This window comes from Anditalea andensis (assembly GCF_000714815.1).
Classification (GTDB): Bacteria; Bacteroidota; Bacteroidia; order Cytophagales; family Cyclobacteriaceae; genus Anditalea; species Anditalea andensis.
On record NZ_JMIH01000039.1, the window covers coordinates 57672 to 111211 of the forward strand.

The window sequence follows — 53540 nt, forward strand, 5'->3', positions numbered from 1 at the left end:
GTTTATAAGCATAAATTTAAGTATAAAGAAATTAGTCTCCAGATTATAAATAATAGAGTCATCCATTTAAGGGTGTTTTTATTCTGGCTCATCATTCGTAATAGTTACCATGTATAACATCCAGTATTTAATTGGTTGCAACAGCCTATAAAGCAAATAAATGATGAGGATAAGCAAAATCTGGATTGATATTCTAAGTACTGCGGTTCTTTTTCCCTAATTTTTCTTAAATTTAATAGTATGTGATATGAATACCTCTGCCTATCACAAATGTCCATTTGTAATTAATAAATTTATCCCTACCTTAAAACCCTATTTATCAGTAAACCTATAAATTTCCCATGAGTAACCTTAATATTAAAGCAGTGGCTGAGCATACTTATGATGCCATTGTAGTCGGCTCCGGCATTAGCGGCGGTTTTGCAGCCAAAGAACTTTGTGAAAAAGGATTAAAAACACTGGTGCTTGAAAGAGGACATCTGGTCACACATTTAGAGGATTATGTATCCATGAATAAGGATCCCTGGGAGTTTGAAAATTTTAACAGATTGACCTATAAAGACAGGGAAGATTTTTTTGTGCAGGCCAGAAGTGGTTTTGTAGGCGAAGAAAACAAGCATTTTTACCATAATGATAAGGCAGATCCATATGAGGAAAAGCAGGGTTTTGACTGGATTCGTGCTGATGTAGTCGGTGGCCGTTCTTTACTTTGGGGACGCCAGTGCTATCGCTGGTCCGATCTTGATTTTGAAGCCAATGCAAAGGACGGCCATGGTGTGGACTGGCCCATAAGATATAAAGATCTAGCTCCATGGTATGATTATGTAGAGGGATATGTAGGGGTGTCTGGCGAAAAAATGGGCCTAACACATGTTCCAGATGGTAATTTTCTACCTCCCATGGATATGAATTGCCTCGAAAAGCACATTAAAAAAGAAATAGAAAGTAAATTTCGTTTCAGGCATATGACCATAGGCCGTGTGGCAAATTTGACAAAAGAACACAATGGACGAGGAGCATGCCAGTCCAGAAACCGCTGCTCTAGGGGCTGTCCGTATGGGGCATATTACAGTAGTAATGCTGTAGCCCTTCCTGATGCAGCCAAAACAGGGAATATGACGCTCCGACCCAATAGTATGGTGCATTCGGTAATCTATGACGAGCAATCCGGCAAGGCCAGAGGCGTAAGAATAGTAGACCGCGAGTCAAAAGAAATGATCGAATATTATGCTAGGATAATTTTCCTTAATGCTTCTGCTCCCGGTACTGCCGCGATTATGCTCAATTCTACATCAGATAGATTTCCTAATGGTATAGGTAATGACAGTGGCGAATTGGGTCATAATATCATGGACCATCACTATAGACTGGGGGCTTCAGGGACTTTTGATGGATTTGAAGAAGTATATTACCAAGGTCGCAGACCAAATGGTATCTATATTCCCCGTTTTAGAAATATCAATGAACAGACCAAAACAGCTGCGTTTTTACGTGGATACGGTTATCAGGGTGGTGCGAGCCGGACAAATTGGGCCCGCGGTGCAAATGATAAAGCATTTGGGGCCAATTTCAAAGACAATTTGGTGCAGGCTGGGCCTTGGAGCTTTAGTATCACAGGATTTGGGGAAGTCCTACCGTATCATGACAACCATATGTACCTCGATCAAAACCAAAAGGATCAGTGGGGATTGCCCAAAATGGTCTTTGACGCACGCTATAGAGAAAATGAAATGGCCATGAGGGAATATATCAAATCTGATGCTGCTGAAATGTTGGAAGCTGCAGGATTGAAAAATGTCCATACATGGGATAACATAGGCTCCATAGGAATAGGAGTCCATGAGATGGGCATGGCGAGGATGGGAAAAAATCCTAAAAGCTCCGTTCTGAACAAAAACAACCAAGTACATAATGTGCCTAATGTCTATGTGACAGATGGCGCCTGTATGACATCTTCAGGGTCTCAAAACCCCTCTATTACTTATCTGGCACTTACTGCTAGAGCGGTGGATCATGCCATCAAAGAACTTAACCGTACCAATTTATAGCCTATTAAATATGAACAGAAGAGAAGCATTGAAAGGAACTGCCATGATATTGGGTTATGCTTTGACGGGCAGTACCATAGCCACCTTAATCCAGTCATGCGAACCCGGTAGTAAACTTTCGTGGACACCACAAGTAATCAGCGAGGGACAAGCCAAAACTCTTTCAGCCCTGATAGATAGGATCCTTCCTTCCACAGATACTCCCGGAGGAATAGAAGTTGGTGTAGACCGATTTATAGATAAAATTCTTTGCCAGGTATTCCCAGTGGATGTACAAGAAAGTTTTTCAACTGGTATTGATATTTTTAACCAATATGCCAAAGCACAATATGGACAGCAATTTATAAAACTTAGCCATGTGGAACAGGATGCCATAATATCGGCAGTTGAAGAAAAGTCAGACCCACTGCCCGGATCACTGTGGAATTTATCTGTGAAAGATGCTGCAGACTTTCCATTTTACAGAATGACCAAAGAATTAGCCCTTATCGGTTATTTCCAGTCTGAAAGGATCAGTAAAGAAGTCCTTAAATATAATCCCATACCGGGGCCTTATATCGGATGCCTACCTTATAGTGAGGTAGGAAGTAACTGGTCGGAATGATTACCGATATTAAAAAAACAATTTTCAGTTTACAGGTATTTAATACGGTATTAAAAAAATTTAATTAACAATCTGACATTCACCTCATTAATTTCCTTGTACGGAAGCCAAAGAAATCTATCTGTAGGTAAATTACTAAGGCTAAACAAGATATATATCTCCATAGGATCTCTAAAAAGTAAAGAATGCAAATGCAGACTACTGCAAATGCATTCTTTACCTCTTCTCTTATTTATGAGGTAATCATTATCTATTGCAATTATATTATAGTTCCAAAGAAATTCTTTGGCCTCCATTGGCAGCAGATTCGTATATAGCTTCTATTATTCTTACATCCCTCAATCCCATTTCACCAGGTACAGGAGTATTAGGATCATTATTAAGGACACGCTGGGCAAAATCATCCATCTGAAGTGCCTGCTGGTTTACTTGCCCATGATGGATTACCCTTTCATGGGTCTCTCCTCTTTGACCGCTATAGTAAAAAGCTGGAGTAAGTTCAAAATAACCCTCCTCTGTCTCCGCCCGGTGACTATCCTCATCTGCCCAAAAATTGCTTTCGCACTTGGCTACCGCACCACTAGGAAATTCCAGTTCAAATTCCATAGCTTCGTCGACATCATTAAATATGTCTGGTCTTTGTTTTGTCAGTTCATTAGCAGTGACCGCTATTGGGTTCTCTCCTATGGTATAAATCGCTGCCTGAATATTATAAATTCCCATATCCCAAACCGAACCTCCGCCCAGCGCTCTTCTCGCTCTCCAGTTTTCCGGATCATCGACATATAATTTAAAATCACTTTCAATTTCAGTAACCCGGCCGTAAACCATATCTCTTCCCAAGTGCATAATCTCCTGATGATAGGGGTCAAAATGCAACCTGTACCCTACAGACATAAGCTTACCTGCTGCATCACGGGCTGCTATCATCTGTTCAGCTTCAGCTACAGATGGAGCTATAGGCTTTTCACAAATTACATGTTTCCCTGCCTGAAATGCCCTGATAGCAAATTCTGGATGTAGGGCTGGAGGAAGCACTAAATAAATGACATCAATATCATCATTATGAGCTATCTCGTCAAAGTTATCGTAGTTGTAAATGTTTTCAGCTGGAAAACCATACTTCTTTTGAAATCGAGTACCAGATTCGGGAGTTCCAGTCACCACGCCAGCCAATCTACAATATTGGGTTTCCAGTAGTGCAGGTCCTAACTGATCTGTACTGTATTCGCCTAACCCCACTAGCGCTATCCCCACCTGTCTGTCAGGTGCTGCTTGTATAGGACCATCATTTTCTTGCGTACAGGATTGACCAATTAATGCTGGCGCTACAAATGCTGAAGCCCCTACCCCTAATGAGAAATTTTTTAAAAAATTCCTGCGCGATTTGTTCTGGTTAGTAAATTTCTTCATAATTCTAGCTTAAAAGGTTTTTAGTGAATGATAATTTCTTATTCTGTTTTTCAAACACCAAACCAGTCAAATATTAATTGTATTAAACCATAAAATTTCTTAAAAATTAACTATTATTTTATATATATTATATGAAAAATTATATTATATGCCATTTAAATAATTATGTTATTGTATCCTAAAATAGCCATATTGAGTAAAATGTTCTATAAAGGGCAACAGGAATATGACTATATTACTTTATTCAATAAAAATAAAAAATGGTTATATTAATACTTAAATGTATTAAGTTTATATTATCCGTTTACACAATGACCTTTGATTTATGACCTTTTTATTTTTATTATTGTATAATATCTTTTTAGCTTATCAAACTCCTATTAAATGTTTTGAACTCCGCTCAGAAGGTATTGATAGAAGCCAATTACCCATTTTTATTATCAGCGAATTATCTTACGATGATCAGTACGATTACTATCTGGAAGATCTTTTAAGCAAAAAAGAATATCCCGTACAATTCTCAGATGACCAAACCTTAATAACTTGGATAGAGGAATTTCCCCCTAATCAAACCATACGGGTAGCACTGAAGAAAAGAATAGAAAAAAAGACTTCTTTGACTACAAAAATAAATTTTCATCAAGACAATAATGGAATATTGGCGACCACGGAAGGAAAGCCCATACTTTTTTATCAAAGCAAAGTAACAGGGCCAGAAGGTAATCATGCTGAATACTATAATCGAAGTGGATTTATTCATCCGCTATATAGTCCTGCTGGTAAAATACTAACAGATGGCTTTCCCAAAGGTCATACCCATCAAAACGGAATATTCAATGCATGGACCAATACTACATATGATGGCGAGCACCTTGACTTCTGGAACAGACAAAAGGGCCTCGGTACAATTCAACATGAAAAATCGATTACCGTTCACCCAGGAAAAATTTCCGGGAAAATGGTCACTATTATCAGACATATCAGCTTACTCCATGGTCCCATTATAGAAGAAAAATGGACAATAAAAATATACGGAACAGAAAAATACTACATGTTTGACCTTTGGTCAGAACAGGTAAACATTAGTCAAGACACTTTATTTTTAAATGAACATGATTATGGAGGTATGGCATTTAGAGGAAGTAAATCGTGGAATAGGGATGATTCAGTCCATTTTAGTAATACATGGCAAGTATTGACAAGTGAGGGATTAACAAATGAAACAGCTAACCATTCAAAGGCTGCTTGGGTAAATGTCTACGGAATCATTGATGAATCAAATGCAGGCCTGGCTGTATTTGGGTTTCCCAGTAATTTCAGAGCTCCGCAGTCCGTCAGGGTACACCCAGATATGCCTTACTGGGTATATACCCCTGTAGCCGAAGGAGCTTTCTATATAATACCCGGCCAAAAATACATCAGCAGATACCGGTATATAACTCATGACGGATCTATTGACTTGACAGAATTGAACAGGATTCAATCAGATCTCTCACAACCGGTAAAAGTAAAGACAATCAGGCGATGATATGTGTGGCTTCAAAACCACATAAAAAAAGCCCACTTTAACATAAGTAGGCCTTTAATGGGATAAAGTCAAAATAGCGAGCTTATTTAAATATATATATATTTATCCAATATGTTATAAATATCAGTTTAATTATTTTTTATCATTACAAAACACATTCTATATTTTAAATCGCATTCTTATTTTATACTATCCACAGCCATGTTTTGGCTTAATACGATGTAATCATATAATAATACACTAGACACGATTTGCATTCGGATCCAATTTATTTTTTTCATGATGGACAATTTTTTCTAAAAGTGCCAAATGGATAGAACTTTCGTACCTGACTTACTCCGAACACTGACTGATAAATCCATTGTTTTTTATTTACCTGTAAAGTCATCAGCGACATATAACTGATCCAAAATATAAGGAGCGTACCTCCTACTCGGTTACATGTACCCTGGGTGCAGCACATATTTATCCTCATTCAAACCTTTCCTAAAAGCATTATCCATATGAAATTTCAATATTTCTAGTAATTCCAATAAAAGGTCTAACCTAAAATTATCATTTACTCTATTACCATCTATCGCATCTTCAATTCTAAAATGTTTTCCCAATCATCGTCTCCTCCAAAACCGACCCTCCTTCATTCAGTCCTCCCATGTCTATATATATAAAATCCAGCAGTACACCTGGATCTATCATATGGATTTTAAGAGTATGCTTTCCGGGTGCCATTTTTCCTATGGATATGGATTTTGATGATTTGTTGCTTAACACATTTTGCTTCCACTCTTCACTTCTTCCCTGCGTCTTGAAATCTATAATCTGTATAGGACTATTATCGACAGATATCCCTATCCTCAATTTATATTGATCAGTCAGAGGATGTGTGGGCAAGGCATTAATGATCACATCAGCTTGATCGGCTTCATTGAAAGTATAGAAATCATAGCTGAGTGTAGGACTGTTTTCTTCTACGGTTTCGGATACAGACGAAGTCATTTTGATGGGACCTGATTCCATGACCGTCCCTGAATGCCCAAAGTCCTCTACCCTCTCCCAATGTTGCTCATTAGATCCGCTAATATTAGAATAATTTTCTGCGTAAATCACTACCACTTGATCATTTTCCACATGCTTGGCGTCCGGTGGCAGTCCGGGTCTATTTTCAGCTAAAACAGTAACCGTGTAACTTTTCAGTGGTGTTTCGATTATTATTTGACCCTGATGAAATGAACCAGCTGTATCTATATGCTCCCAGTCTACGTCTACCCATATTCTTTTATGAAAATTTTCATCTTCATAAAGGTTACCTTTATTATCACTTAGTTTTATCCAATCATGTGACGTACTGGCCTTCCAATAAAAGGTACCAGAAGTATCTTTATGAGAATGCACTATATCAATAAAATACTTTGACTTTATCCAAGAATTATATTTTGGAAGAGTTTCGGACTGATTGGATCCATATGAAACTTCGGGTCTAATAGAAAATTGGTTTCCTACCCTATTTTCTGCCTGGTCAATTTCTATATCAGGATCTTCAAATACAGGAAGTTTCCTGGGGGCCATATCCATCATATTTTCCCATTTACCATCCAGTAACTCCTGGTTAAAATAACGTGTTTCTTCCACTATATCATGGTAGGCTTGGTGACTTTTTTCTTTATAATTAAGCGCGGCCAATTTATTAGTCTCGGAAGCCAAAAAAGCTTTGTCCCTATATATAAATTTTTTATTGATCAAAGATGCAGCTCTAATAGGGTAATATATCAATTGATAATAGGCGGGAAAGAGATTTTCCGGAATTTTTAACCCGCTAACCATGTGCTCAATTACTTCATAGGCATTTAATCTTTTTTGGGCTTCATCTCCTCTTCCCATATGGTTATAGCCGGTATTTTGAACAGGCCGGGTAGGCTCTGTCTGACTCCAGCCCATAAATTCAGGCTTTCGCTCAAATGCCAGTTTATAATATTCCCACATGGCGTCACTAAACTTCTGTCCCTGTATGCTGCCAAATATGGAATGATGCCAACCTGTGAAATGAACTTTGGTTGATTTACTTTCCATAAAAGCATCGGCAGAATAAGCCATATCTAAAAACAATTGAATACTATATTCATGAGGCTTTATGTCACCTACATTAAGCACCCATAACGCTCTGCTTCCGCGTTCATATGCTTTTATCATTTCATACCTTATCAGGGAAGGGTGGGTGGTGTTTAACCAAAGATAATCATGAGGCCTCCCCCAGTAGGACGTGTGGTAATAAACTCCGGATCCACCTTTTCGGGATTGTTCTGCACGGTTGGCCAATCGTTTTATATACCCATAGTTATCATCCGGCCACACCAGGATTACATCATCAGGAACTATTAGCCCTTGGTCGTACACATCCAATACTTCTTTATAAGCTGTAAATGCCTGAGGCACATCTTCTACAATTTTATGATATTTTCCCAGTATATTTCTCTGGTCATCTATGACGCTTTGCAATACTTCTACGGCTTCTGCTTCACTTACTCCCTCCATACCGCTGTCATGTATTCCTCTCATACCTAATGTATAAATACCGTGAAGGTCTCCGCTGTCCTTTATCCTTTCTTCCCAGTATTCCTGAACACCTTTTCTATTAGTGAGATAATTAAAAGCGCCTCTTTTGGATTTATCCCATTCATCTACGTTGTTTCGGAGCATCGGCTCAGCATGGGATGAACCTATCACTATCTGATACTCTTTGGCCATAGCTACATTTCCCGGATAGTAAAAAAATGCTTTGGTACTGGGATGCATGGCTGGCCAGATCAGGTTGGCTTTCAGTCTTAAGAGCAATTCAAAAACTTTTTCATAGGTTTTCGTACCGATATCTCCGGTACCAGGGTCAAAAGTCTTGGCTGCCCAGGGCTGCAAACCCCAGTCCTCATCATTGATGAAAATACCCCTGTATTTAACTGTAGGTCCTTCGGAGATAATGGGAAGATTGGTTACCACCGGCTGATCATTTGGGTTCACAGGGACATCCGCCCACCAATGCCACGGTGAAACTCCTAACAGTCTGGATATTTCAAACACCCCAAATGCAGTGCCTCTATCGTCTGAACCTGCGATAATCAGTGTTTTTCTATTGTTCTCCGGGGTTGAAACTGCTTTAATTATATACTGTTCCCATTTCCCTGAAATAGAGGTAATATCTATCGAATTATGCGGGATTAATTTATTGAATAAACTAGAATGGATATTCCCGATAAAGACAGCATCGCAATCTGTGCTATAATCACTGGTAACTTTTAACTTGATCCCTGTAATTTTTTCTAAGTCCTGAGAAAAAAGATGGGCGACAATAGAATCTAGAGCACTTCCTTTCGGATCATAAATAATGGCCACTTCCTTAGTAAATGTAAATTCTTGCAATAGCGAAACTGAAGTATCATTAAATCTGACAGCACTGCACTTTACCGAAAGTAGGCATACCGTGAAAATGCCCATTATAACAAGAAACCTCATATAACACCCTATTAAAAAAAATCGTCCAAAGCCAATCTGGCAATGGACGATAATGAATATTTATACGTATGCTTTAGCCGTCTGCTTAGCTATCCCCAAGCCTTCAATGCCCAGCTCCATCACATCACCTGGCTTCAGATATCTGGGTGGATTTAATCCAAGTCCCACCCCTGCAGGAGTGCCAGTAGAAATTACATCCCCTGGAAGCAGACTCATATACTGGCTGATGTAGCTTACCAATTTTGGTATGTCAAAGATAAGATCTGAAGTAAAGCTGTCCTGCAGCATTTCCCCGTTTACACTTAGCCAAAGGCGGAGCTGGTGAGGATCTTTGATTTCATCCTGCGTAACCAAATATGGGCCTATAGGAGCAAAAGTATCACAGCTCTTACCCTTCACCCACTGTCCGCCATGGTTAAGCTGAAAGTCACGCTCGCTCACATCATTATGCAGCGCATATCCAGCTACATAGTTCATGGCATCCTCTTCTGACACATATGCAGCCTTCTTGCCTATAATTACAGCAAGTTCCACTTCCCAATCCGTTTTTACTGATTTTCTAGGGATGATCACAGGATCAAAGGGACCTGACAGGGAAGAACTTGCTTTCATAAAAAGAATGGGCTGTTCCGGTATGTCCGCTCCCGTTTCTTTGGCATGTAGAGAATAGTTTAGTCCCACACAGATGATTTTGGATGGCCTGCATATGGGACTGCCCAATCGTACAGAATCATCTACCTTTGGAAGGTTTTGATGATTGTCGTCCAGCCAGCGCTGTAACCTTTCTATACCGCCGTTTCCAAAAAAATTCTCATTCCAGTCTTCTCCAAACTGACTGCAGTCCAGTCTCTGACCTTCTGATGTTTCTATACCCGGTTTTTCTGCTCCCGATTGTCCAAATCTGATAAGTTTCATGCTAATTATGTTGTATTAAAGTGTGGTGTTATTTTTTTGTAAGTAATGATATATAGGTGGAATAGAACCTATCCCGTTGTTATGGCTTTAATTTTATGAATCCTCCGTCTACGGGGAAGTTGCTTCCGGTAATAAAAGATGCCTCATCAGAGCAAAGATAAAAAGCCAGGGAAGCCACTTCATCCGGAGTCCCCATTCTACCTATAGGCTGTGTTTTAGACAATTTATCAAACATTTCTTTTTCCTGTCCGGGATAATTTTTCCCTATAAAATTATCCACGAAGGGAGTATGTATTCTGGCTGGAGAGATGCAGTTGCATCTGATATGGTGGTCTACATAATCACAGGCTATGGATAAGGTCATGGTGAGCACGGCCCCTTTGGTCATGGAGTAGGCAAAGCGGTCGGGAATACCCACTTCTGATACTATTGAAGCCATGTTCAGGATCACCCCTCCCCTTGTTTTCATCGAAGGAATGACCGCCTGGGCACAGTTATATACTCCTTTTATATTGACTTGGTACAGCCTGTCAAAATCTTCTTCAGTGGTACTTTCAAGGTTTCCCACATGGGAAACTCCGGCATTGTTGACCAGAATATCTACAGGTGAGTCTATCCTGCTTATGGCACTACGGACTTCAAGCTGCTTACTGACATCACAGGTATCGAATATGGTATCATACCCTAATAGCTGTAATTCATTTTGAACGCTATTTCCAGTATGCGCATTGTTATCCCAAAAAACCACTTGTGCACCGGCTTTTGCAAATCGCTTGGTAATAGCCAGCCCTATTCCACTGGCTCCCCCGGTGACCAACACTGTTTTTCCTTTCATCTTAAATTATATTTTTCATTATAAAAATTAATTCTTTATTTAATAGTGTCAATTGGATAAACCATTATTGACTTATTGAGAACCTGATTTTACGGATACAGGGGTTAACCTCCCTGCAAGAAAACCATAGATAGCTACAATGATAAAGCAGCAAAATGGCACTAAAAAAGCCATATTGATACTGCCTGTCAAATCTGATATCTGTCCTTGCACCGAAGTAAGTACTGCTCCTCCCACTATAGCCATAATCAAACCGGCCCCTCCTAATTTGGAATCATCCCCTACATGCTGCAGCCCCAAACCAAAAATGGTAGGAAACATCAGCGACATGCACCCTGAGACCAGCAACAAAGCTATCACTCCACTCATGCCCGATCCTATTATAGCAAAAAGCGTCAAGAACCCAGCTATAATAGACAATATACATAAAAGCTTAGCAGGGGCCACCCATTTCATGATATATGTAAAGATAAATCTGCATACCAAAAATATGACAAGTGCAATAATATAATAAGTGGCAGCTGATTCCTCGTTTACCTGAAGTTCTACCATTACATATCGGATGGTAAATGACCATATTCCGATCTGAGCCCCTACATAAAAAAACTGGGCTATAACCGATCCGACATAATTACGGTTGGATAGCAATCTTCCTGCCGATGCGGCCATGTGCAGTTCATTTGTATCCTTAATCTTAGGCATTTTGGTAAAGACTATTAGCAGCCAAAGGAAGAGAAGCACCAAAGCGACACCGACATATGGCCCCATTACAGCCGTCAACTCTGTAGACTGTATTTCTTTGAGCTGAACAGCAGTCATACCACTCCGCTCCTCTCCAGTAGCCAGATTGAGGTTAGACAGTATAAAATATTTGCTCAATAAAGCACCTGAAATCGAGCCTATAGGATTGAAAGCCTGTGCTAAATTTAGTCTTCTGGTAGCAGTTTCGGGAGGACCCAGTTCTAGGATATACGGATTAGCTGCTGTTTCCAGGATAGAAAGCCCTCCTGCCAATATGAAAAGGGCAATGAGAAAATGACTGTACTCAATGGTAATGCTGGCCGGATAAAAAAGCAATGAGCCCAAAATAAACAGGCCCAAACCGATCAGAATGCCCGTTTTATAGCTGTACTTCTTTATCAAAAGAGCAGCAGGTATGGCCAGGCAAAAATAGGCACCATAAAAAGCACTCTGGACAAATGAAGTCTGAAAATCAGTCAAGCTGAGAATCCGCTTAAAAGCAGCCAACAGCGTATCCGTCATATTATTGGCCAGGCCCCACATAAAAAAGAGGCTGGTTATAAGCACAAATGCCAGATGTGATTTTCTCATAATATAATGGTTATGTCAGCGATCTGTCAAGATGAACATAGCCACCGTCGGCAAAAAGGAACTGACCGGTGGTATGGGATGAAACCTCTGATAGTAAAAAAACTGCAAGAGCCCCCATCTCTTCGATCGTGGTCATTCTTTTTCCTAAGGGTATCTTGGATACTATTTCCTGTTCCTTTCCCTTTGGATCTTCAAAGGTCCTATCCAGCCAGTTCCTATATAAGGGAGTCATTACTTCAGATGGGAGTATTGCATTCACTCGGATATCGTAGGGCAATAGTTCTGCTGCCCACTCTCTGGTCAGTGCCAGCTGGGCCCCTTTAGAAGCCGCATATCCAGATGTGCCACCCTGCCCTGTAAGGGCTACTTTTGAACTGATATTTATGATAGAACCTTTGCTTTCTTTTAATTGTGGAAGAGCAAAGTGGACAAGGTTGTAATAATGAAACAGATTCATTTCTACAGAATTTTTAAATGCCTGCGGACCGGCTTCTAATCCTGCACCGTCATTTACGCCTGCATTGTTTACTATTCCGTATATACTCCCAAATTCTTTGATAGCATATTGGACCACTCTCTTGCAAAAATCCACCTCTTGCAAATCGCCGATGATATGTCCGGCTTTTTTTCCCCTATCAGCTAATTCCCTGATCAAGTGATGGGTTGCTTCTTCCGATTTGGTAGCAATAATAGGAATACCATCCTCTTCGGCAATGGCCCGGGTGATTCCTTCCCCTATTCCCTTTGATCCTCCAGTTACGATGATGACTTTATTCCTCAATCGAAGATCCATTCAATTTTTATTTAAAGGTTATAGAATTTTTTTGCGTTCAATCCCATTATCTGGCTTTGTTCTGATGCTGATAATTTGCTGATATACCTTTCCACGGCTCTGATGACCTCACCATATTCTGCTGCTACCAGACACACCGGCCAGTCGGATCCAAACATCAATCTCTCCGGACCAAAGGCTTCCAAAACTATATCTAGATAAGGCTCCAAGTCTTCAAATTTCCAACTTTGCCAATCTGCCTCGGTCACCATTCCTGAAAGTTTACACATGACCCTATCTTGCTTTGCCAGAGCAAAAATATCTTTGCGCCACTGTTCCATCTCTCCGGTTTTGATAAGAGGCTTTGCCATATGGTCCAAAACCACCGGCATCTCATTATAACTTTCCAAAGCTTTTAAAGTAGCCTGAAACTGTGGCGTTTTGATCAGTAAATCATAGGTAAAATTGTACTTGTGGAGTAGACGTAAGCCTTTTTGAAAACCGGGCTGAAGTATGAATGCCGGGTCAGCTTCATCCTGCAGCGAATGACGGAAACCTTTCATCAGGGGCTGGCTGACATAGCTTTCGAGCTTTCCCTCCAGATCATCACCCAACAGGTCAACCCATCCTACTACCCCCATTATAAAAGGGTTGTTCTTGGCCAAATTCAGTAAGAATTGTGTTTCTTCATCATTTTGCCTGGCCTGCACAGCTACACAGCCATTTATCATATGTTCCTTAAGGAGCGGTTCCAAATCCCTAGGCAAAAAGTCCTTCCTGATACGTCCCATCCCTCCATCTATCCATAAATATGATGTGGGATCATAATTCCAAAAATGCTGGTGGGCGTCTATTCTCAAAGCATCTTTATTCATATTTTTTTATTTTCTAAATTTAGAAATCCTGTTATTAACTTTGAAATTCTATATAAAAGATACCATGGCTTTAATTACTTCATTGTCTGGATGTATCCATTCTTTAAACATACCGATCATATCCTGAAATTTTTCCTGATGAGTGATGTATGAAGAAGCAGGAAATTTTTTATGTGCCAAAACATCAATGACGTAATCAAAATCCTCTCTAGTGGCATTCCTGCTGCACATAATCGTAGTTTCTTTGGCATGGATGGCGGGATGATTAAAGATAAGATCGCCTTTGGATAAACCTACCATGATAAACCTGCCTCCATGGCTCAGGTATTGTGGCCCGGATTCGAGGGCCATTTTGCTTCCGGTGGCATCAAAAACTGTCTGGCATAAGTCACCGCTAGTATAATCTGCGATTTCGTCCACCGAATCAGCACCTGCTATTATAGTTTTATCTACACCTATTTCATTTTTTGCAAACGCAAGCCGCTTTTGGTTAATATCCAAAGCTATAACTTCTGCTCCGCGAAGTTTTGCCAATGCCATTAAAGCCAACCCAATAGGACCGCAGCCCATCACCAAAATGGTTTGTTCACGGCTAACCTCAGCTATCCTTACAGCATGGGCTGCAATCGCTAAAGGTTCTACTATAGCCATTTCCTCATAACTTAGGTGGGGAGTAGGTACCAGAATATCTTCAGAAACACTCAATGTTTCCTGCATCCCCCCATCTACATGGACGCCCATTACTTTCATTTGTTTACAGCAATTGGTTTTTCCCTTAATACAGGCAATACATTTCCCACAGTGCAGGTAAGGAATAGGGACCACCTTGTCATGATTTTTAAATAATATTGATCCATTGGAATCCACTATCTCTGCCGCCAATTCATGGCCTAGAATTCTAGGGTATGAAAAGTAGGCTTGATTTCCTCCATAGGCATGTATATCTGTCCCACATATACCTATTCTTTTGATATCTATAAGTACTTCTCCTTTACCCGGAACAGGTTTAAGTTTTTCTTTAAGTAAAAAATTACCAGGACTTTCGCATATGATGTATTTCATGCTTCAATGGGTAATAGTAAAATAATAAGTAACCGCCTAACAGTAACTCTAGGTACGATATTTTTCCCTTTTTTGGAAATTTTTACTTAGCAATCTTTATCCTTCCTACATTTAAAGAATTGCCCTTAAGCTCGAGATTTATTTTTTTATGTATGACCGTAAATTCTTTCTCATTTGGATGGATAGCTTTGGGTTCATCAAATGAATTGGCTATAGTTAGATCATCTGAGGCTATTTCATACCATTTCCCTTTTTCTTTACCATTATACCTCCCATCCAAGCTGATACTGATTAGCTGTCCTGAAGGATTGGTATTGACTATTTTAAAGATCAATTCCTGTGTATGGTCATCTATGGTCGCAGAGGCATAAATCCCTTCTTCACCTGCCAGGCTCTGCCCATTATATGTTATATCCAAAACATGGTTACCAGCGTTGGTGGAAAAAAGTTTTTGAACATAATAGTTTGGAGTGGCATAGGCCTGAAGGTTGTCAAACCAGATCATATCAGGTGCCCATTGCCAGGCATTTACATGTGCTAATAACGGAGCATATGATGCCAATCTTACAATATCCGCATTTCGCTCCAGCCCCGTCATAAACGCTGCTTCTGACAGTGCTGCTTCCCAGTTGTTTTTCTTTAGTGGATCTTTTTCTGTAGTACTATGTGCTGCATATTCTCCTGCAAAAACTTTTGGGCCGTTTCTATCATAATTATCATATCGACGGGCATTGGTTCTAAACCATTCCGGAGATCGGTAATAATGTTCATCTATCAGTTCTGCGTTTCGCTTGGTTAGTTCTTCCCATAGGTAATCAAATTCTTTTCCATCCGGTGAGGGACCTGAAGTAGATACGATTATGATATCTGGATAAGCAGCTTTTATAGCCTTTTCAAAAATATCAGCACGCTCAATGTATTGTGGCCCCCAGTTTTCGTTTCCGACTCCGATGTATTTCAATCCAAAAGGTTCAGGATGTCCCATCTCGGCTCTTTTGTTTCCCCAAAAGCTATCCAAAGGACCGTTGGCAAATTCTATAAGGTCAATGGCATCCTGTACATATTCGTCCAGGGCAGCTAACGGAACCATTTCGCCTGAATTGTACTGACATGCCAATCCACAGCTGAGAATAGGAAGTGGTTCGGCTCCCAGATCTTCTGAGAGTTGGAAATATTCGAAAAAGCCTATGCCGAAGGACTGAAAATAATCTGGAGCATTTCTATGGGCAAATTCAACGTTCCAACGGTTCATCAACAAATCTCTTTCCTCCATTTTGCCGATCGTATTCTTCCATTGGTAGCGGTTATCCAGGTCAAATCCCTCTACTATACATCCTCCTGGAAAACGTAGGAATCCAGGTTTCATGTCAGCCAGCAACTGTACCAAATCTTTCCGCATACCCCGCTTCCGACCCATCCATGTATCTTCGGGAAATAGGGAAACCATGTCCACATCGAGCTCTCCCTCTCCTTCCAGCAATATCCGAAAGTTTATGTTGTCTGCTGTTAGTTTAGATGGCATCATGACTTCATATTCCTGCCATTCGTCCGTTAATTCTTTAACAGTCCCTTCTGCGGCCACTTCATTTCCTTGTCCTCTGAGCTGTGCTTTAATAGAAAGGCTGTTTCCTTTGGCTACTCTGGCCAAAAAGGTCAAACGGTAATTCTCCCCTTCTTTGACTGCCATGCTCCTAAAGCCATCATTTTGCATACCAAAGGTACCGTTATCATTCAGGCGCTGGAGCCGCAGGTATCTTCTGTTTTTACCCTCTTCTTCATATCCTTGTACAAAATGGTATCCTTCCGCCCCATCGTGCGCCACCCTACTCCAACCCATAAATGGACTGGGAAACTCAAAAGAACTGTTTTTGATCATTTCTGCATATAGACCACCATCCGCTGCAAAATTGATATCTTCAAAGAAAAGGCCCCACATATCCGGAGCTATATCCGCTTTTATATCTGTCAGGTTTATAGTAAGTGTCTTGGCTGAAGTTTGAGCCTTAGCAGTTTTAATGCTAAAAAAAGTGACCAGAAAGAAAGCAAATAAATAGAAATAGGTTTTCATAGATTGTTTATTGGAAACGTTAAGCTGATAATTTATTTATTTACATTTTTGGAGTTTGTGATTTCAACTGAGTGGTTATCCTCTGCATTAATAGAAGTATTTTCTAATCTAATATTTGATGCATGGTCTATAGATCCAGCTGTTTCTGAAATTATAGTACTGTTTTTGATCAACACATTGTCTATAGGTGAACTTTCAGCTCCGGAGATATTCATCGCTTGTTTGGATTTTGAAACCTGCATATTATAGATTTCTATGTTTCTGAAGGTAGGGATACCCAGCACTTCAGGTTCAACTCTCCTCAGCATGGTTTTCCAATGCTCCGGTATGCTGTCTTCGTGAAATCCATCCGGCAATGTGGAATAGCTATAGGCTGGATTCCAATTTAGTCCTATCTCTATGGCCACACCTACCGTATCCATGATTATATTCCGGAGATATATATCTTCTACTGTCCCACCTCTGGTCATGGCCGATTTAAATCTTAAACCTACACTGGTTCCTTTGGCCTGAAGGTCATGCGCCAGTACATGTCTAATACCTCCTGAAGTTTCACTCCCGAAGGTGATCAATCCACCACCTGCACGGGATATACTGTTTCGGATCAGTACATATTCTGTAGGGATATTTACCCTAAGCCCATCGGCATCCCTTCCTGACTTCAGGCAGAAATTGTCATCATTGCAATCTATATCACAGTTCTCCACTAAAATATAAGAAGACGAATCTATATCTATCCCATCAGTACTCGGACCATGGCCACCCAAGTTGTTTTGAATCACTAGTCCTCTGGCGGTGATATGCTGGGAATAAAGTATATGTACTGTCCAGAAGCCTGCCTGCTTCATGGTCAGGCCTTCTATGGTGATGTCAGAAGATTTGGATACTAAAAGGGTTCGGGGGCGCTTCACATCATAATCCACAATCCATCTGAGTCCTTTTGCTTCATAATCCTTACGGGTAGTCCAGTAAGTATCCCAAAAAACCTTTCCCTGAGCATGAATATCACCCTTGCCTGTAACCGCTGCATTTTTCTGCTCGATGACATTGATAAGGGCAGCAGGCCATACCATCTCAATACCCGCTACACGTGTAGGTATTTCGGGATACTGTGCTATATCCTGGCTACCGTATAGCGTAACCCCTTCATCAATCCGGAGATTAACGCCTGACTTGATAAATAAAGCTCCCGATAGGTATTCTCCTTTACGGAAGGTGACTATACCTCCCCCTTCTTCAGCACAAGTGTCTATTGCTTTCTGAATAGCTTCAGTGCTTAAGGTTTCTTTGTTAGCTACCGCACCAAATTGGTTAACAGAGTATTCTCTAGTTCCTTCGGGAAAGCTTTTGGCACCTACTTTTTCAAGCCATTCAAATTCAGGTTCAGCGTTGGATTCCTCTTTGATCGCACAGGAATAAAGAAGTAATGATAATATGCCAATATAGATTAAAGTAAAATTTTTCATTTCATTTACCGTCGAATTTAATGGTAGTTGTTCTTTTACTTAAAGGCCAATAGAAATCTTTAGATGGTGAAGGTGCAACTGGATCGTAAATTGGAATAGACGATTTAGATATGCTGCTAATTCTAAATTAGTATCTTTTAAACCCTGCACACTACTGCTTTTGCAAGTTCATAGGCGCCATAAGTATAAGAATGGGTATTGTCCCTAAGAACTTCATCCTGTCCATCCAAAGTGCTTTCTTGGGTATTAACAAATGCTTTATAGAATTATCTGGCTCCCATAATTCATACAGAATTTTACTTTTTGCCTGGAAATAAATCAGTCTCACTTCTTCTTCATTCGCAACCTGCCGTATGGCTTCTATATAATTATAGAGTGTATTTACTATTTTAAAGGATCCACCAAATAGGCGATGGATTATATAATATAAAAATCTGATTACTATTACATTAAATAACTTTAAATAAATCATAGCTTAAAGAATATTGATTTCATAAGTTTGATCTTTCCTGGTATCAAAGCTGGTGATATAATACGTTTGTCCATCCAGAATTAATTCAGCGACTTTAGCGTCTGCACCTATTATTTCCAGTTTCTCTTTGGACTTGAGCATACATGGCAGTCCAGATCCAGAAGTTATGGTAGCATGGAAAAGCCGCCCATCTTGCCATGCCATATCGACCGTAAAATTTCCTCTGGCTACCAAACCATTGATCTCCCCTCCTGACCAGGCAGCAGGTAGCGCAGGCAATAAGGTAATCTCTCCCAGATGGCTTTGAAGGAGCATCTCTCCCACACCTGATGTGCCTCCAAAATTACCATCGATCTGAAACGGTGGATGGGTGTCAAACAGATTGTTTAATGTAGAGCCTTTCAGCAACTCTTGAAAAACTTTATAAGCATGGTCTCCATCTAAGAGCCTGGCCCAAAAATTTATTTTCCAAGCCTTACTCCATCCTGTACCTCCATCACCTCTCATTTCCAGGGTACGTCGGCTGGCTTCTGCTATATCTTTATTTATCCATGGAGAAATTTGTCTTCCGGGATGTAATCCGAAAAGATGGGAAACGTGCCTATGTTCTGGATCCTCATCTTCCCAGTCTCCAAACCATTCTACCAGATTACCTTTTTTACCAATTTTCAATGGGCTGAGCATATCTCTTTTTTGTTTTATCTTAGTGGCAAATTCACTGTCTTCACCCAAAATTTCACTGGCATCAATGATATTGCTAAAGAGGTCCCACATGATTTCCATGTCCATAGCAGAGGCGATGGTGACAGTCCCCTGATATCCTTTGGGGTGGATATAAACATTTTCTGGAGAAGTGGATGGTGCGGTGAGCAGCTGCCCCTCTTTTTCTATCAACCAATCAAGACAAAACTCGGCTGCACCTTTCATCAGCGGATATGCTTTATCCCTAAGGTAGGCAGTATCGGCAGTAAATAAGAAATGTTCATACAGGTGTTGGGACAGCCATGGGCTTCCAAGAGACCAGTTGGCCCATTTGGGGTCTCCTTCACCCTGGCCGACAGGATTGGTTTGGGCCCAGATATCTGTATTGTGGTGGACTGCCCAGCCCGACATATTATAATAATTTTTGGCAGTCTGCAGACCATTATGAGCCGTTCTTGCTATATGATCTATAAGTGGTTCATTCATTTCCGAAAGATTGGTCATACCAGCTGGCCAATAATTCATCTGTAAATTAATATTCGTAGTATAATTACTTCTCCAAGGTGGATCAATAGATTTGTTCCATATTCCCTGGAGGTTAGCCGGTATGCCATCCGGTCTGGATGATGATATGAGCAGGTACCTGCCAAACTGAAAATAAAGGCTTTCCAAAGCTTTGTCCTCTACTCCCTCTTTGTAATTGATTAACCTTTCATCGATGGGACGGTCCGGAGCTTGCTGCCCGGCTAACCTGAATGAGAGGCGATCAAAATAAAACTTGTAATCAGCTATATGCGCTTCTTTTAATTGATCAAATGGCTTTCCTTCTATATCAGATATATACCCCTGTACCACAGCTTTTTCGTCCTTTCCATCTTTATCCGGACAAGTATTAAATCCGTTAAAACTTGTAGCGGCAGCTACGATCAAAACTACCTCTGAAGCATTTTTGATGTGTAATAGGCTGTCGGCACTTACCAGACCGTCATGCTGGGCCACACGTACCCTCCATTCAAACCGCATCCCATTACACGATTCGGTATCAGCATATTGGTATTGCTGAGCATTACCCCATTCCTGATCGTCGATCCTTGCTTTGCCAGTTAGGACAAGTTCATGATTGCCAATTGATTTTTGAAAGGCCAGCGGATGATCATTATCAAGGCTTAAATTCAATGTGCCAGGTTTGCTTGTTTGTAACTTTATTACCATCACCTGATCTGGAGCTGAAATAAACATTTCTCTGGTATATTGAATTCCTGATGCTATAAAGCTTGTAAATGATGTGGCATTAGAAATATCAAGGTCGCGGTGATAATCTTCCACCTCACCATCAAATGCTTGATGGATGATCAAATCCCCCATAGGCTGGTACTTCTGAGTATCAGGACCCTGCATCTTTTTGAGATAATGTACTGCTGCTTCATGGTCATCGCTGAAAAGTGCTTTCCTTACATCGCTCAGATATTTCTTAGCATCTCCATTGGGATTTAAGTTGGCGGGTCCTCCCGTCCATAGAGTTTCCTCATTTAGCTGAATAAGTTCTTTGGCTGGATCACCAAAAACCATGGCACCCAATCTGCCATTACCCAAGGGTAAAGCTTCATTCCATTCTTTGGCTGGCCTATCATACCAGAGCAATAGGTCATGCTTTACCTGAGCTTTGACCTGAACGGCACTGCTAATTAATAGTGCCACAAACATCCTCAATATCTTCATCTTCCAAATTAACACAAAGAAGTTATCAATTACTAAATCAATGGATTGTCACTAATCAATATTTTGCTTTCTTAGATTAATCTATTTGATCAATCCAAAATTTATTCATCTATTATTAATTCATGATCACTGCTTTAGCAATTGAAGAGAACTATCATTGATTTCGAATTCGTTATTTTGGATCAATCTGTAAATCTCTGCTCCCGCGGCTATTACAGGACCATATCCATGTGCTGCAAATTTATTGACCGGCCTGTGATAATAAAAGGCGGGATCAAATCCCATACCTGTACCTACACAGGTGCCCTCTACCTGCCCTCTTTCATTAACCATAGTGGATACTGCATGCCACGCCAGCATGACCATAGGTGCATGAGCTAAATCATCTATCCATCCTTCATTGATTGCCTTAGCTATGCAGTAGGCATAGATAGCCGTAGCGGATGTTTCTAAATAGGAATCGTTTTTATCTAAAAGCTGGTGCCAAAATCCGGCACCTGACTGAAGTGGGGCCAGTCCTCTGATATGCTTTTTCAAAAGATCCATCACCACCTCTCTGCCGGGATGGTTTTCAGGCAGAGCACTAAGTACTTCTATTTTAGTCAACAGCGCCCAACCATTGGCCCTAGCCCAATGAAATTCTGGGTGTACATCCATATCTTCCACCCAGCCATGCATGTACAGACCTTTGTCTTTATTGAACATTCTTTGAGAAAACAGTTCAATTTGACGGACTGCTTCATCATAATATTTTTGTTCTCCGGTAAGCTTGCCCATCTGAACGATAGCCGGTACGCTCATATATAGATCATCCAACCATATTGTATTTTTCAGAGGTCTATTTCTGGCCAGCGTACCATCTTCTAGACGATACTCTTTTGTCATGATATAATTCATGAAATTATCGACTATAGGCCTCACATCAGCATCGACTCCTGCTCTTTCTGTTTTTATAAATGCCGCGCATAATGCACCGGCATCATCCAGTGCACCGGGATGCAGGATTGAATGAAGGGCATTCTTTTGCTCTTTCATAGTCCTGAAGTGTGGGTAAAGATCTGCTATAAATTTTACCCTGTCTTTTGTATAATCTGTATATTTTTTATCTCCTGTTATTTCACCTGCTTCCAGCATAGCTGAATAGGTAACTCCCCATTCATAACTGAGCAGTCTGAAATCACCTTGCTTAAGTTGCGTGTTATGATTAAAATTCTTCGGGTCTTTTATTTCGTCCAAACTGATTTTATCCACTAAGCTGGCTGGTGTCACATCAGCTAAATAATCCCTTACTCTGTCAATAACTACTTTTACGTCTTCTTTATTCACTATCCCGTATGGAACGGGATAATCAGGTTGCAATAAATGTAAAGGAGTATTGGTATCTGTAATTTCTGTCTTTCCAGGCGTCTGACCATATACCGGGCCTAATAGCATAAATGAAATCGCTATAGTCACTCCTTTCTTTAAAAACATTTGGGAGAAATCCATTATCATATTATTAAATCGGTTTATATAATCTTTAAAACTTATATTTTCTAATGATAGGGTATATGAGAAAAGAGGTGATCTCATAAAGACCACCTCAAATAATCAATTATAACCCAATATTCAATTTATACCTGAAGATCAATAGCCTGGGTTCTGATATGCGGATCGCTCTGTAGCATCCAGCGGTCGACCATTTTCATCAGTAAGTTGTATCATGTAGTTAAACGGCCACATTCTGAAAGTATGGTGTTTTTGCATCTGGCCTTTACCTCTACCATCCTGTCCATTTCCTCCTCCTGTATTGGTGGCTACAGGCCATAACCCCACTGCGCTCGAAGCCATTTGATTATAGTGCATTACCCTTTCATATAAAATACCGGCATTGTGCAGGTCCTCCCACATGATGCCTTCTCCGAGAAATTCCCGGTTTTTTTCATTATAGATAAAATGGACAAACATATCCTGCTTACTCGACACAGTAGGAATATACCCTTCTCGCTGTGCCTCTGGGGTACCGGGAGTAAAATGGTTTTCAGTTACCATAATAGCATTATAGGAATCTCCTGCAGCAGTGTATGGGGCCACTCTTTCTGCAGGTGTCAGATCATTGGCTTCTGGATACCATTCTACCAAAACGTTTGGTCGCTGTTCGCCTCCTTTGAATGCTGCTCTCTGTCTCAATACGTTGATATCTGCCACAGCTGAACCGAAATCCCCCTTACGGCCATAAGCTTCTGCACGGATAAGATAAGTTTCAGCCAGTCTCATCAGGATGGCATCTCGCGTACCTGCTTCGCTATTAAAGTTACTTTCATCAGAACTTCCTCCCCTCATAGGATCTACATATTTTTTTACGGAGAGATAAGGGGCTGTTTGTGTTGCCAAACCTAGATTGGCGCCATTGATAAATAATCTGTAATAATAATTGCCTGTAGTAGCGGACCTTACCCACCTTACCATAAACTGATAGGGTTGGCTCATTGCCTTCATGGAGTCAAGTGCATTTTCCCGGTCATTTTCCAAATAAATCAGCGCTCTGGCACCATTTTGTATTCTTCGTTCACCTGATCTCACTTCCGGAGCACCAGCGGGTTTATTGGCATTCCACCATGCTGCAGAGACTGCATTCCAGTTATAGGAAGTAGAGTTGCTTCCCATATTGCTGATATACTCATGGCGAAAGGTCTTGGCATACCTACTATCATGTAGCTTATCCCTAAAGTTATCATATCCCCAATCTGTAGGCTTAAAGGTACCAAAAGGACGGCCATAGATCATCGATCTGTTTACACCTGTTTGGTCTGTATAATTACCTATATGATAATTTACAGATCTGTTTCCGGTAAATCTACCATTTAAACCTATGTTGGTGTCAAACTGGGCTGCCCACAAAACCTCAGGATGCGGATTGGTCTCTGATACGGCCGGGTCGAATAAAGTATGGTAATCTGGAGCTAATCCCCCTACCCCATTGATAACTTCAGTAGCTATCTGGATGGAATTATCGAGATCGGAAGGGACATTTCCTTTATATAACATTCTCAGGTGCTCTTCAGCACCAGCAAATCCCGCCGCTTGGGCCCGGTTCAAATACAACTTGGCCAAGAAATGACCGGCAGCCCATTTGGTCAGACGGCCTTTTGGGGCACTAGTCGGAAGGTGCTCATAGGCAAACTGCATATCCGTAATCATCTGGGTATATATATCTTCCAGTGAAGCTTTTGGATAATAATAGATACCAGAATCCTGTCTTCTTGGCGTCAGTGTTAAAGGAATGTCGCCCAACTGATTAGACGTAAGATAAAAAGCCCAAGAACGCAGCATCAGTATCTCTGCCTTTCTCCTGTTTGCATAAGTTTGATCTGTACCAAATATACCTGGCTGGATATTCTCCAATACATCCAATGCGATATTACAATTATTGATATGGGGGTAAGCACCCATAGGAGCATAGTTGGAATTGGACGTTCCCAGCATATTAAATACATTACTGGCTATAGAGCTGAGGTCGTTACCATATGTACCTACTTCCATTCGCGCCCAAGCAGGGCTGGTACTCATATAAGCATCAGTTTCTGCCTGAGTGGGCCTAGCGCCACTGGCATCCCATTCATGTTTAATTCTGGCATATACATATAAACCATTGATCAAGGCTTCAAGCCCATTTTCATCATTGTAATAATCCTGTGTTAGGTTAGCTACCTGCTCTTCTTCCAGAAAATCCTGGCATGAGGTCATCGGATTGACAAGGGCCAGTGCTAAAATCCATATATATTTTTTCATAGTATATTCAATTATAAATTAAAACCCTGCTCTTAATGTGATCACAAGACTCTGAGGAAGAATGGTATTGCTGTTCATTCCTCCCAAAGGATCACCTGATGCATTTCGGTTCTCCCACGCAGTATTATCATCTGGGTTAAGACCCAGTCTCACTACATCACCACCAAAAAGAAATGGGTTAACCACCTGTACATTGATACCCAAACTGGCCATTCTAGCTCTTTGTATGATGGACCTAGGAAAATCATAACCTAGTGAAATATGTCTGATTGCTACAAATGAACCATCATTGAATTGCATAGCTGATCCGATGTTTTCCACATTGGCACCCATCGTAGGCATAGGCCATCTTCCTCCAGGATTATCAAAATCCCAAAAATCTGTTTCATATCTTCCACTAGGCCAATTGCCACCGTAGTGTGGGAAACCACCCATATAGGTTTGGCCCACTCTCGCATAAGCCATGGTACTAAAGGTCCAGTTTTTATATCTTACCGTATTGGTAATCCCTCCGGTCCATCGGGGCTGCATAGAACCTACTACTAGACGGTCATCGCTGTCTATTCTATAATCGCCGTTTTGATCCACTACTCTCACCGTACCTGGATAAAACCTATGTCCATTTTCATTGAACCTGCTCATTTCTGCTATATCTTCCGGGGTGTTTTGCCAAATTCCCGCATTTTCAAAATCAAAAAATGAATGAATGGGATGCCCAATAAAAAGGTTGTTGGCAATCATATCTTCTGCCCCATTTACCAGCTCCACAATTTGTTCTCTGTTCATTCCAAAGTTGAAATCTGTTTGCCAGGTCAGATCACCTCTGTCTACATTGATGGTAGATAGGGTAAGTTCTATACCTCTGTTTCGGGTACTACCTATATTTTCAAATTTCTGAACATAACCGGTTACTGCAGGGAGTGATCGGCCAAATATAAGACCTGTAGTAGTCATATCATATGCTTCAAAAGATCCCATAACTCTACCGCCCAATGTGGCAAAGTCAATACCCACGTTCCACTGAGCTGTTTTTTCCCAACCCAATTCTGGATTTTGGGCCAGCTGAGGCAAGAATCCAAAAGCTGGCTGACCGCCAAATATATAAGGGTTTCTGCTCAAGGGTCCTGTAGTGGTATATGGATTTACGGATGAATTGCCCGTAACCCCATACCCAAGTCGAGGTTTCAATTCATCAATCCAGGCTACATCTCTTAAAAAGCCTTCCTCCTGCATTTTCCAAGCCACTGAAAAAGAAGGGAAAAAATCCCACTTTTGACCCGGGGCCAGTACAGATGCGCCATCATATCTTCCGGATGCAGTCAATAGATATCTATCCATAAGGCTATAATTCACCCTAACCATCCAGGATTGGAGCGTATTTTCGGTAAATGAAGAACCATAACCATCCGGTCTTCCTACTGAATTAGAATTTAGGTCATACCATAAACTGGCCGGAACAATAGTATTGGAAACATTCATCGCCATTCCTTCTCTTCTTGAATATTGGGCTGACTGTAACAAAGTCATTCCTACTGTATGTACATCAGCAAATGTCTTGTCAAAAAACAACAGGTTTTCAGCCACCCAAGAGAAGTTTTCATCTCTGCTCATCCCGGCGGTATTAGGCCTTAAGGTAAGGTGATTGGAAGATCCAGGGCCTGTCCAGCTACCATTTCTGAAATTCCTCATCTGACCTCCAAAGTTTAACCTGTACTTAAGCCAGGGTGTAAAAGATACCTCTGCAAACATATTGGCCATAATAGCAGAAGCTCTTCTTTCATTAAGGGCATTGCCTATATCCATCAGAGGGTTCCATAAATTCAGATTGCCTCCTGGATTACGGATAAAGTTACCCTGCTCATCTCTTGGAACTGCAAAAGGAAATTGATCATTTGCTCTTGAAAACAAATCTTTTGATCCGGTATTACTGGTATTAGGACCCATAAAACCGAAATTCTGCTGAGAGAAAGATCCCATAACCGAGGTCCCGATAGACAACCACTTATTAGGGGTTACATCCCCATTCAGGTTTAAAGTATAGCGCTGAAAGTCCTGATCTTGTTGCACACCTTTTTGGTCAAAATAGCCAAAAGAAACGTACAACCTAGAATTCTCAGTACCTGCTGATAAGGACAATTGATGAATTTGGGTAATGCCCTGACGGGTAACATCATCCTGCCAGTTATGTGTTCTGACATTTTCGGGATTGTAAATCGGAATCTGTTCTGGCCATCCTAATGCTCTTTCTGCTTCTGTGGTAGGGCGTGTCCGGGGAGTTACACCGAATTCTTCCCACTCATATCCTGCCCACACACCATCCCTGGCTATAGGGTCCTGCCCCAACCCCATTACCTGCTGGTCAAGAAATGGATCAGGATACCAAGGGCGGGCCTGGGTATTCAGGTCCTGAGCACCTTCTGTATTGCCATATAAACGGCCATTGATCAAAGACCTTCTCCAAATATCCACATATTGACCTCCGGTCATCCAGTCAGTAAGATTTTTATACGAATCCATGGAAAAGGTAGTGCTGTAGTCTACTTTAACTTGTCCTTTTTGGCCTTTTTTGGTAGTAACCAATATGACACCATTGGCTCCCCTCGAACCGTATATGGCAGTAGCGGAAGCATCTTTTAGTATTTCGATAGATTCTATATCATTGGGATTGATATCATTTAGAGAAAATGAGGTTACACCCAATTGTGCTACTATAGGTATACCATCTACCACATATAGGGGATCATTGGAAGCATTGATAGATCTATTGCCCCTAATCCTGACTGCCGGTACTTCTCCAGGTCTCATATTGGTATTGACATGCACTCCGGCAGCATTTCCCTGTAGTGCCTGTACTATGTTGGTGACCGGCCTTTCCCTTATAGTTTCCGCCCCTACACTTACTATTGCACCGGTAAGGTCGCTTTTTTTCTGTGAGCCATAACCTACTACCACTACTTCACCCAGCTGCTGCATATCAGCTTCCATGGTAAAACTTATATTATTGCTATTACCAACCCTCCGCTCTATTCTGGTGAAGCCGATAGAAGTAAATACCAATACCGCATTTTCGTCAGCGACAGTTATACTGTATCTCCCGTCCATATCCGTTACTGTTCCGGTGGATGTTCCTTTTATCTGCACATTGACCCCGGGCAGTGGGAGATTGTCATCACTGGAAAGTATCTGACCTGAAACAGTGATTTGCCTGTTTTGATCTATCTTTTCTACTTCCATAAATGGAGGAAGAAAAGAACCGTTTTCGTAGACATTAGCAGTGAAAGCCATGGCATTTCCCATATAGCAGAAAATACAAAGCATACACCACAATAACGCCCTGCAATGACTGGTATTAAGCAGCCGATTTAAAAGGGGTAAAAGTGTTACTTTCATAGGTTACTTGGTTGAGGTTATAAATTAGTTACTGTTAATTTGCCTGCTTTTTATAGAAAGCAGTTTATTGGGGGTTAATATTTTTTTTGGATTATAGGACAATTTATCCTAATAGCAGAAGTATGGAATCCTGTAGTGTCATGCTTTTTAAAACAGGTGATTTTTATGCCTCTAGAGGGCTTTTTCTGATACTAGACACAGCAGGATACTCCTGATGAGGGGTCGTTGTATTATAGCATTCATAATAAATTCGATCAGCTATATGTGCTTATTTATAAAATACATAGGTGTATTTTCGGTAGGTATGATGTTACTTTTCCCTCATGGATTAAAAACTCATTCTGAAAAACCCCAGATTTTCCTAATCGGTGACTCTACAGTCAGAAATAGCTCCGGCAGTGGAGGTCCAGGACAATGGGGATGGGGAACATTTTTGGGCGATTTTTTTGACAGCACAAAAATAAATCTGAACAACCAGGCCATGGCTGGGCGCAGCACCAGAACCTTCCTAAAAGAAGGCAGGTGGGAAAAGGTCCTTTCAGAATTAAAACCGGGAGATTTTGTGATCATGCAGTTTGGCCATAATGAAGGCAATACTCCCGATACTACACCTTCTGGATATCGGGGAGTGTTAAGAGGAACTGGAGAGAAGACAAAAGAGCTGATATGGCCAGACGGTATTATAGAAACCGTGCATACTTATGGCTGGTATCTCGATAAATTTATTTCAGAAACCAAAGCAAAGGGGGCCCACCCTATAGTAGCTTCTATGATTCCCAGAAATAGATATCAAAATGGAAATGTGGAAAGAGCCGATCAGGATTTTGGCAAATGGGCCCAGCAAGTGGCCAGAAGTGCCGGAGTTGATTTTATCGATCTCAATGCTATAGTAGCCGACCAATATGACAGGTGGGGGCCCGAGGTAGTGAAAGGTCTATTTGAAAAAGACCATACCCATACCAATGAAGCCGGCGCCAGGATAAATGCCTGGTCTCTGGTGCAAGGAATAAAAAGTTTAAAAGACCATCCTCTTCACGCTTATCTGTCTAATAGTAAGCCCACACTTCATTTGGTAGGAGACTCTACCGTAAAGAACGGTCAGGGTGATGGGGCGGGAGACCTCTGGGGCTGGGGTGAGTTCGTAGCCGCCCACTTTAACCCAGATAAAATCACGATACAAAACCATGCACTGGGTGGGACCAGTAGCAGGACATTTCAAACTTATGGCCATTGGGATAAGGTAGTGGACAAACTCCACCCCGGGGATTATGTCCTCATGCAATTTGGCCATAATGATAGCAGCCCTTTGGATGATGAGGCCAGGGCTCGTGGCACGATCAAGGGTTCTGGGTTAGAAGCCCAACATATCTTCAATCCTATCACCGGCCAGCAGGAAACGGTTTATACTTATGGCCAATATCTCCGTAACATGATATTGGAAGCCAAAGCCAAAGGTGCAACACCAATAGTCTGTTCGCCTATTCCAAGGAACAATTGGAAGGATGGAAAAGTGAACCGTGCTGTAAATGACTATGGGTTATACGCCAAGCAAACTGCAGACCAGACAGATACGCCTTTTATAGACTTAAACAGGATCATAGCGGATGGTTATGAAGTACTGGGAGAAGACTATGTCAGAAGAAATTTCTTTAATGACCAAGACCATACGCATACCATAAAAGAAGGTGCTGTATATAATGCAGCTGCAGTGGTAAATGGCTTAAAGAGCTTGTATAATATGCCACTTTCTACCTATTTACAAAATTATAGTATAGAATAATAACAACTCTAATAAATACTATTCATGAAGGTGATAGTTTAACTTTTCTTGCAAAGCGAGACAAATGGCCTCAAAGCCACTTTTTGAAGACCCATCTATCAGGTGGCAGCTGATCCAGTGATCATATGAATCGAGCATGAGCAAAAGCTCACACACTGGGATGATTATCGGACAAAGCGAGATTCCATCTGACCTTTGAAAAATTAACTTAAACAGATAGAATTATCTATCTAAAAATTAATGTCGAAAATGAAGTGACTTGGAAAAGCTTACTAAGTAACAAGGAAGATGTTTATTTTTTCAGATCATTTAATATATCCTATTATATGCCCCTACAAGCAATCATTCAGTTAAATTCATGCCAAAATGCTATTATTAGTAACCTTGCCGTCTTTCAGGTGTAGCACCAAGTTTACGCTATCAGGAATTTCTTCTGGGTAATGGGTGACATAGACCAGTGTGGTGTCACTGCTCCGGCAGAGGGTGTCCAATAGATGTATGAACCGCTGCTGCTGGTGCTGGTCCAACCCCTGACAGGGTTCGTCCAGGATAAGCAATGGTGGGTTCTTAATCAATGCGCGTGCCAGCAGGCTCAGACGCTGGCTGCTGGCCGATACATTTTTCAGCGGTATATTAGCTTCCTTTTCTATCCCGAGCAAACGCATCCATCGGAGGGCAAGATCAGCATTATCAGCCTTGCTTTTACGGAACAGACCCAGTGTATCATAACAGCCAGATTCTACCACTTGCAGGCAGGTGTTGTGACTGGGAAAGTATTGGTATAATTCTGGCGAAACAAAACCGATTTTGCTTTTGATGTCCCATATACTTTCTCCAGAACCTCGCTTCTTATCAAATAGGAAAAGCTTTTTGGAATAGGCCTGTGGATTATCACCGTTGATAAGGCTGAGCAATGTGGATTTGCCGGCACCGTTCTGTCCGAGCAGGGCCCATCGTTCGCCTGGCAGCACCTGCCAGTTGATGTTTTGCAGCACCTGTTTTTTTCCATAGCTCACAGAAACATCCTCCATGCGTACAATGGACTGAAAAGTATGCATTTTATGCAGGGATAAGAGTGCTTCCAGTTCGCCAGCCTCAGGAGTAAATACCGGTATAGTGCTGATCCTATCCGGCCTGTAATCAGAACGGGGATTCGTAGCTGTTATAGTACCCTTTTCCAGAATGGCTACATGCGTTATGGCGGCGGGAACTTCGGTAGGTGATGAAGTCATTATGATGGTAATTCCTGATGCGGCAATTGCGGCTATTAAGTTATCAAAGTCAGTTCTTGTCTGAATATCCAAACCGGTCAAAGGATTGTCAAGCAATAGCAGGAGCGGATTTTTCAGTAGCGCCGTAGCCATCAGAAGCCTTTTGGTCTCACCATTAGACAGTTTGATCAGCTCTATCTGCAGCAGCGGTTCCAACTGGAAGGTACTGATCACCCGCTCATAATCCCAGTATCCCTCTGTACTAGCTGCATCAGCCACAGCTGATAGATATGAGGCTACCAGGGGAGCATCGGCAGCTTGGGTGGTATTGTAGCGCTGCTGAAAGTAAAAATTCGATAGATTGGTGGATAAGTTGCGGAAATTATGCTTCTGCCCTACTTCTGCTATCAGGTGCCTGGATGTAAACACCCCCTCTTTTTGCTGATGTGTCTGCAGATACTCTTTGTAATAATGGTGTGCTATGCTGCCATTTACCACATTATATCTACCGGCTATGGTCTTTAAGAGGCTGGTCTTGCCTGATCCGCTTTGCCCTACCAGCGCCCACTGTTCCCCTTTGTATATGTTTAAACTGAGGTTTTGGAAAAGGGTTTGTCCGAGGTAATGGACGGTGATATCGTTGAGGGATATAAATGGAGCAGGTGTAAGGGGCATGGGGAGTATTGAATTTAAGATTAAACTTCATAATAATTAAAAAATCAGGAACATCCTAAAATAGGCTAATTAAAGATATTGATAAATGAAATATGCCAAAAGGCACTATCCTTTTATTTTATGAGATCAAATACGGATGCCCCGAAATCGTGCTGTTCAGATTTTGAACCGTGAATTCTATAATTTACCTTTCATACCTTAAATTATACCCTATATTCAATTAAAGAATTTCCCTTTTGAATTTCAGTTGAATTTAGTCTATTTCAATACTGAATTTTCATATTACCCGGAATCTCCCTCCCTATCCAAAATTAAATTATTTGCTGCTGTTAGTTATTTGATGGAGGCTAGGACAAAATCCTCAATTATACTTTTTGCCTGGTCCCCCTCAACATATTCACTTCCATAGGCACTCCCTGTGAGGATAATGACCACTTTAAGTTCCGGTATCACAACAATTTTATTTCCACCATTTCCGGATGCCTCAAACCCTTTTACGAATCTTTCTTTATAAATATAATCCTTTATCCACCAAAAGTATCCATAATCTCCTTCCTCTTTTGTTTCTATCTGTTTGGTAGTACTTTCTGATATCCAATTCTTAGGAATTATTTGTTCCCCTTGCCAAACACCATTATTGAGGTAAAGCAACCCAAGTCTGGCAAGATCTCTTGGCTTTAAAATGTTACCACCACCAGCGAACTATTAGGGTGTGGATTTTGGAGTAACAAACCATTCATTCTGTGATACACCTATTGGGTTGAACAGGTATTTATCTCCAAAATCTTGTAAACTTAATTTTGATTGTCTTCGGATAATTTCACCCAAAAGATTGGCACCCCCTGAACAATAAGAAAAATACTCTCCATTTGGTTTTATCATTGGAAGATCTAAAGTAAAAGCAAAATCATCAGGAGCATCAGGGAAATGCATGGTATTTCCAAGTGAATTTTCATTCCAATCATCACAATCCCATCCTGCTGACATGGTAAGTAAGTGGTAAATCTGTATATCCTCTTTCTCTGTACTCAATTTTTCAATAGCATAGTCTTTCTTAAAATAGGGAGCAATTGGTTCGTTCTTGTTTGATATATATCCTTTTTCAATAGCTATTCCTACCAAAGCTGAAGTGATACTTTTTCCAACAGATGTCACATTATGTAGACTATCAACAGTCAAACCATTAAAATATTTTTCGAAAGCTATTTTTCAGTCCTTGACCAGAATTACAGCATCTACCCCATAAAACGTGGAATCATTTATCTTCCCAACTAACGAGTCTAATAAATATCTATCAAGACTTGGCGATTCTAAATCTTCCATCTCCCACTCAAAGAATTGAATTTTAGTTTCATAAACTTCTTCTTTACAGGAATTAAAAAATAGGAGCATAAAAATAAAATTGAATTGAAGAGCTTTATTTATCTGAGTTTTCATAGTTGCAAATAATGGGATTCAGCTTTAGGACGGTGAGTTTTCAGAGCCGTATATTTTAAGTTGCATGGTTCTGTCCGCTGGATCTAAGTTGATGTTGGGCACTGTTATTTTTTCATTAAGAATATCTTATTACGGCTTTTCTTTAGTGGTTAAATTTGGGTGGTATTGCTTTTATTCGTTCTTATTTTTGTCAATAAGTTGTACCATATTCTTGTTGAATTGTGATAGTTTAGTGTCTAATGTAACAAAAAAATCCAAGTCAGCATTTTCTATTTCTATGATGGCTTTCTGTAAAACAACTTCTCCATTTGTTGTCAGTCTAATAGTCTTGGCTCTTGTATCAGTTTGGTGTTCTTGTCGGGTTACAAATTTTTTATCCTCTAAAGTCCTTAAAACTTTTGAAACCATCATTCTGTCAAAATTGGTTTGATTGGCAATATCAATTTGTGTTACGTTTGTGTTATGATTTGAAAGCCAAGCCAATGCACTCAACAATGCAAATTGGGTCTGTGTCAAATCTAATGGGTCTAAAACCTTTTTTTGTTTTCGTTGCCAAAGCATCGTTAGTTGTCCAAGCAAATAACCTGGACTATCGTTTGGACTTTTAAAATTAAATTTTATTTTTTTTGCCATTATGGTTTTGAAGCATTTTGTGAAAATTTGGAATTCCTATTTATTGGTAGGTTTCCTTTAAATATTCAGATAGTGATTTTGTTTTTCTTCCTAAAACTGTCTCTAAATCATTCGCCTGTTGGTCAAACTCTCCGTTGGCTATAGCCATACTGAATTTGCTTAGTATTTCGATAACCTGATTAGGTATTCCATATGTATTCATTGTAGCTTTAAATTCAGTTACTTCTGGAGAAATATACTGAATAGGTTCATTCACAATTTCAGAGATTTTCTTAGCAATTTCTAAAAAGTTAATTTTTTCACTGCCATTAAATTCCAATATTTTATTCTCATAGGCAGAAGGATTTAAAATAATATTTACTTCTGCTTCTGCTAGATCTTTTTTAGGCACAAATGAAGATAATCCATTGGCTGTTGGTAAATAAATAGTTTTGGTTTTTAATATTTGCCGCTTATCTCCAAGCATCATTTCGATTACTTCGGCATATAAATTATGTCTCAGAATTGTATATGTTATTCCTGATGCTTTGATATAATTTTCAGTTTGTAGGTGAGAATCAATAAGAGTAGCTAATGGAGCAGCATCACTTTCGTCTTTCCATACCGCACTTGTATATATAATGTGCTTAACTCCCGCTTCTATTCCTGCATCAACTACGTTTTTATGAAGAATTGAACGCAGATTATCGTCTCCACCTGAAACGAAATATAACACATCAATGCCTTTAAAAGCATTCTTTAAGCTTTCTATATCTGCATAATCTCCAAATTTCACTTTAATGCCATCTAAGGTGTATTTTTTTGCCAATTCATTTTTTTCATCTCTTACCAAAACAGCAAGATTTTTAATTTCAGTTTTCTCTTTTAAAAGATTAATAACCTTACTTCCTAATCCACCTGTTGCTCCCGTAATTAATATTTTATTAGTCATATATTTTCTTTCTTTTTTAGTGAATAATTTACTTTTATATTGTGTTTAAAAAAGTAAGTTTATAGCCATCAATGTCTTTAACATGGAATGCTCTACCAAAAGGAGTGTCTATAATTGGTCCCAGAGTAATTATTCCGTTTGCTATTAATTTTTCTTTTAGTTCTTCTACATTTTCATTCACGGCAAACCAAAGTGCCATACCAACTCCCAATTCTTTTCCTTCAAGTGGTTCAAGTGGTGTGCGAATAGCAAAACTTGCTTGTCCTTGATTGTACTTGAAAACACAGGCTTGTGGGTTAGCGTTATCAATGACAAACCCTAATTTGTCGGTGTAGAATGCTATTGATGCTTCTAAATTTCTTACTTGAAGAGATGCAAATGTTAATTGTATCATTTTTGTTATTGTTTAAATTGTTGTCACAAATATAATATACACGACAACAATAAGCTAGCTTTTTTTTAAATTTTGTTTGTAGTGCTATAAAATGATGTTGTTTTTTATTGGTGAGGTCGGTCGTAGCTTTATCGCTAATAAGTTTAAAAAGGGGAATCTCTCCCCCATCTTCCCAAATAACCGAACGTGAAAGCCTCCCTACGAAAGAATTTCCTACTTATAACCATACTTAAGGTAATGCACAAATTCTATTATCAGCGTTGGTGTTGTATCATTGCCATAAACCAATCCCTGAATAACAAAGTTTTAAATGACGGCGAAACATAGTATGTCCAGCTGCCTTTTACACTGTTCCTTTTGCAGAAACCTCATCCTTACTACGACTGAATCTGCCCCTTATACCCCTTTCACATTACCTGAAAATTTGCTTTATCATTCTATTTTACAGAAAGATTTAGAGTTGACTTGACTTGTTCCTTGAAATGACCTGTACTGCCTTTCCTTCAGTGTGGGACAGACGCTGGCAGCTTAACCCTGGATGCGCTGTGGCCAGTATATCGGATCGTCTGCCACACTTTGTCATAGGTACGAATGTAACTACCTATTTCCCACATCGTAAGTTGCTTTACCGTGGCTTCGTAACTGGTCTATTACATTCAGCTAATTCAGTACTCACCTACAGGTATCATGTACCCGTTTTTACCTATCCGCTTACCTCATCAGTGTTCCCTATAATGCAGCTTAAGGTGGCTTGATGGCTGCTCTCCCGCATCTCATCTGGACCATCGGAGGGCCTCTCTATCGGATATCAATAGACCTCCATCCATTTCAAAGCATTCATTCCCGAAGGAATAATGCAAGTCACACGCTTTCTTGTATATAAAAGTAAGCGGTTTTGTGGCACAGAACTTCCATTTAAGTATTAAATTTGATTTGAACAGAAAGGCTTGACGCTAGAAACATTTCGCCTTTTTTTAAATATGCATTGTTTCGTACTTTTCTAATTCGTTAATGCCACATACTCATAGAGCATCTTAGGATTTTCCGCCTCTGTTAATAAAAAATGGGCCACATCACTTCTAGAAATTTTGCCGATTTTCATATCTTTTCTAAGTTTAGGCAACGATTTATATGATTTTGTTAATTTCCCATTTGTAAGCATACCAGGTCTGACTATTTCCCATTTCATTGCACTTTTTGAAATTAATTCTTCCATTAAAGTTTTGTCGATATACTGGTCTTTCAAAAATAATCGAATAACCATATGCATAAAGAAGCTCAAATAATTACTGCTTCCCCCTGCTCCAAAACCTGTAACAATAATGACAGGCTTTGTAAAATTCAATTCATCTGTCGCCTGAGTGATGGCCTTAGCAATTTCAGAAAATAAGGTAACGGCTTTTTTATTTTTAGTGCCTGTTGTTATTAACACAGCATCGGTATCACTTATAGCTAATTTTAAGGCTGATACAGATGTTGCACTTCCATTGATTTTGGTCAATGATGGATGATTTGGAATTAATGAAGTATCTCTTGAAAGCGCCGATATTTCATGACCTCTTTCCAATGCCTGAAGTACAGTTAGTAAACCAATGCCTGCACTTGAACCTATAACTGCTATTCTCATGGTTTATTTATTAATTTGTAAATACTTTTGAGCGGCTTCTTTTTTTGCTACCAATAAGCTTTCGCTACCCCAATAGTAGGGCTGTCCTTCCGTAGTTAGTATTTCTACCCCGGCTTCTTTCGCTATCAGTATTCCAGCGAGCCAGTTAAATGTATCAAGATCTTCTTGAATGAACAGATCGATTCTGCCTGCGGCAACATAAGCCAATTGGAGGCCGTGTGGCCCATAATTTCTTACCACACCAAAAGTTTCAAGTAGATTTATAATTGTAGCCCCTGTTTTTTGTATTAAATCATTATTTGATTTGTCTTGATGCCCATACTCAAAGACGGCTACCATGGATGAAAAATCTATTTTATTACCTGGTTGTATTCTTATATCATTCATAAATGCACCTTCACCTTTCTTTGCCCAAAATAATTCATCTGCCAAGGGGTCATAGATGACAGAATAGTAAATTTCGCCCTCCCGGATGAGTGCTAAATTTATAGTCCATCCCGGGATATGTTGGAGATACTGAATGGCACCGTCCATGGCATCGCAAAGCCAGTATTCTGGAAATTCAGCAGGATTTCTTTGAGCATTTGTATCAAATTCATCGCCTATTAGCCAGGGAGTATCAGGAAATTCTTCAGCCAAATCTACCTTTAAAAATGAAATACAGCATTCATCAATTTGGTATAATTTCTTTAAAAGATCTTCAGTACGCTCTGGTATGGGGTGTTGCTTGTACGTTTTTAAAAAAAGGTTTCCTGCTTTTTTTACTGAGTCATTAATTTTTAGAATGTTGATTTCTTCCTGCATGATAATGTTGTTTAGTTATCATGCAAAGGTAGAATGAGTTGTGAGGAGAAGATAGTTGTAATCAATGCAAGGATAGTTCTAATCGCGGAATTGCCTTCTGAATTGAAGCGGTGTGGTATGGGATATTTTCTTAAATAATTTGCCAAAATAGATAGGATCTTCGTAACCCACTTCGTAAGCAATTTCTTTAATGCTGCTATCTGTAAAATATAATAACCGCTTTGCTTCTAGAATGGAGATGTTTTGAATATGATTGGAAACAGAGCTTTGGGTCAGTTCTTTTATCGTGTCATTGAGATGTGACACGGAAATAGAAAGTTGAGAAGCATATTGCGATGGGCTCTTCCATTCTTTGAAGTTAACTTTCAATAATTTCTTAAATTCTTGTTCAATGATATAACCACGCTTTTCTTTTGTACTTACTTTTCCTTTATCATTTTCGGTTTCTTTAATAATTAAACAAAGTAGTGCATTAATCAAGAATAAAATAGATTTACGGGTGTAAATATCATCAGCACTCTTTTGCAAATGGCTGGCTAATTGCAAAAAAGCATCGAAATCTTTTCCCACATTTTTTTTATGCTTCAGAGATATGGGTGCATTCCATTTGGTTTGCAGATAGCTTTGAAGTTCAGAATCCAATATGAACTCTTCAATACCAACAGCCCACCCAACTCCATTTTTTGATTCTACAAGTTGATGTACCTGATGTGGTTCTATCTTGAGTATGAATGGTGCCGTTAGTTTTACATCTTCAAAGTCAATTTTGAAACAGAAGGTACCTTCAAAAGCAAATAGTAAAAGATAGTGGTCATCTCTGTGCGGTTTTGAAACATTGTGACCACCGTCATTTATTTGAATATTGGTAACCCAAACCCCAACGGATTGTGTATCGGGTGAAAGACCAAACTCTTTGATAGACTGACTTATCTCATTCAATTGGGAAGAATTTTAGCGTTTAATGTATAGGAATTTATATAGAGTTTTCTGATTGTTTTGGGATATGTATCACTACGTCCCTCGGCTAAAAAACTTGGGGTATTCAGAGTGATTTACTTTCAGTCAGATATAAAGGTAGCCATAAAAAGGAAGCTTCTGATAAATAATCGCCCCTTGTTTCCTTAGATGCTGTTATATGCTATTTTCCATCATTTGTTCAAATCACTCACTAAATTTTTACATTCAATTCAAGTTTTCCGCCAAAACCGAGCTCTATGATTTTTTGGAGTGTTGAAATTCGAGCTTCCTTAATGTTGTTCTCGATTTTTGAAATGTAGGATTTTGTAGTTCCAACTTTTTCTGAAAGCTATTCCTGTGTCATTCCCATTTCAATCCAAGTATCGTGAATTAAAGCCCCGATTTTAAAGGCTACATAACCTGCTTCCAGTTCGTCACGCTCTTTTGTCCCTCGTTTGCCGTAGTTCTTTTCTTTAAACTCTTCAAGAGCCAGTAAATTTTTATTATTCGCTTCCTTATTCTGCTTTTATCTAAGTGCCTTTTCTATTTCTCTCTTGGGGGTCTTTTGTGTTTTCTTTTGAAACCCGTTTGCTAATACAACCAATTGTCATTGGCCAAAAAAACAGTAAATTCTAAAATTCAACACTACCGACGAAGGAGGTTTAGTTTAACTGTCCGCATCTAATAAATTTGGGGCAATTCGGAGCGATTACCTGTCAAGCTGGGACAAGGTAGCTACCAAATACAAACCTTACGTAATCACTGACTTCCCCATGTTTTCTTAGGTGCTGTTGGTCACTGTTTATTTTTTCATTAAGAATATCTTATCATTAAAATAAGCCTTATGAATGTTTGTTGGGATATATTTTGTCGTGAAATCAGCACTCACTATAAAATCAATAATCCTATTTTTATTTGATTCACTTTCTAGGTCTATTTTTAAAATTTCTGCTTTTCCCTTCTTGTCTATCAGCAATTTCACTTCGAATCCAAAACCACCGTTTCTATTCGGAGAACCATCGGGGATATATGATTTCATGTCAAGATATTTTGCAAGGGCTATTTCAAACGGTTCCCCGCTTCTGAGTTCTGGAATACCATATTGTAGTTCAAACTTGGTGGGGTATTTTTCAAATTTCACTTTTTCGTTAATAACCTTAGTTTTGGTAAAATAGGTGTATGCATCATTTATCTTATTGGTAATTTTTCCAACTCCTAAATTGATAACAAGTAATACATTTTCACAGGTCACAATATTTAATTCTCCCCCTCTCAAAAAGATATAGTCTGACTCAATGCGCTTTTCAACTTTATTTGGAAGGTATTCATCGAAAATCAAAATATTAACTACTGAATCATAATTTGGTTTTCCTAAATAGAATGTGTTATAAACCCAATTGTACTTGCATGACCCTTCTGAAATGCCCACAAGTTCTTCTGTTCTGTATGCTTTTAAAATTCCATTTTGGGAATAAACTCTTAGAGGAGAATTGTTTCTGTCAGAAAAAGGCTCGATAAACACAAGCTTTTGACCATTATCACTTAAGAAAACCGTTTCGCCCGCAAAATATCTATTAACCTTCCATATTAATTTGTCTCTGGAATCAAAAACCTGTGTTTGTCCTAGAGTATCATATTCTTGATTTGAATACGGTACAGAACAAATATAGAAATCTTGGTTTCTGGAAAACTTCTTGTATTCATAAGACAGTTGTCCAAAACCTTTAAAACTAAAAAATAAGAGCAATATGGTAATGTGTGTTTTCATAATAGTGACCAACGTATGGCTGAAAAAGCCATTGCGGACTTGAGGAGTACCTTGTCCGCATGTAGGTTAAGATAAAGAGATACTGCTTAAAATACAACCAAGCCCGAAGTGGTCATTTACAGCATGTTAGGCGTTCGGCAATCTTTCCAATATCCTGGTGTTTTAAAAGGATGATTTATATATCAATTTTAAAACATTCCCCATTTCTCTTGTATATCAAGTTATCACTTATTTGTTCATAAGTAGTTACCAATTTTCCGAATTTCTGGTAAAAGGAGAACGATTTTTCATGGCTAGAGTTAACATAAATTCGATTAAATCCTTGATTTTTATAATGTGGAATAATCACATTTTTGATCCAATGAGTTCCTATGCCTTTACCTTTCTCAACTAAATGAAAATATTTTAATAGCAATGATTGCTCTTCATTATCTATCTCATATTTATTTTCTAATTTACTTACTTTTCCTCCTACTATCAAAAGCACTCCCACAATTGTATTATTCTTAACGATATTATGAGTATCAAACCAAACTTCTGGGTCTTTTTGCAGTAAGAGTATTAATTTTGTTACATGGTATAGCTCATTATAATCATCCCAATGTTCATTATCTAGTTTCCAATTTACATAGGAACTTATAGGAGTAAGAAGTTTGTGGTTAAAGAGTTTACTAATTGTAAATGTTAATGTTTCTGTTTCTTGCAGAGCTTTCATTTGTTTCTTTTAATAGTAGATAAGTGTGCCTGAATGTTATTTGCTTCCTCTTTGTTAACGCACAACGGTGTTCAGCTTGGAAACAGAGGGCATTCGAAGCCGTACCCTTCGAACCTACTCCTAGCTTATTAAAGATACTGATTTTCATATTTACTCAGATCCGCCCGCTGTATCCAAGGTGATGTTATGGGCTTTTCTTCTTTCTATGATCTGTTTATAAGATTTACGACCACATTGATCATCATTTCCTTTTCTTCAGGTTTATTTTCAGCAATTAACAAAGTCAAAGCAACCAATGCGTTTTCACTGATTCTTTTAGTACCATCTGGAAAATTCAGACTTTTGTTCTTTTCCAAATGCCAAATGAATAGCCATGCTGCAATTCTTTTGTTTCCATTAGAAAATTAATGGTTTTTGACAACAAAATATAAAAGGGGCTCAACTTTTTCTTCTAAACTTCGGTATAGTTCTATTCCATCGAATGTTTGGTCTATGGCTGAAATTGAACCCTTAAAGGATTGGTCTTTTTCATTTCCAAAAAGACTTGACCCACCGAATCTTTTCTTTAATTCATCCACAGCATGTTTGGCTTCCTCGTAGGATATTCTAAAGTTGCTTGAATTGGGTTACCCGGTAAACTAAGTCTTTGATGGTCATAATCATCCAGAATATCCAAAGCAGTAGAGAATTCAGATACAACTTCAAATATACCCTTAGCCTGATCGTCTGAATCTAGACTTTGAATATTCTATTAACTAGTTTTATTATTTTCTGGAGCTCCAGTAACCTTTTTTCATTAATTGTATAGCCTTTTACCAGATGATCTTTAATGATTTTGTTGGCCCAAATTCCAAAGGCTGTACCGTGTTTGGAATTAACACGATAACCCACAGGAATGATCAGATCCAAATTATAGATTTTTATCTGTCTTTTTACTGTTCTTTCTCCTTCTTGTTGAACTTGTGTAATTTTTGCACAAGTTTCCTCTTCATCCAATTCATAAGTCTTGTAAATATTTCGGATATGCCTAACTATTAAAGTCCTGTCAGTGTCAAACAATTCAGAAATCTTAAATTAATCCAACCAAAGGGTTTCATTTTCAAGAAGCACTTGAATAGTAGGTGCGTTTTGACTTGTGTGATAAATTACCATTTCACCTGTATGCTTCATGAGCTAAACTTGACCTCATTTCATTTCGTTGGGTTCTTAAGAGGCTTGATTAATTAAATAAACTTCTAGTCTTTTCAGCAGCTGTAAAATATTTTCAATTGTACTTATTTTTTAAGAAATCTGTAATCTTCATTTCGAAGTTGATATAGGGAGGGAAAATTGCACTTAATGCACCTAATAGGCTTGATATAAAAATGTTAGGGCAACATGCATCAACCATTATTTCGTTTCCACGAAGGGTTAACTGTGCGCCAATTATTGTGGATTTTTGCACAATTATACTTTTTAAAGGATTAGAGTTAAATTGATAAACTTTGTAATAGGGAAATTGACCCTTCAAAGTCAAAAGCAATTGATTGATGTCAGGTAAATGTTCTGCTTTAAGTATCATATTTTTCTATTTGTTCCAAACTTTAGTTTACGATTAAATACTGAATTAGTTATGTTCTCGAATTGCATAATTGTCTATAACGGGATTCAGCTTTGAGACGGCGGGCTTTCGGTGCCGTTAGTATTAAGTTACACGGTTCCGCCTGATGGATCCAAAGTGATGTTAGACTCTATTTTACATTATAAACCATACTTAGATTTTACTTTTTGAATAGTTATATCATCGGCTAAATTCCAGCCTGATTGAGATCCAAATATTTGATAGCCATATTTCTTTAGGTATATTCTGTCAATAAGCATTTCTAGAGGAACAGGTTTTAAGTCTCCATCTTGCACAGCTTTATGTACTATTGGTAGATAAAACTTCTGCTGTGCTAATTCAGAATGTTGGATTACCGCCCACATTGTATGGTTAAACTTCTCCCCGACCATTGATTTGCCTATATATTTTTTGTGTTGTTTAAAAAGGGAATCAATTGACGAAATATTTATTGAATCGAGGTAATTTTGATTTTCCCAATTATCATTTGCTTTTCTATGTCTTTGATCTCTCTCCGCTAAATCCGCCATGAATTTGACTAAATCATAATCAAATTGGTTTTGGGTGTAATCGGTAATTACAAATGCACCAATTTCGGTAAATAAGAATACACCATATTTGGCAACAATAATGCACCACCAATAATCCCTTTGGGGCATGCCCCAAAGGGATTTTGGACTATTTTGCTGGTCTACCAAAACTAGCATTTTATGAATGTGTATTTGAACAAATTTATGGTTTATTTTGAGATTCACCGCCTATACAGAGATGGATTTTCCATCCGGCAGATCAGTAAGGAACTTGTTATCGACCGGCGCACGGTGAGCAGGTATCTGTCCATGTCAGAACAGGAATTCGAACAGATGATGGTCCGCCAGTCTGACCGGAACAAAGTGCTATCCCCCTATGAGGCTTTTGTAAAATCCCGCCTGGAAAAATTTAGGGACACCCCATCGGCGCAGATGCATGACTGGCTGAAACAAATGGTTTTGAAACCTTTGAAAACCAAGGACAACTTGTTAGCTATTCAGGATACGACATAGTGGAGAATCAATCCGGTAATCATAATGGCAGAACAAAAATGTCCAAAAAAGGGAACGCCCATATCCGCTGGGCAATGCACCTCCCTGCTTTTGGAGTAGTCAGATATCAAGAAGGTCCATTTAAAGCGTTGTATGAAAGGCTAATTGCCAAAGGGAAAACGAAAATGCAGGCATACGTAGCTGTTCAGAGAAAATTATTAATCTTAATATGGCCATTGTGGAAAAAAGACCAAGAATATGATCCACTTTATCATATAAAACACTTAGAATGTTCCGGTAATGATGAGTCTAAGTCCTTCTTTTCGCTATTGTAAATTTAATAAAACCTTTAAAAATTACTTGGAATTTAAGACAGTACCTCAATTAGCGAGTCGTTGTTCTCTTGTCATCTGTTTTGCTTGTATATTTTAATTGTTCAATTGCTTGTTTTACCGCAACCGCATTTGATGTCGGAGTGAACTTGAAATAGCTATTAAATTTGGTGCTATCGAAGTAATAATCCCTATCATATTGATAATTCATCTCAGCTAATTCTTTCATAATAGGCAGAAATAGTCCGATTCCACTTACTAACCAATTGGGTAATACAATATGTTTATTTCCTTTTTTTAATTCAGTTGCAAAAAGGTTTATCCATTCTTCACCTGTAATTCTCTGCGGGTCAGTTGGCAAATTCCATATCTGATTATAGGCTTCTTGAGTATTGCCGAGCAAGGCTGTTCCCTTGGCAAGGTCAGGAACAAACCCCATCGAGTGAACCACTTTGGAATTACAGAACCATTGTGCTTTTTTGCCTTTTGCAAGGTTATCGTAAACAAGGTTTATCACAATACTATTGGCTTTTGCTGTACCACCAAAGAAATCAGGCGCCCTTGCTATTATGGCTTGTAAATTGTTTTTGTCAATACTTTCTAAGATAAGTCTGTCAACTTCTGCACGGATTTTACCTTTTTTACTTGTTGGGCTAATTGGTGAATTCTCTGTAATGTGAATTATATTATTACCACCAATAGCATATACATTATCGAAAAACAATAGCTTGGAATTATACTCCAAACAAGCCGCAATTACGTTTTGAATAAAAGGTATCCAGGTCTGCTCCCATACTTCTGTCTTATACGGAAAACCAATAGTCACATAAGTAATACCAGAGCCTTCAATCGCTTTGAATATATCTTCCCTTACAGTAAGGTCAGCAGGGAATAGTGTATCTGCCGAATTTACCTTTTTGGGATTCCTATTAACTAATCTTATGTCTGATGTATATTCCTTAAGAGCTTTAGCCAGTTCAATACCAATTGACCCACCTGCACCTAATATTGTTTGCTTCATATTGCCGTTTTTGTTGATTTTCATTTCAAAAATTCTTTAGTTATTATAATATGTTCGAATTTGGAGTTGTCTTTACAATGTTTGCTAACGTTACGGGACTAAGAAACGTGGGGCATTCGAAGCGATTTCCTTTACACCATAGTAAAGCAAGTTCGGGGGATAAACCTTTCCCTTGGCACACGCCCCATATTTTCTTAGGTGCTGATACAGGGAGGTTATTGTCTTTCCTACCATTTTTCCAATTTCAGGTTTTCTAAGTACCTGAAGTCTTTAATATTGTCTGTTACTTAAAACGGACCACATACTTTCGGCTACCACAAAACTGTCTGCGGTACACAAAACCCCGCCTATTGCAAATATGCTGTTGTGCTTTCGTGTTCTTTATTCCACAAAGTCAATACTATCAATACTTAAAATTCCTATTTCTCTATTCCTGAAATCCATTATCATGCTATCTTTCATTGCCTTAGACTCAGATAAAATAGCTTCTTCAATTATACTGACATAATAATGCCTGTTCTGTGCAGCTTCAGAGGTTATATTGATGCAATAAGCGGCATCCAAACCAACAATAAACAATTCATTTATTTTATTGCTAATCAAAATGTGATCAAGCTCCGTATCTAAGAAAGAATCATTTCCAATTTTAACAACTTTCAAACCTGAGTCAAATAATTTCAGCCGTTTATCAAATTTAGCTCCTAAACTGCCCTTTGCATAGGAATTATCTAATAGGTTTATTAGTGGATTTGAAATTTCACTTCTAATGTAGATAATCAAAGAATTTTTGTTCTCAAAATTGTCAGATATGTAATTAATTTTCTCTATCAATTCTTCAGAATGTTTTCTGTAATAGGAGTTTCTAGAGACATCTCCGGTTGTCCCTTCCTGAATATCCACTACTAGCAGGGCTACTTTACGTTCACTATAATTCTCTATAGGTTGTCCTTGTGAAACACTAGAGAAATTCTTTTCAAAGATTTTGAAGTTGACAAATAGCACTATTATGAAAAGAATTATTGAGCCAATAACACCTAAGACAATCTTCTTAATAAAACCTTTTTTCTTGGTCATATGCCATTTACGATTTATTGGTTATGTTTTCTTTATTGCGTGACGCACAACGTGCCGCAGCTAAGAAACTTGGGGCTCTTCGAAGCGTTTAACTTTGAACCTAAGGTAAAGCTAAGTACGAGAAATAACCCTTGCGTATGCGAATATCTGCCCCATGTTTTCTCAGGTGCTGTTAGTGCTTGCCTTTTTTCTTAGTTTAAAGTCCTAAAAGGTTGAAATAATCTATTTTTTTGACTCCCTGTAAAAATCATTTAGAGAGTTTGTGTATTCCATACCGTTAAGAGGATATTTTCTTTGAAAAATAGTTGGTTCTTTACTTCCTTAAGGAATTAGCGTCAAACTGGAATTTCCATTAAATTTAAATATCTGATCAGGTTGGATAGTTGATTCATCAAAAGCAATTGTAAAATAATAAAGATAATGGGGAATGAATCCCATAAATTTATTACGCTCTTTGGAACTAAGCTCTCCACTGATATTAATTAAGGAAAAGTCCTCTTTTTCAACAATAGCGGACTGGAATTCGACTGCATTTAAAGGTACATTATTTAATATTGGCATCACATCAAACTGGGCATCTACCATTGCCCATTTCTTATGATCATTCAGCCATACCTCTGTAAGAACATGGCCAGCCCCCATTTTAACTTTCTCAACATCACGTGTCATAAGCCCTAAAGTCCTAGATTTCATCCCTATCGTAGCTAGAACACTTTTTAGAACAATTCCATATTCAACGCACCTAAATTTTTCACCTTGTTCAGCCCTCTGTAATATAATAAAGGCATCATTAGTGCCTGCGTCATTCCATGAATTATGTTCCCATTGATTTCTCACCCAATTGAGGGCCGAAAGTATTTTTGTCTGTTCGTCTGTGACGCCCTTAATCACCTCCTCTATTGGATAATTCTCTTTTATTTTAAAAATTATAGAGTCTTTATTTTGGTCGGGAAAGTAAAATTGAAACTCGGGATTCATTGATTCAATAGCAAATGAGAGTTTACTTATATTTTTTGAAGGGAAAATATTCAAAGCGGTACAGCCTGAAAGTAAAAAGGCATAAGAAAGACAAATAATTAGATTCTTCATTATTTTTAAAATTAAAAGTTTTAAGAAGCAAATTCTGTTTTAAGGTTAGCACTAAGGGTCCGCGGCTAAGAAACATGGGACATTTCGAAGCGATTAACTATGAACCTAAGATAAAGATAAAAACGAGAATAAAACTTTGCATATGTGAATATCAGCCCCATGTTTTCTTAAGTGCTATTAGCTGTACCTATACTTGTCACTATTATTCAGGTGCTGCATAAAAATCGTTAATCGAATTTGTGTAATAGGCATTGATTTTATTTTTTCTTTGGAAAATTGTAGGGGTAGGAGCTCCACCAGGAACTAGCATTAATTTTGGTTTTCCTTCTATAGTTTTCCTTTGAAAATTTACTCCTTCTGTATTATCAAATGCAATATCAAAGTAGAATAAATAAGGAAAAATCCACTTAGCATATAGGTCTTTTGAAGTTTTAGATGATTGTATTTCCAGTTCTTCATTATTACTGGCTAAGGCTTGCTGGAATTCAACTGCATTAAGTGGGGTGTTATTTAATACAGGGATCACATCCCATTGCGCGTCAATAAATACCCATTTGTTTAAGTCGTTCAAAAACACTTCGGACGCCACGTGACCTGCTCCTGATTTTCTGGTTTCAACATCTGCGGTCTTAAGACCTAAAGTCCTTGTTTTAAGCCCAACCGCATTTAAACATGCAGAAGTAACAATACCATATTCAACGCAACGGAAATTTTTCCCTTCTTTCACTTCATCAAGTATGGAGATGGCATCATCCTTAAGAGGTTCATTGTTCCCATCATGTTTCCATTGATTATGTACCCAGAATAGTATTTTCTTTACTCTTTCCGAATCAGTTTTTGCGCCTACGATTAAACTATCTATTGGGAATTTAGATCGAAGAGATTTGAGATATTCATTGTTACGATTCTGTTCGTACAAAATTTGCAAATCAGTATTTGTTAAAATTGTATCAAACTGTAATTCATTGAAATCTGAATTGCAGCTTCCAAAAAATAAAATAGTTAAACATAATGTGATTACTCTTTTCATCGCCTAATTTTAAAGTATAGCTTATAACGGTTGACAATATGGCCAGTAAGGTATTACGGGCTTTTTCCCTATCAAGGTACAGCAAAAGTTGAAGCAGGCTACAAACCTTCGTATACCTCTGAAACCCTTATTGGCTATATTGTGTGTTAGCAAAAGTTATTATTTCATCAATTGATAATTTTTCTTTTGGTCCTTCAACCAAATTTTTATAGTATCATTTAGATTATTGGCTGTTAGATTTGAATTCCTATACTCAAATTCTTGAGTCTTAATATATTCAACATGTTCTGGTTTAACAAAATTTGGTATTGCAGTTACAATTTCATAATTTTTAATCGGTACCAAAAAGATATATCCATCACAAAAGTCTTTTAACGTGAAATTTGGATATCCATATTTGTAAACACTATTTTCTCCTTTTAAATCGCCAAATGGCGTTCCTTTGGTATCTACACCTCACCCGCCATAAGCTATATGCAATGTTGTATTTAGTTATTTTTAATTTTATTTTACAGACTACTTCTCTCGAACCTAACAGTAATCTATTCAACCTTATCAAATTGAAAGAAATCAAAATATAAAAAAAAGAATGAGTTGTTTTTGTCATTTTTTTGAAATTTAATTTCTTGACCTCCATCCATTTCTGTAAATTCTAATTCTCCGGTTTGGGCAAGAACCGAATTTAAATATCCATTGCCATCAATCATTCTTAGTTTACCAGTTTCCAGCTTAACTTCAACTACAAACTCCCCTTTTATGCCAGGAACAGGGCCTCCTTCTTCATTATACTTATATTTGCCTGTCAGCTTTTGTAATTGTTTGGGCTCTGATAGATAGGAGTCAATTATTTTTGGTTTTTTAATACCCCATCCATAGTAAGTTGAAATCGATTGAAGAATTTCATTGATTAAAGGACGTCCATTGTCGGCATTTGTCATAATAATTACGCCATCCCCCTTGTAAGCAAATGCGATCATTTCTGTTGTAAACCCTTCATTTTTGCCACCATGTTGAAATATCAAAGAATCTCCTTCCCATTGTAGCGAAGGCCCCATTCCCCAGCTGTTCATGTTTTTTGTAAGCATCAGTTCTATGGTTTTTTTGGATAAAACTCCATTCTCTTTTCCGGCCAAAATATCCTGCACTTCAATACAATACTTAGCTAAATCCGTTGGGGTTGTCCATAGTCCGGCTGCGGCTTTTTCGGGGTAATTATGCCAAAATCCATTTATCACTTCACCTTTTCTATTGTAAGCAGCACTGGCCAATGGCCTAAATTTTACCGGTAAGGGCTGTTCATAAGTACTCATAGTCATTCCGAGAGGCTGCAAGATTTTATTACGCATAAAATCTTCAAAATTTAATCCGCTAACATCTTCTACTATTTTTTCCATTAGCGTATATCCTCCGCCAGAATATCTCCAAGCACTACCCGGTTCAATATCTAAAATTATAGGCGGAGTATTTCCTTCACCATTTAATACTTGAACCAAAGAAGGAATAGATTCACCATTTTGATAACCGGGAAAACCATGTCCTGTTAATCCAGCAGTATGAGATAGTAGGTGCTTTAGCGTAATTTTTTGTGTTTTAGTATAATCATTTTCTGGAATCTGCCAATTTTTCAGATAGTTATTTACATCCATATCGAGTGCAAGAATCCCTTCTTCTGCAAGTTTCAATACTGACAGCGCAGCCAATGGTTTACTAATAGAACCTGCTTGAAACAGTGTATTTGCGGTAACATCAATATCGTCTTTTTCGGAGGTAGTTACTTTACCATACCCTTTAGCCCAGTGTAATTTCCGATTTTTTATCACTGCTATGCTTAATCCCGGAACTTTGTAATGCTGCATTCGATCTGTCAAGGTGTATTTTATTGACGAGTCGCCATCAACTTGAATAGCCGTTATTAGACTACTTTCGATCTCTTCTATTTCTGCATCAAGTGAATTTTCAGGCTCACTAGTACAAGAGGTGAAAAATAACAAGGTAAATAAAATTGGTGTAAAGACGGTCTTCATTATCATGGTTTAATTAAATACAACGGTTTGGCAGTTTAAGTGGGCCGATGTTGACCGCTCCAATTTTATTACAAGGCTTGACAGGCTCACTTATACTGCCTGTTAGAGTGCGTTATTCCTTTTGAATTGTTATAGGAAAGTTAACCCAATCCTCTTATTTAAACCTTGTTCGAAAATTCGAATCAATGTCGATAACTGGATATTTCCCTTACCGTTTTCAAGTTTTGAAATATAACTCTTCTTTGTTCCTGCCTTTTCTGCCAATTGCTCCTGCGTGAGGTTTGCTTCCTTTCTAGCCTCTTTCAGCATTGCGCTTATGATGAACATCTGGGCATTTTCATCATATTTATTTCTGCTTTCGCTTCCTATTTTCCCGTGTTCCAATTCAATCAGTTCATCGAATGTTTTGACTTTATTATAATCCTTCATAACCTTATTTCTTTGATTGAAAATATTCCTTCATTAAACTTTCCGCTTTCTCTATTTCCTTCTTCGGAGTCTTCTGTGTCTTCTTTTGAAAACCGTTAAAAAGGACAACTAATCTTCCTTCATCAAAGCAGCAGAAAATTCTATAAATATTTGATTGGTATTCAATTCTTACTTCAAATAATCCTTCAATTCCTTCAAGATTTTTGAGAAACTTCTCTGGTACCCTTTCCACTTGCTTGATCAGCTCAAAAACATATTGAATCTTACTTTTAACCTTATCATTCTGCTTTTGATAAAATTTAATAAAGTGGTTTTCGTAAAAAATAATCTTCCTGACCATATTCACAAAGTTATCTCAAAAGATAACACTTTCCAAAAGCTTAGAGTTCTTTTAATGCACTCTAATCGGGTCAGGCAGGGGAATCTCACCCCCACGTTCCAATGTCATTAAGTTAGTGTATATAATTGTTTTTCAATGTATTAAGGTGTATATTTAGAAATGAACCAATAATTTTATCAGGTTTTTTAAAGAAAAAAACTATAATGGAAAATCATTACAGAACACCTCAAACTTATCCAAAGTTTGAAAAAAAAATTGACTTCCCCAGAATTTATTGAACGTCACCGAGTCAGGCCAACTGATTTTACCAGAGAAAGAAGCCTGCCGTTCCACAAGGTGTTCCTGGTACTCATTAATTTTTTGACTAAATCCCTTCAGGCAGACCTGGATAATATCTTTAAAGTTCTCTTAAACAAAGAAATTCCTGTTAATGAAGTCACTAAATCGGCCTTTTGCCTGGCCCGGAAGAAGCTTGGCCATGAGGCTTTTTTAGAGCTGGACAAGGACCAGATTGAAACTTTCTACCAGACAGGACATAATCGCTGGAATGGATTTAGGCTCATAGGGGTAGACGGTTCTACCGCCAGACTTCCGGTCAGCAAAGAAATTCAGACAGAATATGGAGTTCACGACACTTCCGAAACGGGTACACCGCTCACCTATGCCCGGCTGTCCCAAGCCTATGACCTGCTGAACAATCTGACCCTAGATGCCATCTTGTCAACCTACGATGATAATGAACATAACCTGGCATTGCGACATACGGCAGTGTTCAAACCGGATGACCTGGTAATCTGCGACAGAAACTATGCCCCCTTTTGGATGTTTGCCTTGCTTAACTCTAAAAATGTTGATTTTTGCTTTAGGTTAAAAGTCGGCAGCTGGAAAACAGCATCATCCCTTACTGATAGTGGGGAACAGCAAACAATTGCTGAAATATATCCCAGTAAACAAAGTAGCAAAAAATGCTTGGAATTGGGAATATCAAAAGCTCCGCTCAAGCTTCGCTTTATCTGCATAACACTCATTACCGGGGAAAAGGAAGTGCTTATCACATCTCTGACTGACCTTGAGAAATATCCTTACAGCCTTTTTTCTAGGCTTTACCAACTCCGGTGGCAAGTAGAAGAGTCGTATAAAACCATAAAATCCCGACTGGAAATGGAAAACTTCAGCGGAAAAAGCTGTTTGTCTATCAAGCAGGACTTTCATGCAAAAATTTTTTCCTGCAATCTCACCGCCATACTGGTAGGCGGGGCAGAGGAACTGGCAGAAAAAAAATGTGAAAACCGCAAAAAACCATACAAAATCAACTTTACTCAGGCCCTTAACCGAATGAAAAACAGCATTGTTCTGCTTTTGTATAGGGAAAAGGAAACTGCAGGGATTTATCTGGACGAGTTGGTGCTGTTATTCTCAGCCAACCTTGAACCGATAAGGAAGGAAAGGAATTTTCAAAGAAACTTCAGAAAAAGCAAACGCATTTATCCGATGCCGTACAAAAACTCTTTTTAAAGAAAGGAAAAAAAGCGAATATGTTAAGTGAAATTACCTATCGCAAGACAGGGCAGCATAACTATGTCCAAATGTTGTAGTTAATCTGAAAGTTGCTTATCAATAAGCTCAAAAAATGCAAAGAATGCTCATTGTTATTCAGTTTTTAGAATTATAACAAGGGCTTTTTCGGATTTTTCAGACCGGAATATTAAATAAACGTCTTAACTTAATGACATTGGAGGCGCACCGTGAGCTTATGGCTCACGGCCGTCTACTCATATCTTTATAAAAGCAAATAAAGCTATTGATTTTAATTAAAATATCAGTTGATAAAGGAATTGAAGGAAGGGAATAAACTACCTACTAAACACTATGATGTTGCAGTCGAGAAAGCCCCTTTCTTCTTTCCATCCAAAGCCATAATAATAAATCATATCTTTGAGGTTACTTTAAATAATATTAAGTGGTTATTAAATTAGATGATAAAAAATGGAAGGGAGGGAATAATCTGTCTACTAAACACAAAGATGTTGTAATCGAGAAAGCCCCTTCCTTCTTTCAATCCAAAGCCAGAACAGTACCTAAAGGCATGTTTTGTTTTATCATGACCTTGTATCAGCTATGAGTAAAGGAAAAAAAGGATTGAAAATTTATTAACCAAAACAAGCTATTATATG

Annotated in this window: 44 protein-coding genes and 2 pseudogenes; 8 read left to right on the top strand and 38 right to left on the bottom strand. The window is 38.8% G+C overall.

From position 1 onward, the window contains the following. The first annotated feature begins 341 nt into the window (after positions 1-341). Together EL17_RS21510 and EL17_RS21515 are read left to right on the top strand one after the other, a co-directional pair. Entirely contained in the window at positions 342-2048 is a 1707-nt protein-coding gene (locus EL17_RS21510; RefSeq protein ID WP_035079424.1) for a GMC oxidoreductase, read from the top strand. Positions 2049-2058: 10 nt separating this feature from the next. Next, a complete protein-coding gene (locus EL17_RS21515; protein ID WP_035079427.1) occupies positions 2059-2652 on the top strand; it encodes a gluconate 2-dehydrogenase subunit 3 family protein in 594 nt (197 codons plus the stop codon). A gap of 264 nt (positions 2653-2916) precedes the next feature. On the opposite strand, the gene EL17_RS21520 is transcribed toward EL17_RS21515, so the two are convergent. Further along, positions 2917-4065: a Gfo/Idh/MocA family protein gene (locus EL17_RS21520; RefSeq protein WP_035079431.1), complete on the bottom strand. Its 1149-nt coding sequence runs from the start codon at positions 4063-4065 to the stop codon at positions 2917-2919. 325 nt (positions 4066-4390) lie between these two features. Here EL17_RS21520 and EL17_RS21525 point away from each other — a divergent pair, with 325 nt between their 5' ends. Next, positions 4391-5593: a DUF6807 domain-containing protein gene (locus EL17_RS21525; protein WP_051720320.1), complete on the top strand. Its 1203-nt coding sequence runs from the start codon at positions 4391-4393 to the stop codon at positions 5591-5593. Positions 5594-6184: 591 nt separating this feature from the next. Here EL17_RS21525 and EL17_RS21530 read toward each other — a convergent pair. From EL17_RS21530 to EL17_RS21595, 14 genes are all read right to left on the bottom strand, one after another. Continuing rightward, a complete protein-coding gene (locus EL17_RS21530) occupies positions 6185-9094 on the bottom strand; it encodes a glycosyl hydrolase 115 family protein (protein WP_205623608.1) in 2910 nt (969 codons plus the stop codon). Between the two features lie 60 nt (positions 9095-9154). Further along, on the bottom strand, positions 9155-10009 hold the full coding sequence (locus EL17_RS21535; RefSeq protein WP_035079437.1) for a fumarylacetoacetate hydrolase family protein: 855 nt from the start codon (positions 10007-10009) through the stop codon (positions 9155-9157). Positions 10010-10088: 79 nt separating this feature from the next. Then, entirely contained in the window at positions 10089-10844 is a 756-nt protein-coding gene (locus EL17_RS21540) for an SDR family NAD(P)-dependent oxidoreductase (protein ID WP_035079440.1), read from the bottom strand. Positions 10845-10916: 72 nt separating this feature from the next. Then, a complete protein-coding gene (gene fucP / locus EL17_RS21545) occupies positions 10917-12176 on the bottom strand; it encodes an L-fucose:H+ symporter permease (RefSeq protein ID WP_051720322.1) in 1260 nt (419 codons plus the stop codon). Between the two features lie 10 nt (positions 12177-12186). Then, the gene (locus EL17_RS21550; RefSeq protein ID WP_035079443.1) at positions 12187-12969 is read right to left on the bottom strand and encodes an L-fucose dehydrogenase; all 783 of its coding nucleotides are present in this window, start codon (positions 12967-12969) and stop codon (positions 12187-12189) included. A gap of 11 nt (positions 12970-12980) precedes the next feature. After that, positions 12981-13823 carry an amidohydrolase family protein gene (locus EL17_RS21555; protein ID WP_035079446.1) on the bottom strand — a complete coding sequence of 281 codons (843 nt, stop codon included), beginning with the start codon at positions 13821-13823 and terminating at the stop codon, positions 12981-12983. Positions 13824-13871: 48 nt separating this feature from the next. Beyond that, positions 13872-14885 carry a zinc-binding alcohol dehydrogenase family protein gene (locus EL17_RS21560; RefSeq protein ID WP_035079449.1) on the bottom strand — a complete coding sequence of 338 codons (1014 nt, stop codon included), beginning with the start codon at positions 14883-14885 and terminating at the stop codon, positions 13872-13874. 82 nt (positions 14886-14967) lie between these two features. Then, positions 14968-16953 carry an alpha-L-arabinofuranosidase C-terminal domain-containing protein gene (locus tag EL17_RS21565; RefSeq protein ID WP_035079452.1) on the bottom strand — a complete coding sequence of 662 codons (1986 nt, stop codon included), beginning with the start codon at positions 16951-16953 and terminating at the stop codon, positions 14968-14970. Between the two features lie 32 nt (positions 16954-16985). Then, a complete protein-coding gene (locus EL17_RS21570) occupies positions 16986-18419 on the bottom strand; it encodes a glycoside hydrolase family 28 protein (RefSeq protein ID WP_035079455.1) in 1434 nt (477 codons plus the stop codon). Positions 18420-18570: 151 nt separating this feature from the next. Next, the gene (locus EL17_RS21575; RefSeq protein WP_035079458.1) at positions 18571-18891 is read right to left on the bottom strand and encodes an SGNH/GDSL hydrolase family protein; all 321 of its coding nucleotides are present in this window, start codon (positions 18889-18891) and stop codon (positions 18571-18573) included. Positions 18892-18894: 3 nt separating this feature from the next. Continuing rightward, the gene (locus EL17_RS21580) at positions 18895-21312 is read right to left on the bottom strand and encodes a glycoside hydrolase family 95 protein (protein WP_035079461.1); all 2418 of its coding nucleotides are present in this window, start codon (positions 21310-21312) and stop codon (positions 18895-18897) included. Positions 21313-21438: 126 nt separating this feature from the next. Continuing rightward, positions 21439-22746, bottom strand: coding sequence for a glycoside hydrolase family 88/105 protein (locus EL17_RS21585; protein WP_240486050.1), 1308 nt, complete (start codon positions 22744-22746; stop codon positions 21439-21441). Positions 22747-22938: 192 nt separating this feature from the next. Then, the gene (locus EL17_RS21590; RefSeq protein WP_035079464.1) at positions 22939-25083 is read right to left on the bottom strand and encodes a RagB/SusD family nutrient uptake outer membrane protein; all 2145 of its coding nucleotides are present in this window, start codon (positions 25081-25083) and stop codon (positions 22939-22941) included. Between the two features lie 18 nt (positions 25084-25101). Continuing rightward, positions 25102-28368 (bottom strand): SusC/RagA family TonB-linked outer membrane protein, encoded by a 3267-nt coding sequence (locus tag EL17_RS21595; RefSeq protein WP_164675214.1) that lies wholly within the window; start codon positions 28366-28368, stop codon positions 25102-25104. A gap of 367 nt (positions 28369-28735) precedes the next feature. Here EL17_RS21595 and EL17_RS21600 point away from each other — a divergent pair, with 367 nt between their 5' ends. Then, on the top strand, positions 28736-30253 hold the full coding sequence (locus tag EL17_RS21600) for a rhamnogalacturonan acetylesterase (RefSeq protein ID WP_084166314.1): 1518 nt from the start codon (positions 28736-28738) through the stop codon (positions 30251-30253). A 356-nt stretch (positions 30254-30609) separates the two neighbouring features. Here the strand turns inward: EL17_RS21600 and EL17_RS21605 are convergent, their stop codons facing one another. From EL17_RS21605 to EL17_RS21635, 6 genes are all read right to left on the bottom strand, one after another. Beyond that, positions 30610-32139, bottom strand: a complete 1530-nt coding sequence (locus EL17_RS21605) for an ATP-binding cassette domain-containing protein (protein ID WP_035079468.1) — start codon at positions 32137-32139, stop codon at positions 30610-30612. 333 nt (positions 32140-32472) lie between these two features. Next, positions 32473-32790 (bottom strand): serine hydrolase domain-containing protein, encoded by a 318-nt coding sequence (locus EL17_RS21610; protein WP_035079472.1) that lies wholly within the window; start codon positions 32788-32790, stop codon positions 32473-32475. A gap of 54 nt (positions 32791-32844) precedes the next feature. After that, complete coding sequence (locus EL17_RS21615) at positions 32845-33345, bottom strand: serine hydrolase domain-containing protein (protein WP_084166315.1); 501 nt, start codon at positions 33343-33345, stop codon at positions 32845-32847. A 402-nt stretch (positions 33346-33747) separates the two neighbouring features. Next, positions 33748-34209, bottom strand: a complete 462-nt coding sequence (locus EL17_RS21625) for a MarR family winged helix-turn-helix transcriptional regulator (protein WP_035079482.1) — start codon at positions 34207-34209, stop codon at positions 33748-33750. Between the two features lie 40 nt (positions 34210-34249). Further along, positions 34250-35140 carry an SDR family oxidoreductase gene (locus tag EL17_RS21630; protein WP_035079483.1) on the bottom strand — a complete coding sequence of 297 codons (891 nt, stop codon included), beginning with the start codon at positions 35138-35140 and terminating at the stop codon, positions 34250-34252. Positions 35141-35174: 34 nt separating this feature from the next. Next, entirely contained in the window at positions 35175-35534 is a 360-nt protein-coding gene (locus EL17_RS21635) for a VOC family protein (protein WP_035079486.1), read from the bottom strand. A gap of 482 nt (positions 35535-36016) precedes the next feature. On the opposite strand from EL17_RS21635, the gene EL17_RS23705 reads away from it, so the two are divergent. Beyond that, entirely contained in the window at positions 36017-36289 is a 273-nt protein-coding gene (locus tag EL17_RS23705) for a hypothetical protein (protein WP_164675216.1), read from the top strand. Positions 36290-36534: 245 nt separating this feature from the next. On the opposite strand, the gene EL17_RS21640 is transcribed toward EL17_RS23705, so the two are convergent. From EL17_RS21640 to EL17_RS22930, 10 genes and pseudogenes are all read right to left on the bottom strand, one after another. Next, entirely contained in the window at positions 36535-37161 is a 627-nt protein-coding gene (locus EL17_RS21640; RefSeq protein ID WP_035079488.1) for an NAD(P)-dependent oxidoreductase, read from the bottom strand. A gap of 3 nt (positions 37162-37164) precedes the next feature. Beyond that, the gene (locus tag EL17_RS21645; RefSeq protein WP_035079491.1) at positions 37165-37965 is read right to left on the bottom strand and encodes an inositol monophosphatase family protein; all 801 of its coding nucleotides are present in this window, start codon (positions 37963-37965) and stop codon (positions 37165-37167) included. A 78-nt stretch (positions 37966-38043) separates the two neighbouring features. Continuing rightward, a complete protein-coding gene (locus EL17_RS22920; RefSeq protein ID WP_051720326.1) occupies positions 38044-38904 on the bottom strand; it encodes a helix-turn-helix domain-containing protein in 861 nt (286 codons plus the stop codon). A 229-nt stretch (positions 38905-39133) separates the two neighbouring features. After that, positions 39134-39259: pseudogene (locus EL17_RS24145) on the bottom strand (helix-turn-helix domain-containing protein); the annotation flags it as partial. A 189-nt stretch (positions 39260-39448) separates the two neighbouring features. Then, positions 39449-39559: pseudogene (locus EL17_RS24440) on the bottom strand (type II toxin-antitoxin system RelE/ParE family toxin); the annotation flags it as partial. 165 nt (positions 39560-39724) lie between these two features. Continuing rightward, positions 39725-40690, bottom strand: a complete 966-nt coding sequence (locus EL17_RS21655) for a hypothetical protein (RefSeq protein WP_035079493.1) — start codon at positions 40688-40690, stop codon at positions 39725-39727. 175 nt (positions 40691-40865) lie between these two features. Continuing rightward, positions 40866-41405, bottom strand: a complete 540-nt coding sequence (locus EL17_RS21660; RefSeq protein ID WP_035079496.1) for a hypothetical protein — start codon at positions 41403-41405, stop codon at positions 40866-40868. A gap of 203 nt (positions 41406-41608) precedes the next feature. Continuing rightward, positions 41609-41761 (bottom strand): hypothetical protein, encoded by a 153-nt coding sequence (locus EL17_RS24150; protein WP_240486047.1) that lies wholly within the window; start codon positions 41759-41761, stop codon positions 41609-41611. Between the two features lie 376 nt (positions 41762-42137). Further along, positions 42138-42401 (bottom strand): RhuM family protein, encoded by a 264-nt coding sequence (rhuM, locus tag EL17_RS24155; RefSeq protein ID WP_240486048.1) that lies wholly within the window; start codon positions 42399-42401, stop codon positions 42138-42140. 744 nt (positions 42402-43145) lie between these two features. After that, complete coding sequence (locus EL17_RS22930; protein WP_051720328.1) at positions 43146-43712, bottom strand: hypothetical protein; 567 nt, start codon at positions 43710-43712, stop codon at positions 43146-43148. A 3-nt stretch (positions 43713-43715) separates the two neighbouring features. Here EL17_RS22930 and EL17_RS21685 point away from each other — a divergent pair, with 3 nt between their 5' ends. Continuing rightward, positions 43716-44048, top strand: coding sequence for a helix-turn-helix domain-containing protein (locus tag EL17_RS21685; RefSeq protein WP_035079505.1), 333 nt, complete (start codon positions 43716-43718; stop codon positions 44046-44048). Further along, positions 43976-44362, top strand: a complete 387-nt coding sequence (locus EL17_RS21690; RefSeq protein ID WP_084166316.1) for a transposase — start codon at positions 43976-43978, stop codon at positions 44360-44362. The genes EL17_RS21685 and EL17_RS21690 overlap by 73 nt, the downstream gene beginning before the upstream one ends. Positions 44363-44411: 49 nt before the next feature. Here EL17_RS21690 and EL17_RS21695 read toward each other — a convergent pair whose 3' ends face one another. The 7 genes from EL17_RS21695 to EL17_RS21730 form a co-directional block, all read right to left on the bottom strand. Continuing rightward, positions 44412-45404 (bottom strand): NAD-dependent epimerase/dehydratase family protein, encoded by a 993-nt coding sequence (locus EL17_RS21695; RefSeq protein WP_240486049.1) that lies wholly within the window; start codon positions 45402-45404, stop codon positions 44412-44414. Positions 45405-45761: 357 nt separating this feature from the next. Beyond that, positions 45762-46454, bottom strand: coding sequence for an isochorismatase family cysteine hydrolase (locus EL17_RS21700; RefSeq protein WP_035079511.1), 693 nt, complete (start codon positions 46452-46454; stop codon positions 45762-45764). A gap of 321 nt (positions 46455-46775) precedes the next feature. Next, positions 46776-47543, bottom strand: a complete 768-nt coding sequence (locus tag EL17_RS21705) for a transglutaminase domain-containing protein (protein WP_035079526.1) — start codon at positions 47541-47543, stop codon at positions 46776-46778. A gap of 202 nt (positions 47544-47745) precedes the next feature. Continuing rightward, positions 47746-48573 carry a transglutaminase-like domain-containing protein gene (locus EL17_RS21710; protein WP_051720330.1) on the bottom strand — a complete coding sequence of 276 codons (828 nt, stop codon included), beginning with the start codon at positions 48571-48573 and terminating at the stop codon, positions 47746-47748. Between the two features lie 542 nt (positions 48574-49115). Then, entirely contained in the window at positions 49116-50597 is a 1482-nt protein-coding gene (locus EL17_RS21720; RefSeq protein WP_035079533.1) for a serine hydrolase domain-containing protein, read from the bottom strand. Between the two features lie 129 nt (positions 50598-50726). Next, positions 50727-51026: a helix-turn-helix domain-containing protein gene (locus tag EL17_RS21725; RefSeq protein WP_035079537.1), complete on the bottom strand. Its 300-nt coding sequence runs from the start codon at positions 51024-51026 to the stop codon at positions 50727-50729. Between the two features lie 4 nt (positions 51027-51030). Continuing rightward, positions 51031-51366 carry a type II toxin-antitoxin system RelE/ParE family toxin gene (locus tag EL17_RS21730; protein WP_035079567.1) on the bottom strand — a complete coding sequence of 112 codons (336 nt, stop codon included), beginning with the start codon at positions 51364-51366 and terminating at the stop codon, positions 51031-51033. Positions 51367-51609: 243 nt separating this feature from the next. Between EL17_RS21730 and EL17_RS21735 the strand changes: the two genes are divergently transcribed. Further along, positions 51610-52881 carry an IS4 family transposase gene (locus EL17_RS21735; RefSeq protein ID WP_051720332.1) on the top strand — a complete coding sequence of 424 codons (1272 nt, stop codon included), beginning with the start codon at positions 51610-51612 and terminating at the stop codon, positions 52879-52881. Positions 52882-53540: the final 659 nt, after the last annotated feature.

Coding starts and splice junctions, on each gene's coding strand:
- EL17_RS21510 (WP_035079424.1), top strand. CDS start 342: ATGAGTAACCTTAATATTAAAGCAGTGGCTGAGCATACTTATGATGCC.
- EL17_RS21515 (WP_035079427.1), top strand. CDS start 2,059: ATGAACAGAAGAGAAGCATTGAAAGGAACTGCCATGATATTGGGTTAT.
- EL17_RS21520 (WP_035079431.1), bottom strand. CDS start 4,065: ATGAAGAAATTTACTAACCAGAACAAATCGCGCAGGAATTTTTTAAAA.
- EL17_RS21525 (WP_051720320.1), top strand. CDS start 4,391: ATGACCTTTTTATTTTTATTATTGTATAATATCTTTTTAGCTTATCAA.
- EL17_RS21530 (WP_205623608.1), bottom strand. CDS start 9,094: ATGAGGTTTCTTGTTATAATGGGCATTTTCACGGTATGCCTACTTTCG.
- EL17_RS21535 (WP_035079437.1), bottom strand. CDS start 10,009: ATGAAACTTATCAGATTTGGACAATCGGGAGCAGAAAAACCGGGTATA.
- EL17_RS21540 (WP_035079440.1), bottom strand. CDS start 10,844: ATGAAAGGAAAAACAGTGTTGGTCACCGGGGGAGCCAGTGGAATAGGG.
- fucP (WP_051720322.1), bottom strand. CDS start 12,176: ATGAGAAAATCACATCTGGCATTTGTGCTTATAACCAGCCTCTTTTTT.
- EL17_RS21550 (WP_035079443.1), bottom strand. CDS start 12,969: ATGGATCTTCGATTGAGGAATAAAGTCATCATCGTAACTGGAGGATCA.
- EL17_RS21555 (WP_035079446.1), bottom strand. CDS start 13,823: ATGAATAAAGATGCTTTGAGAATAGACGCCCACCAGCATTTTTGGAAT.
- EL17_RS21560 (WP_035079449.1), bottom strand. CDS start 14,885: ATGAAATACATCATATGCGAAAGTCCTGGTAATTTTTTACTTAAAGAA.
- EL17_RS21565 (WP_035079452.1), bottom strand. CDS start 16,953: ATGAAAACCTATTTCTATTTATTTGCTTTCTTTCTGGTCACTTTTTTT.
- EL17_RS21570 (WP_035079455.1), bottom strand. CDS start 18,419: ATGAAAAATTTTACTTTAATCTATATTGGCATATTATCATTACTTCTT.
- EL17_RS21575 (WP_035079458.1), bottom strand. CDS start 18,891: ATGATTTATTTAAAGTTATTTAATGTAATAGTAATCAGATTTTTATAT.
- EL17_RS21580 (WP_035079461.1), bottom strand. CDS start 21,312: ATGAAGATATTGAGGATGTTTGTGGCACTATTAATTAGCAGTGCCGTT.
- EL17_RS21585 (WP_240486050.1), bottom strand. CDS start 22,746: ATGCTATTAGGCCCGGTATATGGTCAGACGCCTGGAAAGACAGAAATT.
- EL17_RS21590 (WP_035079464.1), bottom strand. CDS start 25,083: ATGAAAAAATATATATGGATTTTAGCACTGGCCCTTGTCAATCCGATG.
- EL17_RS21595 (WP_164675214.1), bottom strand. CDS start 28,368: ATGGCTTTCACTGCTAATGTCTACGAAAACGGTTCTTTTCTTCCTCCA.
- EL17_RS21600 (WP_084166314.1), top strand. CDS start 28,736: ATGTGCTTATTTATAAAATACATAGGTGTATTTTCGGTAGGTATGATG.
- EL17_RS21605 (WP_035079468.1), bottom strand. CDS start 32,139: ATGCCCCTTACACCTGCTCCATTTATATCCCTCAACGATATCACCGTC.
- EL17_RS21625 (WP_035079482.1), bottom strand. CDS start 34,209: ATGGCAAAAAAAATAAAATTTAATTTTAAAAGTCCAAACGATAGTCCA.
- EL17_RS21630 (WP_035079483.1), bottom strand. CDS start 35,140: ATGACTAATAAAATATTAATTACGGGAGCAACAGGTGGATTAGGAAGT.
- EL17_RS21635 (WP_035079486.1), bottom strand. CDS start 35,534: ATGATACAATTAACATTTGCATCTCTTCAAGTAAGAAATTTAGAAGCA.
- EL17_RS23705 (WP_164675216.1), top strand. CDS start 36,017: ATGACCTGTACTGCCTTTCCTTCAGTGTGGGACAGACGCTGGCAGCTT.
- EL17_RS21640 (WP_035079488.1), bottom strand. CDS start 37,161: ATGAGAATAGCAGTTATAGGTTCAAGTGCAGGCATTGGTTTACTAACT.
- EL17_RS21645 (WP_035079491.1), bottom strand. CDS start 37,965: ATGCAGGAAGAAATCAACATTCTAAAAATTAATGACTCAGTAAAAAAA.
- EL17_RS21655 (WP_035079493.1), bottom strand. CDS start 40,690: ATGAAAACACACATTACCATATTGCTCTTATTTTTTAGTTTTAAAGGT.
- EL17_RS21660 (WP_035079496.1), bottom strand. CDS start 41,405: ATGAAAGCTCTGCAAGAAACAGAAACATTAACATTTACAATTAGTAAA.
- EL17_RS22930 (WP_051720328.1), bottom strand. CDS start 43,712: ATGCTAGTTTTGGTAGACCAGCAAAATAGTCCAAAATCCCTTTGGGGC.
- EL17_RS21685 (WP_035079505.1), top strand. CDS start 43,716: ATGAATGTGTATTTGAACAAATTTATGGTTTATTTTGAGATTCACCGC.
- EL17_RS21695 (WP_240486049.1), bottom strand. CDS start 45,404: ATGAAAATCAACAAAAACGGCAATATGAAGCAAACAATATTAGGTGCA.
- EL17_RS21700 (WP_035079511.1), bottom strand. CDS start 46,454: ATGACCAAGAAAAAAGGTTTTATTAAGAAGATTGTCTTAGGTGTTATT.
- EL17_RS21705 (WP_035079526.1), bottom strand. CDS start 47,543: ATGAAGAATCTAATTATTTGTCTTTCTTATGCCTTTTTACTTTCAGGC.
- EL17_RS21710 (WP_051720330.1), bottom strand. CDS start 48,573: ATGAAAAGAGTAATCACATTATGTTTAACTATTTTATTTTTTGGAAGC.
- EL17_RS21720 (WP_035079533.1), bottom strand. CDS start 50,597: ATGAAGACCGTCTTTACACCAATTTTATTTACCTTGTTATTTTTCACC.
- EL17_RS21725 (WP_035079537.1), bottom strand. CDS start 51,026: ATGAAGGATTATAATAAAGTCAAAACATTCGATGAACTGATTGAATTG.
- EL17_RS21730 (WP_035079567.1), bottom strand. CDS start 51,366: ATGGTCAGGAAGATTATTTTTTACGAAAACCACTTTATTAAATTTTAT.